The organism is Aurantimonas sp. A2-1-M11 (genome assembly GCF_036549475.1).
In the GTDB taxonomy this organism is placed as follows: Bacteria; Pseudomonadota; Alphaproteobacteria; order Rhizobiales; family Rhizobiaceae; genus Aurantimonas.
Map to the genome: position 1 here is coordinate 56,286 of NZ_JAZHLI010000008.1, position 55,812 is coordinate 112,097.

Consider the following 55,812-nt stretch of genomic DNA (forward strand, 5'->3'; position numbering starts at 1 on the left):
TTCTCGTCCTTGGCCGTGACAATCCTTGCCAGCGTCGCATCGGCGGCAGAAGTCGCCTCGCCTTCAGCGGTATCGGCCAGGGCCGCGGCGTTTGCCGTTCCCGACCGCAGCAGCCGGTCCATGTCGGCGAGGATCGCTGCCAGCGTGTTGTCGCGCGTCCGCTGGGACGCAGCCGCAGCATCGGACGCGGTGGCGCCGGCTTCGTCGCCAGCCTTCGCGTCCGCTGTCGCATCGTCCGAGGCTGCGCTCTCCGTCTCGTCGGCCTCGCGGTTCCGGCCCTCGGCACGTGCCGCCTTGGGAGCCTGCTCGGCACCCTTGACGAAGGTTTCGAAGCTGTCCTTGGCGTCGACAGGCGCCTGAGAGTTGCGGCCCGCCGCCGTGCGGGTCGCCGGTGCGCTTGTTTCGACGTGGTTGCTGACGGATGCGGTCACGGCGTGGCTCTCTTAAGGTCGCCGCGGACGGCGTCGAGGAGCGCGGCTCCCCGGGTCAGGACGGCAGATTGCTCAACGGGTGGCTGCGGACCGTAACGGTCCGCGAGTTCGACATTGGCGGCCATCAAGGGCTTGCGCATCTCGCTCAGGACTTCGAAAGCCGCCTCATGCAGCTTGCGATCGGCGGGATGCAGGGTGGCGACGTCGATGGCCTCGAGCGCGACGCGCGCCTGCACCGAATCGCGTGTCGTGAGTGTCGCGGCCGTCTGGTAGAGGAGCGCGCGCTGGCTGTCGGCTGGATCGGCCGTGCCGAAATCCAGCGCCTCGCTCGCCATGGTCGCGGCCAGCTGCAGGTTGCCGCCGACGAGCGCCCTCCGGGCAACGGCCAGGAAGATCGCCAGGCGTTGATCGGCGGGAATATGTGCCGTGGCATCGCTGATCGTGGCGACAGTATCGTCCTTCATCTCCGGCGGCCGCGCCGCATAGACGGCGGAAAAACGGGCACGGAAATTGCCGGCATAGGCGGATTCGGAAAAGCGGTCGAAATACTGGCGCGCATACCGATCGGCGGCGGCATGGGCGCCGGTGTTCTCGGCGAGGAGGACGCCCATCCGCAGGGCCGCCTCCTCCAGAAGCGTGCCGGGTGCCGCGAGCATGACCTGCTCGAGCCGGTGCAACGCCTCGGACGGCGCGTCCGTCTGGAGCAACTGGGCCATGGCCAGGTTCAACTGCGCCGCGAGCGCGGTATCAATTTCCGCCACGTCGATCGGCTCGAGCATCCGTCTTGCATCGTCAGAGCGGTTTTCGACATAGGCGAGCGCGCCGTCGAGGAGCGCGCGATCCTCGCCTTCGATGGTGGCGCTCGCCAGGATGCCGCGCAGTACCGAGGGGGGCCCACCGCTGAGGACGAACAGGGCGGCGGCGCGCAGATTGCGCGGGTCGGTCCACACCTCGGACGGCTGCGCCAGGAAGGTCGGGCCGTAGCGGCGCAGAAGCTGCGCCTGCACGCGGATCGCCGCGCCATTGCCGCGGGCTACCTGGTCCTGCAGGAACTGCAGCGAACGGACGATCTCGTAGGGCATCGGGGCGCGTTCGCGCGGCCAAAGCTCGGTTCCGTCGGCGGCATGAGTCTCGACCGCAGCATGTTCGCCGCCGGCTTCGTCCTCACCGGTTTCAGGCGCGACCACGGGAGTGCCCGCTTCCGCACCACCGTCGGTGCCGGCTTCGGAACGGATCGCATCTTCGGCGGCCTTGCGCACCCTGTCGGCGACGCTGGCCGGCGTGGTCGCACCGTCGCCTTCGGCGGCCACTGCGTTCGACATGACAGTCGACAGCACCAGGGCGCAGGCGGTCAGGCCGGAATGCATCCGGCGTCGGTTGGGCAAGATGCGGTCCATCATGTCGCCGGCGTGGTCAGCAGGATCTCGATCCGGCGGTTCGCCGCCGCTTCCGGATCCTCGGCAATCTTCGGCGCGCGGTCGGCCACACCCTCGATCGCCTTGACCCGGTTTTCTTCCAGGCCGCCCCGCGTCAGCATGTAATAGGCCATCTGGGCGCGGGCGGTGGATAGGCGCCAATTGTCGTACTGGCCGCTGCGGAACGGACGGGAGTCCGTATGGCCGCGGATGCTGACGTCACCGGGTTGCCTGGCCAGCACTGCCGCGATGCGCTCCATCATCGCCACGACCTGCGCGGTCGGGCGGGCCGAGCCCACCTGGAACATGCCGGAGGTCATGTCGTCGGCGATGGAGATGGTAATGCCCCCCTTGCCTGGAACGACCTCGAAATTGGCCGGCAGTGCCGTGCCTTCCTTCTCGAACTCGGCGGCCAACTCGGCCTTCAGCACGGCAGCCTTGTCGGCTTCCGCCGAAGCCTCGGCGGTCGCCGGGTCCTGTTCGGCTTCGCCGGCAGTCTCGGTGTCGGATTCATCGGCTTCGTCGGCTGCGGCATCGGTCTCGGCGCCGGCAGCGGCGATGGCTTCGGCCTGCGTCTCCGCGTCGACCGGGACCGGCTCGTCCGACATGGCATTGCTCGGCAACACGGCGGTCTTGAATTCGCTCGGCGGGGCCTGGTCGAGCTCGATCTCGCTCTCGGTGGCGTTCGGCGCGAGCTGCCAGGATGACGGATCGAACGGATCGCGATAGGCGTCGCCGCCGTTCAGGCCCGGCAGGCCCGTTCCGTCCGGCTTGCCCTGCAATTCGCCCGTCGTCTCGGACGCGCCCTCGGCGGCGATCTCCGCCAGCACGGCATAAGGGTCGCGGAACAGGGCTTCTTCTTCGCCGCCCTCCTGATCTCCGGCCAGCGGCTTGCCATGGGGGTCGCCGTTGGTATCGGCCTTGCTGATGCCGTTTTCGTTCTCTTCGCGCGAGGCGCCGTCGTCGGACTGCTCCACGCCACGCGTCGCCGGCGAGGCGTCGTTCAGGCGTATGGGATTGAAGTATTGCGCGACCTGCTTGCGCGTCGCCATGTCGGATGCCTGGGTCAGCCACATCACGAGGAAGAAAGCCATCATGGCCGTCATGAAGTCGGCGAAGGCAATCTTCCAGACGCCGCCGTGATGAGCTTCCTCGCCGTGGCCGCCGCGGCGGCGCACGATTATGATTTCCTGACGGTCCAGATGACCCGCCCCGGACTGATCGGTCACGCGAGCGCCTCTTCCAGTGCCGTGCGCCATCCCTTCAGCCGCGTCTCGACGACGGTCTGGTCGCATTCAATTCTGACCTCGACCATGTCGGGGTCGGGTTCACAAATGATGAAGCTCTTGCGCTTGCCCAGCGCTTCTTCGAGAGCCTCGAGCAGGTCGGCCGGACCGCTGACGCGGATGCTCAGGGCCTCGCCGTCGCCGATCAGCATGCCGACCGCGTCGGCAAGTTCCAGCACGGTCTGGCGACGACGCGCACCCAGCGCGATCGGCTTCAGGACGCTAGACAGCGATGCCCGCACGATGGTCTCGATCCGGTCGAGCCGCTCGGACAGGAGCGAACCGATCTGCTCGCCCTCCTCGCCGGCCCATTCGCCGCGTGCCGCCTCGATGGCAGCTGCCTTGGCGGCTTCCGCCGCTTCGCTCGCTGCGGCCAGCGCCGCCGCCGCTTCCGCCTCCGCTTCCGCGCGGCCTTGCTGGATGCCCGCCTCGCGCGCTGCCTCCAGCGGGTCGACAACGTCGGCCGGCTGGAAAGCGTCGTCCTCATCGCCCCCCGTCATCGCCGCATCCGAACCGAAGTCCGGCGCTGCGAAATCGCCGAGATCGGCCAGTCCGCCCGCTGCGTCATCCCTGGTGGCATCATCGAGGTCGGCGAAATGCGGCAGCATGCCGGCCGCTGCAGGGGCTTCGCCCGCGGTGCCATGGGCAAATTGCGATGCAAAGTCGAGATCGGCGCCGGTTTCCTCGTCCTCGACCTCCATTTCGGGGATCGGCGAAAGGCGCGGCTTGGCGGCGGGCGCCGGCTGGTTGGCCGCAACCAGCACGAGGGGCTCGAAGCTGGTCTCCTCGCGCGCCTGCGTCATGCGGCGGGCGGGCATTTCGCTGTCGGCGTCCAGCTCAGGCAGATATTGGGCGAGAGAGATCATGGCTTAGGCCGCCTCTTTCTGGTTGAGCCACTGCTTCATCACCGTGGCGGCATGCTCTTCATTGTGGTCCAGAAGCCTCTCCAGGCGGGCCCTCGGCGAGTTGCCCACGTTGAAGTTGAGGTCGTCGAGGAAGCCGAGCTGCGAGCCACCGGAGGAATCCTGGTCGTAGTTCAGGTTCTCCAGCAGGCTCTCCGAGAGGGCGCGGGCATCGTCGTCCAGTTCCGGCATCTCGTCGTCGTCCAGCGCGGCCAGTGCGTTGCCCTCGGCAGCCGGCATGGCGGCGATGGCACGGACGGCGGGCTTGAGGCCGAACCAGATCAGCATGATCGCCACGGCGAGGATGGTCAGGGCGTTGATCAGCGTGCCGGACTGGCGCATGAACATCTCGCCCAGGCCGGGGGCGGGGACCGGCTCCAGCGCGTCGTTGGAAGCGATGAAGTCGACCGCGGTCACCTCGATCTGGTCGCCGCGATCGGCCGAGAAGCCCGAGGCCGAGGCGACCAGCGCCTTGATCTCGGCGATGCGGGCCTCGACCTGGGCGTCCGAAGGGTTCTCACCGATCGCTTCCAGCACCCGGGCGCGATCGACGACCACGGCCACCGACAGGCGCTCGACCTGATAGCCGTCGCTCGTCGTGGAAATCGTCTTCTCGTTGATCTCGTAGTTGGTGAGTTCCTCGCGGCGCTCGGTCTCTTCCGACGACTGCTCACCGCCGGCACCGCCAGCCGGTGCGGCATCGACCTCGCGGACATCCTGCTCGACACCGACCGGGGTGTCGCCCGCGCGGTTTGCCGACTGGTTGTTCTCGCGGATCGTGCGGGTCGAGCGTTCGACGCGGCTCTCGGGGTCGAAGATCCGCTCGCTGATCTGCTTGCGGTCGGTATCGAGCCGGGCGACGACGCTGGTCTGGAAATTGCCGATGCCGAGATAGGGCGCCAGCGTCCTGCGGATCGACTGCTCGATGTCCTTGGAGACCACGCTCTCGATGCCGAACAGCTTGGTGGGCGCGGCGGAGACGCCTTCGTCGCCGGAGGCAAGCAGCGTGCCGTCGGCGTTGAGGATGGTCACCTCTTCCGGTGTCATCGACGGAATGGCCGAAGCGACCAGGGAGCGGATCGCCTGGGCCGAGCCGAAATCGTTGCCGTTCTCCGTGCGGACCACGACACTGGCCGAGGGCTTTTGCTGTTCGCGGCGAAAGGAGCCCTCGTCGGGCAGCACGATGTGGACGCGGGCGGCGCGCACATTGCGCAGGGTCTGGATGGTGCGGGCGATTTCCCCTTCCAGCGCGCGGACCCGGGTGATCTCCTGCATGAAGGAGGTCAGGCCGATGGAGCCCAGATTGTCGAAGAGTTCGTAACCGGCGTTTTCCGAACGCGGCAGGCCCTTTTCGGCGAGAAGCATCCGGGCGGGGGCCGTCTGGGAGAAGGGCGTCAGGATGGCGTCGCCCTTGGCGTCGACGTCGAAGGGGATCCCCGCTTCCGTCAGTGCGGCGCCGATCCGCGTCACATCCGTGCGGTCGAGACCGGAATAGAGCGTCTCCATGTCCGGACGCGACAGGTAGTAGCTGCCGAGCCCGACCAGGGCCACCACGAGCAATCCGATCAGTCCCAGTGCACCGAGTCTGCGCGGACCGAGCGCGGTAAGATTTGTAAAAAGCTGTTGAGCTTTTCCGCCAACGGCAAGCGCCATGGATCTCTCTACCCTGCATTAAACTGTGACTGCGAAGCGACGAGCGGACCATGCCGGTCGAAGCTTGCGCGAGACCACGGTTAATGAAAGGTTAACGCGAGTGATCCGAAGCGAATGGCAATTTATGCGCGCATTCGGTGGCTTGCTTCCAACTCGCTGAAGCGCCGTTCCAGGTTCAAGATGCCTGGGAAAACAATTCCATCTCGCCGTCCGTATCGTCGGTGCGGGCCTGGTGTGGGGAGTTGGCAGAGGGGACCAGACGCAGCTTGAGATCGTTCAACCGGACCGTCTCCAGCGCCGATTTCAGCGCGACCTCGTAGCTCGCCGGCAGCTCGTCCCCTGCCGCTTCCAGGAAGGTCGACAGGTTGCAGAGCGTCTGCTGGGTGCGGTCGATCCGCTGCACGGCGCGCACATAGGCCGCGTCCTGCTGCGCATGGTCCGGGCAGACGAGGTCGTGCATCGCCTCGGCGTCCCTGGCCAGTTCGCGCAGCTCGAGGGAGAGGGTTCTGAAAAGGTCGGACAGGGAACTCATCGACATGGGAATTCGCTTCGATCGCTAGAATTGCACGACGGGGGATTCGGGACGGTTCGCCACGATACGCCCCCGGTCCTTTCAGAAAAGTTCCACGTCGCCGATCGCGTCCGGCTTGCGAATGGGGCGGGCCACCGGGATCTTCGGCATGGCGGCCGGTTCGAACAGGATCTGCCGGGCCCTGCCCGAATGCGGCCAGTATTCGATCCGCCGTCCGACCTCCCCGCCCAGGCTGCCGCCCAGATAGGTGATCCTCTCCATGCGCAGGAAGCGCTCGGCGAAGATGGCGTTCTTGGAACCGACATTCGACAGGCGATCGACCGTCTGGGCACCGCCGAAGAGCTTGGCTTCCAGATTTTCGCGGCGCGCGCCCTGCTGCAGGAGCCCGTTGATCAGGAGCTCCATCAGGTACAGTCCGAAACTCTCGGTCCGGCCGCCTTCCTGGTCGCAGCTGCCGGGAAGCAGGAAATGGTTCATTCCGCCGACGCCTGCGACCCGGTCATGGATGCAGGCCGAGACGCAGGAGCCCAGGAGCGTCGTCAGCACCGTGTCCGGTCCCGAAGCCACCTTCGCTTCGCCCTGCATGACGTGAATGCGCTGCATGTCCGCTCGGTTCGGCATTACTGGAGACGACCGACCACCGCTTCCATGGTCTTCTTGAGGACGGGGACGGTGATCGGCTTGGCCAGGAAGTTGTTGACGCCGAACTGGGCCGCCCGCTGGACGAGTTCGCGATCGCCCTGGCCCGTCAGGATGATGAAGGGCGTCTTCTTCGTCGGGGCATAGGACCGCACGGCCTTCAGCAGCTGGATTCCGTCCAGCTTGGGCATGTTGAAATCCGAGATGATGATATGGCAGGGCGCCGTCATCATCGTCTGAAGCGCCTCCTCGCCATCGACGGCAAAGACGATCTGCTTGATTCCCAGTTGTTCCAGGGCGTCGCGAATCAGCATCCGGCTGGTGCGGTGATCGTCGACGATGAGAACTCTGATCCGGTCTGCAATGCTCATGGGGTCTATCCTTGTCGGATCCCTATTAAAGGGGGAATTTTATGAAGAGTTTCTCTCATCCGGATCGCGTATTTTCGCTGACAGGACATATGTTTGGGGAAACATCATCGGGTCACGCGAACAGCTGTCGGGTCACCCGCGACAGAGGGATCCTCTTCTCCGCGGCACCGATTTCGTAGGCTACCCGCGGCATGCCGTAGACAAGCGAACTCTCCTCGTCCTGGGCGAGCGTGCGCGAGCCGTCCTTGCGCATCTCCAGAAGACCCTGCGCCCCGTCGCGGCCCATGCCGGTCAGGATGACGCCGCTGGAACGGCCCTTGAAGTTCTTGGCGATGGACGCGAACAGAACGTCGACCGACGGGCGGTGCCCAGAGACCGGATCGTCGGCGACCAGAGAAATGTAGGGCTGCACCGCCTTGCGCAGGATCATGTGGCGGCCACCGCCCGGTGCCAGATAGACGTGGCCGGGGCGCAGGACATCGCCGTCCTTCGCCTCGGTCACATGCGCCGGGCACAGGCGGTCGAGCCGCGCGGCGAATGACCCGGTGAAGGCCGCGGGCAGATGCTGCACGATCAGCGTCGGCGGACAATCGGCGGGAAACTCCGCCAGAACCTGCGTGAGCGCCTCGACGCCGCCGGTCGACGAACCGATCCCGATCAGTTCCGGCCCGGTCGCCGAGCGCATCACCACATGGGGTGCAGGCGACGACGGCGCGGCGCGGCTCGCAGGCACGGCGGCCGCGCCCCGACGCTGGACCAGCCGCCCCTTGGCCTGCGCAGCCTCCTTGATCAAGCCCGGCAGGGCGTCAAAGGTGTTGCTGCCGGCGCCCGGCTTGGCGATGCAGTCGAAGGCGCCGATCTCCAGCGCCTCCAGCGTGACCGACGCGCCAGGCGCGGTGAGATTCGACACCATGATGACAGGCGTCGGCCGCAGCTGCATGATCTTCTGCAGGAAGTCGATGCCATTCATGTTCGGCATCTCGACGTCCAGGGTGACGACGTCCGGATCCAGTTCCTTCATCTTCTCCCGGGCCTCGAAGGGGTTGGCGGCTTCGCCGACCACCTCGATGCCCGGATCGTTCTTCAGCACGTTGCGGATCAATGCCCGCATCGTCATGGAATCGTCGACGATGAGAACCGTTGCAGCTGGCATCATCGCGTCCCTGCTCCGTCCGGCATCGCGATCGTCGGCCCTGCTCGGCGAACCCGTATCGAGGGTCTGGTGTCCGCGTTCCATCATCGTCAGCTTCCGGCTTTGCGGTAGGAGGTATTGGACGCGTAGGTCAGCAACGATGCCGCAGCCCCGGTCACGCGCTCGGAATGGCCGACATAGAGGAAACCGTCCGGCAGGATCCGCTCGGCGAAACGGTTCCACACCCTCTCGCGGGTCGTCTGGTCGAAATAGATTGTCACGTTGCGGCAGAAGATGGCGTCGAACATGCCCTTCATCGGCCACTGGCCGATGAGGTTGAGTTCGCGGAACGACACGAGATCGCGCATCGTATCGGCGACCTCGAAGCTCATCTCTTCGGTGGCACCGCGGTGGCTGCTCGTCGCCCCGTGGACCGGACGGAACCAGCGCCGGCGCAGATCGGCCGGCACGTTTTCGAGATCGCTCGACAGGTAGATGCCGGCGCGGCCGGTGGCCACGACATTCGGATCGATGTCGGTCGCCAGGATGCGGACGTCATGGTCGGCCGCGTCCGGCATCATCGACAGCAGGGTCATCGCGATCGAATAGGGTTCGTGGCCGTTGGAGCAGCCCGCCGACCAGATCCGCACGCGCCCGCCCTGCTTGGCGCTGGCCAGCAGCGGCGGCAACAGGCTGTTCTTCAGATGGTCGAAATGATGCTGCTCGCGGAAGAAATGCGTGACGTTGGTCGTCAGCGAGGCGAGCATCTTCATGCGCTCGTCGGCACCGCCGGAGCCGGCCACCAGGGCGCAATAGTCGCGGAAGCTCTCCATGCCGAGGCTTCGCAGCCGTTTGGACAACCGCGAATAGACCAGGGACGCCTTCGACGCCGTCAGGTGAATGCCGGCGTCGTCGTAGAGGATCCGGGCGATATTGGTGAAGTCCGCCTCAGTCATCGGAAACTCGCCGGAACCGATCGACGCGGAGCCGCCCCGCGGCCGCCGGCCTCCCGGCTTTTCTTGCTGATGTCCGGCCGCCAAGCGCCCTACTCCACCTTCGCTCGATGGTGCCGGACGATCCGTCGCCCGGCCCCAACGTGCCATTTCTGTCCTGTCGAGATGCTGTCCTGCCTCGCGTCGGCCGTCAGGCCGCGTCGCGAAGCTGCGGCAGCACGTTGTCCGTCGCCAGCAGCGAGACCATGCGGCCCTCGAGTGCCATGACGCCGCGGACGAACTGCTTGGCGAATTCCGTCGCCATGTCCGGCGGCGGCTGCAGGGCGTCGTCGGTCACCGTCAGTATATCGGAGACGGCATCGACCAGGAGCCCGAACAGCTGCTGCTGCGAGCGCGCCACGATGATGACGCTGCGGGCGGTCGGCTGGGTCTTCGGGAAGCCCAGGCGCGCCGCCAGGTCGACGATCGGCAGCACCGCGCCGCGCAGATTGATGACGCCGTTGACGTAGGACGGAGCGTGCGGGATCGGCGTTGCCGGGGTCCAGCCGCGGATCTCGCGGACCGACATGATGTCGACGCAGAATTCCTGCTCGCCGATGCGGAAGGCGACCAGTTCGCGGCCGTTGCCTTCACCGCGATTGTCGTTCTGGGCGGGCTTCCCGGTCTGTGTGAAAGAAGTCGTCATCTGTCCTACTCCGCGGCCTGTTGCATGGCGTTGCTGGCGAAGGCGTTATCGCCCCGCGATGTCGCGACGACGGTATCGACGTCGAGAATGAGGGCGACGCGACCGTCGCCGAGAATGGTGGCGGCGGCGATGCCGGGCACGCTGCCGTAATTGGTTTCCAGGCTCTTGATCACGACCTGGCGCTGACCCTGGATGGCGTCGACAAGCAGCGCCGAACGCAGACCCTTCTCCGCCTCGACCAGGATGGCGACGCCGGCAGTGGCGTCGGCCGCCTTGCCGGTGAATCCCAGTTCGCGGCCGACATCGACGAGCGGCAGGAAGCTGTCGCGCACCTTCACCACCCGCGCGTCGCCGCCGAAGCTCTTCACCTCTTCCGCCTTGGGCTGCAGCGTCTCGATGATCGCAGTCAGCGGTACCACGACCGTCTGGTCGCCGACCGAGACGATCATGCCGTCGAGGACCGCCAGGGTCAGCGGCAGGCTCATGGTGAAGATCGAGCCCTGGCCGGGTTCCGAGGCGATCGACACGCGGCCGCCGAGCGCCTGGATCGAGCGCTTGACGACATCCATGCCGACGCCGCGGCCCGACAGTTCGGACACCGAGGAGGCGGTCGAGAAGCCCGGCGCGAAGATCAGGTTGTCGATCTCCTCGTTGGTCAGATTGGCGTCGGCTGGGATCAGCCCCTTGCTGATCGCGATTTCCTGCACCTTGGGCCGGTTGATGCCGGCGCCGTCGTCGGCGATCTCGATGACGATGCGGCCCGAGCGATGCATCGCCGCGACCTTCACCGTGCCTTCGGCAGTCTTGCCGGCAGCCAGACGCACCTCGGGCTTTTCCAGCCCGTGGTCGATCGCGTTGCGCAGCATGTGGGTCAACGGATCGGCCAGGCGCTCGATGACGGTCTTGTCGACCTCGGTCCACTCGCCTTCCGTGACCAGCCGAACCGTCTTGCCGGAGATTTCCGCGACTTCACGCGCCAGGCGCGGCAGCCGCTGGAAGACCGACTTCACCGGCTGGGCGCGGATCGCCATGACGCTGTCCTGGATGCCGCGGGTCAGCTGCTCGAGTTCGTCGAGCCCGACCGCGAGCTCCGAGGTACGGGCCAGGCCCGCCTGATAGGCGCGCTGGGACAGCATGACCTGGTGGATGACCAGTTCGCCGACGAGGTCGATCAGCCGGTCGACCCGCTCGAGGTCGACACGGATCGTCTGGGCGGCCGCCGTCGTGGGCTTACCCTCGGCATCGGTCGTGCCCCTGGCCTCGGAGGGCAGCGCCTTCGGCACGGCGTTCGCAGCGGGGGCAGCTTCTTGGATATCGGCAGTTGCCGGTGCGGGCGCTGCGGCCTCGAGTTCTTCCTCCGCAGGAGGCGTTTCGGCGACGACGGGCGCGGCGGCCATTGGCGCCGCTGCCGGTGCTTCCTCGGCAGTATCGGCCGGCACGTCGCCGCGAATGCGGGCAAGGATCTCGGCCAGGTCGGAATCGAACCCGCCGGCGTCGCCGCCTGCCTTGTCGGCCTCGATCGTCAGATCGCAATCCCACTCGACGAATTCGAAGATCTCGCGCACGGCCTCCTCGGTGGAGGCGGTGCGAAGCTCCACGTTCCAGGTGAGATAGGCGCTCTCGGGATCCAGATCCTGCAGCTGCGGCAGTTCGCTGGTGTCGCAACTGATCACTGCTTCGCCGAACTTGCAAAGATCGCGCAGGACGACAGCCGCCTCGTTGGCCTTCGAATAGAGACCCTCATGGGGCTTGAAGGAAATGCGGAACACGGTTTCGCCGTCGGAATCGGCGTCGTCGTCGCCACCACCCAGCAGATCGTCGAGATCGACGGCGATCGGCACGAAATCGAGATCGCCCATGCCCTGATCGTCGTCGGCGCCTGCGGTCGCGGGAGCATCGGCTTCCGCCGTCCCGCCGACCAGCGCCTTCAGTTCGGCGGCCAGGCCGTCATTGCGGGCCGCGTCGGCGACGCCGCCATCGCGGGCAACGGTGACAAGGTCGGCAAGGGCGTCGCCGGAGCGCAGCATCACCTTGATGACCGTATCAGTCGCTTCGAGCCGGTTGGAGCGCAGCCCGTCGAGCGTCGTCTCGAAGATGTGGGCGAAACGGACCAGATCGTCGAGGCTGAAGGCCCCTGCCCCGCCCTTGATCGAGTGCACCGCCCGGAACACGGCGTTGACCGTATCGGAATCGGCCTCGCCGTTCTCGATCGCCAGCAATCCGGCTTCCAGCTCCGCAAGCTGCTCGGCGCATTCCTCGAAGAATGTCTGCCGGATTTCCGCCATCGCGTCCATGTCGCTACCTTCTTGTTCCTGCTCGCACTGCTGTCTGCTTGGCGGTCGTGCCGGCGGCTTGCCGTCGGCGTGACCGCCGACAAGGGCGCTCTGCTATGCTGCGACGCGGTTGATCGCGTCTACGAGCTTGACCGGGTCGAAGGGCTTGACGATCCAGCCGGTCGCACCGGCGGTACGGGCCCGCTGCTTCTTCTCGGCGTCGCTCTCGGTCGTCAGCACCAGGATCGGGATGGCGCGGCGCCGGGGGTCGACCCGCACTTCCTCGATGAACTGGAAGCCGTCCTTGCGGGGCATGTTGATGTCGGTGATGATGACGTCGGGCTCGACGTCCATGCCCTCGAGGACCTCGATCCCGTGGGCGCCGTCCTCGGCCTGCACGACGATGAAGCCTTGAGACGTCAGGGTTGCCCGCAGCATCTCGCGCATCGTCCGCGAGTCGTCGATCGTCAGAACTGTCCTGCTCATGCGAGGCTTCCCTTGTCGCTGATGTGCTCGGGCGTCAGCCCGAGAAGTTCGAGGCCGCCCAGGAAGGCGTCCGAAGGTGTTTCGAGGTCGAACGGCGTGTCGTCGACCTTCCAGGTCGCAGCGGCAGAGAGCAGGACCTGGACGCACTGGCCGCCGAGCCTGGACACCTTGGAGGCGTCGACCTTGACCGGTCCGCCGCGCAGGGCCAGGAGCTGTTCCGCCAGGGGAGCAGCCGCCTTGATGTCGAGGATTTCAGGCAGGTCGACCAGGGTCGGCTTGCGGTTTGCGGGCTTCCTGGCCATCAGAATTCCTCCCAGCCATCTTCCTGAGTCTGCGGGGCGCGGGCGGTGCCGCGGGTGCCGGTGGCGCGCATCTGCACGACCGGGCCAGCGCCGCGGCGCTGCGGCTGGGCGTTGCGGGCCGCAGGGCGGCCGGCATCGCCGGCGCTAGTGCGGAACTTCGCCATCGCGTGGGCCAGTTCGTCGGTCTCGTTCGAAAGCGTCTGGCTGGCAGCCGTGGCTTCCTCGACCATCGCGGCGTTCTGCTGGGTGACCTTGTCCATCTGGTCGGCCGCGCCGGAGACCTCGCGCAGGCTCGTCGCCTGTTCCCGGGCCGAGGCGGCGATGGTCGAGATGACCTCGGCCATGGCGCTGACCTCGGTGACGATCTCCTCCAGCGACTTGCCGGACGCGGTCACCAGTTCCACGCCGGTGCCGACCTGCTCGCGCGAGGTGGCGATCAGGGTCTTGATCTCCTTGGCCGCTTCCGCCGAACGCTGGGCGAGACCGCGCACTTCCTGCGCCACCACCGCGAAGCCCTTGCCCGCCTCGCCGGCCCGTGCCGCCTCGACGCCGGCGTTGAGTGCCAGGAGGTTGGTCTGGAAGGCGATTTCGTCGATCACCGAGATGATCGAGTTGATCTTCTCGGACGACTGCTCGATCTGGCCCATGGCGGTGACCGCCTTGCCGACGATCTCGCCGCCCTTCTGGGCCTTTTCGCGGGCCCCCGAGGCCACGAGCTGCGCCTTGCCGGCGCCCTCGGCGGTCTCGTTGACGGCCTGGGTCACTTCGCCCAGGGCCGCGACGGTCTGCTCGAGGCTGGCCGCCTGCTGCTCGGTGCGGTGGGCCAGGTCGTTGGACGCGGTGTTGATCTCGCCGAGGCCGGTGCGGATCGAGGCGATGGAGGTGACCACATGGCCGATGGCGGTTTCCAGCGCCGCGACGCTGGCATTGAACTTGGCGCGGATCGGCTCGAACTCGGTCGCCACCTTGTCCTGCATGCGCACGGTCAGGTCGCCGGCCGACAGGCGCTCGAAGCCGACCTCGACGATGCCGACGAAGGCCCGCAGGTCTTCCGCCTTGGCGTCGTCCAGCGCGGCCTGGCGCTTGGCGGCCTCGTCCTGGCTGATGCGGGATGCCTCGGCCTGCGCGGCCAGCTCGTCGCGGTCGATGGCTGCCTGCTTGAAGGTCTCGACGGCAACGGCCATCTCGCCCACTTCGTCCTTGCGGCTGGCGCCGGGGATCACGACGGTCTTGTCGCCGTCGGCCAGCTTGCGCATCACGCCGGTCATCTGGACGATCGGCGTGGCGATGGCTCGGGACAGCACCCAACCAAGGCCAACCGCGACCAGGATCAGGGCGCCCATGCCGATCATCAGTGCGATTTCGGCTGCGCTATTGGCCTCTGCTTCGGCAAGGGTTCCCGCGGCGACTGCAGCGGTCGTCGTGTCACGAACCGAATCGATGATGGTCTCGATCGGCTCGATGAACTCGTCGGCCTTGCCGGAATTGAAGAGCGTCAGCGCCTGAGGATAGGTCAATTCGCTGCCGGCGTTGCGGATGACCGGGTCGGCGATCTCGGTCTGCCATGCAGCCATCGCGGCCGACACCTTCGGCAACTCCGCGGCGATCGGGCTGCCGGCGCCGGCGATGGTGCCGAGCTCGGCGACATTCTTCTTGAAGGTCTCGTAATGCTCCTTCACCCGCCCGGAGAAGTAGGCGTCGCGGGTGATCATGAAGCCGCGCAGCGAGTTCTCCTGCCGGGCGAGCGCGAAGCGCGCGTCGATCGCGGCATTGGACAGGGCGACCTGGTGGTTCTTGTCCTCGCTCGCCGCCTCGATCGTCGTCATGGACTGGAACAGCAGCGCGCCCATGCAGGCGGCGATCACGACGAGTATTGCGAACGCAGCCGCAATCTTCTTGGATATCTTCAGATTTGCCAGCTGCATGATCGTGATCGTCCTTGGAAATTTGCGCAGGAAGACACCCGAAGCTCGGGCGCGGCGCCGTTACGAAACTAGAGGCGGGATGGTTAACGGTTTCTTATCGACAGCCTGTCGAGGCTTGCGTCAGGGATGCGCCACGATGCCGTCGCGCCCGCCGCACCATCTGGCAGGAAATTGCTTTCGATTGTCTTGCTTACGCGACGAAACCGTCGACCGGCAGAAAATTCGACAAAAGGCGCGTGCATCGCCTCGCTTATACTAAGCGTGGCGTACATCTCTGTTCGTCAATCGTGGTCGGACGAGACCCAGACGCAGGAACGGGCCCGGCCGAGGCCGGGCCCGTTCCGTCAATGAAGCGCGGTCCGTTTAGCGGAAGAGCGCCAGGACCGACTGCGAGGATGCATTGGCGATCGACAGGGCCTGGACGCCCAGCTGCTGCTGCGTCTGCAGCGCCTTCAGCCGGGTCGATTCCTCGGTCATGTCCGCATCCACCAGCGTGCCGACACCCTTGTCGATGGAGTTGCGCAGGTTCGAGACGAACTCCGACTGGATATCCATGCGGTTCTTCGAGGCGCCCAGGTTGGAGGCCGACGTGGTCATGTCCGTGAGGATCTTGTCGACGACGCGAACCATGGCGTTCACATCCGCGGCCGTGGTGGTGCTGGCGAGCTCGATCAACTTACCGGTGGCGGCGGTCGTCTGAGTTCCAGCAGCGTCGATCAGACGATATTCGTCCGGCGCTGTGGTCGGTGTCGCCAGCAGCAGATCCGCATCGTAGTCCTTGGTGAGGATTCCCTGCGTTTCGTCGCTGGTGCCGATCAGCGTCATTTTGGAGACATCGATGCTGATCGTTCCGACGGAGACGGCGCCGCCGGAGTCGCGGTTGAAGGAGGCGACGACGCTCTTGCTGCCGGCCGCCGCAGCGGTCGTGTTCTGCAGCCAGTTCTCGCCCGAGAAGCTGGCCGAGGAAGCGATGCTGGACAGCTGGTTCTTCAGCTCGGTCAGTTCCGAGTTGATCTTGGTCTTGTCGACACCCGGTTCGATGGCCGCAAGCAGCTTGGCCTTGATCTCGGAGGTGACGTCGATCGCCGCTTCCATGCCGGTATAGGCGACGTCGACCTTGGCCTGGCCGAGGCCGAGCGCGTCCTCGACGGCGCCGAGTGCCTTGTTGTCCGAGCGCATGGTGGTGGCGATCGACCAGTAGGCAGCGTTGTCCGATGCCGCACCGACGCGGTAGCCCGTCGAGATGCGGTTCTGGGTCTGGTCGAGGCTACTGTTGATCATCGACAGGCTCCGCAGAGCCGTCATTGCCGACGTATTGGTATTGATGGAGGTCATTGTATTGTCCCGTAAAGCGGAATTTCAAACAGGGGACAGTCCGGATCGGCCGGTATAACGAAGCGGCATCATGCCCGTGACCAGCGATTTCTCGCCAGCCACCTCGCTATGCCTGCACCATCGGGTCCATCGACCTACCGGTGACTTAAATTCGGTGGTTAACGCAGCTCGCGTACAGCCGCTTCCACGGTCATCGTAAATCGCCTACTAAAAAATTTCACAAGAGTGGAACGATTTACAGGTCTGTCGTCTTGCTCATGACGCAAAAACGGGCCCGGCCTTGCGACCGGACCCGTCCATGTCAGTGTCGAAGCGCCGTGTCTTAGCGGAAGAGCGACAGCAGCGACTGCGAGGAGTTGTTGGCGATCGACAGCGCCTGGACGCCCAGCTGCTGCTGCGTCTGCAGCGCCTTCAGCCGGGTGGATTCCTCGGTCATATCCGCATCCACGAGCGTGCCCACGCCCTTTTCGATGGAGTTGCGCAGGTTGGAGACGAACTCCGACTGGATGTCCATGCGGTTCTTGGCGGCACCGAGGTTGGAGGCGGCGGTCGTCATCGACTTCAGGGCCTCGTCGACGTCGGAGATCATGGTCGAGACCTGAGCATCGGTCGTCGTACCAGTGAGGGCGAGCGTCGAGACGACGGTTCCCCCCGTACGCGCCACGTCGAGAATGCCGGTCGTTCCATTTGAATCGAACAGCTTCGTCTTCGAGGTATCGATGCCGATGGTGCCCACGGACACGGAACCGTCGGCCGCCCGGTTGAAGGACGAAACGACAGACTTGGTTGCGGTGTAACCCGCAGCGCCGCTGTTGACCGACAGCCAGTTTTCGCCCGAGAACGACGCGGACGAGGCAATCGAGGTGAGCTGGCCCTGCAGTTCCTTGATTTCCGACTGGATCTTGGTCTTGTCGACACCCGGCTCGCGCGCCGCGACCAGCTTGGACTTGATCTCGTCGACGACGTCGATGGCGGCGGTCATGCCGGTGTAGGCGGTGTCGACCTTGGCCTGGCCCAGCCCGAGCGCGTCCTGCACTGCGCCAAGCGCCTTGTTGTCCGAGCGCATCGTTGTTGCGATCGACCAGTAGGCCGCATTGTCGGACGCGGCACCGACGCGGTAGCCGGTCGAAATACGGTTCTGGGTCTGGTCGAGACTGCTGTTGATCATGGACAGGCTCTGCAGAGCCGTCATTGCCGAAGTATTGGTGTTGATGGAGGTCATTGTATTGTCCCGTACGCGGAATTTTAAACTGGGGACAGTCCGGATCGGCCGGTATAACGAAGCGGCATCATGCCCGTGACCAGCGATTTCTCCGCCAGCCACCTCGCTATGGCGGCATTTTCTGCCGCAACGACCTACCGGTGACTTAAGTTCATTGGTTAATGACGGGCGCCCGCGGCCTTTTGAAGATTCATCATGAATCGCCTGCTTACAAACTCTACGGTAACCGAATTATATTCGCCCCTCTCCCACCCGACACGCAAAACGGGCCCGGCCTTGCGGCCGGACCCGTTCCGTCCACAGTAGCCGTGCCGTGTCTTAACGGAAGAGCGACAGCAGGGACTGCGAGGAGTTGTTGGCGATCGACAGCGCCTGGACGCCCAGCTGCTGCTGCGTCTGCAGCGCCTTCAACCGGGTCGATTCCTCGGTCATGTCCGCGTCCACCAGCGTGCCGACGCCCTTCTCGATGGAGTCACGCAGGTTGGAGACGAACTCCGACTGGATATCCATGCGGCTCTTGGAGGCACCGAGATTCGAGCCGGCCGTCGTCATCGACTTCAAAGCCGTATCGACGGCCGAGATCATTCCCGTCAATACCGTATCGTCGACATTGGCGGCGGTGATGTCGAGGGTCGAGACCGTATACACCACATTGACAGGTGTGGCGGCGCCGTTTGCGGTGGTGACTACCTCGTCGAGGATACCGTCATCCGTCCCAGCTGCCGCGACATCGCGGAACAGCTTCACGGACAAGACGTCGATATCGATGGTGCCGACGGAGACCGTGCCTGCCGCGGAGCGGTTGAAGGATGCAACCACGCTCTTCGAGCCGGTGCCGCCGTCGAACTTCAGCCAGTTCTCGCCGGAGAAGGAGGCCGAGGTCGCGATCGAGGACAGCTGGCCCTGAAGCTCCTTGAGCTCGGACTGGATCTTCGCCTTGTCGACGCCCGGCTCCTTGGCCGCGACGAGCTTGGCCTTCATTTCGTCGACGACGTCGATGGCGGCCTTCATGCCGGTATAGGCCGTGTCGACCTTGGCCTGGCCGAGGCCGAGCGCGTCCTCGACGGCGCCGAGGGCCTTGTTGTCCGAACGCATGGTGGTGGCGATCGACCAGTAGGCGGCGTTGTCCGAAGCAGCCCCGACGCGGTAGCCGGTGGAGATGCGGTTCTGGGTCTGGTCGAGGCTGCTGTTGATCATCGACAGGCTCTGGAGAGCCGTCATCGCCGACGTATTGGTATTGATGGAGGTCATGTTGGTGTCCCGTAATGCGGAAGTTCTGAGAGGGGGACAGTCCGGGTCGGCCGGTATGACGAAGCGGCATCATGCCCGTGATCGGCGTCTGTCTGGCCGGTCACCTCGTCATGCCATCATCATCTGCCGCCGCCACCTACTGGCTACTTAAGTTTGATGGTTAACGACGCTCGCCCCCACCGCACCGCAAGTCATCGTGAATCAAACGCTAATATATTGGCGCTTGCGCGCAGATCAGCCCTCACTCACCCCGAGACACAGACGGGCCCGGCCTTGCGGCCGGGCCCGTCCCATTCAAAGTGGCCGTGCCGTGTCTTAGCGGAAGAGCGACAGCAGCGACTGCGAGGAGTTGTTGGCGATCGACAGCGCCTGGACGCCCAGCTGCTGCTGCGTCTGCAGCGCCTTCAACCGGGTCGATTCCTCGGTCATGTCCGCGTCCACCAGCGTGCCCACACCCTTCTCGATGGAATCGCGCAGGTTGGAGACGAACTCCGACTGGATATCCATGCGGCTCTTGGCAGCGCCGAGATTGGAGGCTGCCGTCGTCATGGACTGGATTGCATCATCCACTTCAGAGATCATCTGGTTGATGTCGAGATCGGTGACGCCCGCGGTGGTGATGTCGAGATTGCTCACCGAGACCGTCACGTTGCCACCACCGGTGGTGGTGAAAGTGCTGTTCAGAATGCCGTTGTCGGTGCCAGCTGCGGCAGGATTGTCGTCACCGAACAATTTGGTGGCGCCGATGACGATCTCGATCGTGCCCACCGAAACGGCGCCGGCTGCACTGCGGTTGAACGAGGCGACGACATTCTTGGTATCGGTCGTCGCGCCGTCGAAGGACAGCCAGTTTTCGCCCGAGAAGGAGGCCGAGGTCGCGATCGACGAAAGCTGGCCCTGCAGTTCCTTGATTTCCGCCTGGATCTTCGACCTGTCGACGCCCGGCTCGCGCGCGGCGACGAGCTTGGCCTTCATTTCGTCGACCACGTCGATGGCAGCCTTCATGCCGGTATAGGCCGTGTCGACCTTCGCCTGGCCCAGGCCAAGCGCGTCCTCGACGGCGCCGAGGGCCTTGTTGTCCGAGCGCATGGTGGTGGCGATCGACCAGTAGGCGGCGTTGTCCGAAGCAGCACCGACGCGGTAGCCTGTGGAGATGCGGTTCTGGGTCTGGTCGAGGTTGCTGTTGATCATCGACAGGCTCTGCAGAGCCGTCATCGCCGACGTATTGGTATTGATGGAGGTCATGATGGTGTCCCGTGACGCGGAAAATGAACAGGGGGACAGTCCGGATTGGCCGGGATAACGAAACGGCGTCATGCCTGTGCCCAACCATGCGGTCGATCACTTCGCTATGACCTCAGACTGTCAGGACAGGTCTACGCTTTGCTTAAGTTGTATGGTTAACTTTCTGCAAATGTCCATATTTGTTCTTTCTGGATCGCGTCCAATCAAATCAGTCTCGTTTTTCCAAATACAAATGGGCCCGCCCTTGCGGCCGGACCCGTCCATGTCAGTGTCGAAGCGCCGTGTCTTAGCGGAAGAGCGACAGCAGCGACTGCGAGGAGTTGTTGGCGATCGACAGCGCCTGAACGCCCAGCTGCTGCTGCGTCTGCAGCGCTTTCAGCCGGGTGGACTCCTCCGTCATGTCCGCATCCACCAGCGTGCCGACGCCGGTCTCGATGGAATCGCGCAGGTTGGAGATGAACTCCGACTGGATGTCCATGCGGCTCTTGGCGGCACCGAGGTTCGAGGCGGCCGTCGTCATCCGCTGCAGGGCGTCGTCGACACCGCTGATGAAGCCATTCAATATTCCCACGTCAACCAGCGAGTCGGTCAGACCCGAGATGCTGAGGGTCGACACGTCAAAGCTGCCGGCAGCCGTCTGGTCGGTCAGATAAGCACCCGCCGCATCGTATTTTCCGTCGAGGATACCGGTTCCCGCAAGAGGACCGAGAAGGTTGGTGTTAGCCGCGGCGTCGAACAGCTTGGTCTTCGAGGTGTCGATCTGGATGGTGCCGACCGAAACCGTTCCGTCCGCGGCGCGGTTGAAGGACGCGACGACCGACTTGGTCGCATTGGCCGGCGCGGTGGAATTGACCGACAGCCAGTTCTCGCCCGAGAAGGACGCAGAGGTGGCGATCGACGTCAGCTGGCCCTGCAGCTCGGTGAGCTCCGCCTGGATCTTGGTCTTGTCGACGCCCGGTTCACGGGCTGCGACGAGCTTGGCCTTCATCTCGTCGACGACGTCGATGGCTGCCTTCATGCCCGTATAGGCCGTGTCGACCTTGGCCTGGCCGAGGCCGAGCGCGTCCTCGACGGCGCCGAGGGCCTTGTTGTCCGAGCGCATGGTGGTGGCGATCGACCAGTAGGCGGCGTTATCCGAGGCCGCACCGACGCGGTAGCCTGTGGAGATGCGGTTCTGGGTCTGGTCGAGGTTGCTGTTGATCATCGACAGGCTCTGCAGAGCCGTCATTGCCGACGTATTGGTATTGATGGAGGTCATGGTGGTGTCCCGTAACGCAGAGTAATGAACAAGAGGGACAGTCCGGATCGGCCGGGATAACGAAACGGCGTCATGCCTGTGGCCGTCAATCGCGGCCACCTCGCTATGTCATCAACATAGCCAGCGCCGGACTACTAAGCGGCTAAGGAATATGGTTAACAATAATGGCATTCTGTAGTATTCTTCAAAATAAAAGATCTTGCCGCAGCCCGGGCGACGTCCCCTTCCCGGCTCATCAGGATAGGGCTTCGCTCGACGCAAAACGGGCCCGGCCTTGTAGCCGGACCCGTTCGCGTCAGGGTGATTCCGATGGGTTCTAGCGGAAGAGCGCGAGCAGCGATTCCGAGGAGGCATTGGCGATCGACAGCGCCTGGACGCCCAGCTGCTGCTGCGTCTGCAGTGCCTTCAGCCGGGTGGATTCCTCCGTCATGTCCGCGTCCACCAGCGTGCCGACGCCGGTCTCGATGGAGTCGCGCAGGTTGGAGACAAACTCCGACTGGATGTCCATGCGGCTTTTGGCGGCGCCGAGATTGGAAGCGGCTGTCGTCATCCGCTGCAGGGCGTCGTCAACGCCGCTGATGAAGCCGTTCAGTGTTAAGACATCGGCGGCCGAGTCGGTCAGCGCCGAGATGTTGAGGGTTGCGACAGTAAAACTACCAGCGAGCGCAGTCTGATCGACGGCGTTATACGCACCGGCGGCGGTGTATCTCCCGTCGAGGATCCCTGTACCGGCCGCTCCTGCCGGCGTCGCAGCGTCGAACAGCTTGGTCTTCGCGGTATCGATCTGGATCGTGCCGACCGAGACGGCGCCTGCGCTGTCGCGATTGAAGGACGCGACGACCGACTTGGTCGCATTGGCCGGCGCGGTGGAATTGACCGACAGCCAGTTCTCGCCCGAGAAGGACGCAGAGGTGGCGATCGACGTCAGCTGGCCCTGCAGCTCGGTGAGCTCCGCCTGGATCTTGGTCTTGTCGACGCCCGGTTCACGGGCTGCGACGAGCTTGGCCTTCATCTCGTCGACGACGTCGATGGCGGCCTTCATGCCCGTATAGGCCGTGTCGACCTTCGCCGAGCCGAGACCGAGGGCGTCCTCGACGGCGCCGAGGGCCTTGTTGTCCGAGCGCATCGTGGTGGCGATCGACCAATAGGCGGCATTGTCCGAAGCGGCACCGACGCGGTAGCCCGTCGAGATGCGGCTCTGCGTCTGGTCGAGGTTGCTATTGATCATCGACAGGCTCTGCAGAGCCGTCATCGCCGAAACGTTGGTATTGATGGAGGTCATGATGGTGTCCCGTGACGCAAAAAATGAACAGGGGGACAGTCCGGATTGGCCGGTCTAGCGGAACGGCGTCATGCCCGTGGCCCGTCAATCGCGGCCACCTCGCTATGGGTTCACCATGCCCGAGGATGGCTACCAAGCGCCTAAAAATGATGGTTAACACATTATTTTTGCTGATATATCTGGCGCCGCACGAGAACTGTGCGCAACGCAAAACGGGCCCGGCCTTGCGGCCGGACCCGTTCCCGTCAGGGTGATCCCGATGGGTTCTAGCGGAAGAGCGCGAGCAGCGATTCCGAGGAGGCATTGGCGATCGACAGCGCCTGGACGCCCAGCTGCTGCTGCGTCTGCAGCGCCTTCAGCCGGGTGGATTCCTCTGTCATGTCCGCATCCACCAGCGTGCCGACGCCCTTCTCGATGGAATCGCGCAGAGTCGAGACGAATTCCGACTGGATGTCCGTCCGGTTCTTGGCGGCGCCGAGATTCGATGCAGCGGTGGTCATCCGCTGCAATGCCGTGTCGACGGCCGAGATCATCGCATCGGCTACGTCGTCGAACGTATTGTCCCCCGGGGTCGCATGCGAGGCGGTGATGATCGCATCGGTCAGGACAGCGGTCGAGATATTCAGCGACGCCACCTCGATGTTGATCGCAGTCCCGGTACCGAAAGCAACGACCGTGTCGAGGATGCCGTCTTGTACAGGGGTGCCAGCACCATCATCGCCGTAGAGCTTGACGGCCGAAATGTCGATCTGGATCGTGCCGACGGAAACGGCACCGGCGCTGTCACGATTGAACGACGACACGATGTCCTTGTTGACGCCGGCGCCGTCGAACGCGAGCCAGTTCTCGCCCGAGAAGGAGGCCGAGGTCGCGATCGAGGACAACTGGCCCTGGAGCTCGGTGATTTCCGACTGGATCTTGTTGCGATCGACGCCGGGTTCGCGGGCGGCGACCAGCTTGGCCTTGATCTCGTCGACGACGTCGATGGCAGCCTTCATGCCGGTATAGGCGGTGTCCAGCTTGGCCTGGCCGAGACCGAGGGCGTCCTCGACGGCTCCGAGGGCCTTGTTGTCGGAGCGCATGGTGGTGGCGATCGACCAGTAGGCGGCGTTGTCGGACGCGTCGCCGACGCGGAAGCCGGTCGAGATGCGGCTCTGCGTCTGGTTCAGGTTGCTGTTGATCATCGACAGGCTCTGCAGAGCCGTCATCGCCGAAACGTTGGTATTGATGGAGGTCATAATGATGTCCCGTTACGCGGAAGACAGAATGGGGGGACAGTCCGGACTGGCCGGTATAGCGAGACGGCATCATGCCCTGCGTTCGCTTCCCGTGAGGTGGAGCGCATCGCTATGAGGACGACTATCGTGGCCGGCCCCTTCCGACTTGTTAATGGTAACGAGCCGTTCCGTTTCATGGTTAACAGTCACTTACCCGAGGCCCCCTCCCCAAGGCGCGGCCCCCACATCGCTCAAACGCGAAAAGCCGCCCGTATGGGGCGGCTTCTGGGTCGTCATGGAGGCGTCCCGTGAAGGACGCCTCGGGAGCGTGGTGTCGATCAGTTCTGGAAGAGCTGCAGGATCGCCTGGCTGGAGGAATTGGCGATCGACAGGGCCTGGACACCGAGCTGCTGCTGCGTCTGCAGCGCCTTCAGCCGGGTCGATTCCTCCGTCATGTCGGCATCCACCAGCGCGCCGATGCCCGACGAGATGGAGTCGGTCAGGTTGGACACGAAGTTCTGCTGCAGTTCGATACGTGACTTCGCGGCGCCGAGATTGGCCGCGACATTGGTCAAGTCGGTCAGGATCTTGTCGACGACGCGCACCATGGCGTTGACTTCCGCCGGGGTCGTGGCGCTGGTGAGGCCGATCACCGTGCCGGTGGCGGCGGTGGTCTCTCCCGGGACATCGATCAGCCGATAGAATACCGGTGTACCAGTAGGCGTCGCCAGCAGATCGTCGGAATCGTAGTCCGCGGTGAGGAGGCCAGTGGTTTCGTCATCCGTGCCGATCAGGGTCATGGCCGTGACATCGACCGTGATCGTGCCGATCGAGACGGCCCCCGTGGAATCCCGGTTGAAAGAGGCCACGATGTCCTTGGCGCCGGCCGGTCCCGCAGTATCGTTCTGCAGCCAGTTTTCGCCCGAGAACGAGGCGGACGACGCGATGCTCTGGAGCTGCTTCTTCAGTTCGCTGATTTCCGACTGGATCTTGGTCTTGTCAACGCCGGGCTCGCTTGCCGCGACGAGCTTGGCCTTGATCTCGTCGACGACATTGATGGCACTGTCGAGCGCCGTGTAGGCGATATCGACCTTGGCGGCGCCGAGGCCGAGCGAATCCTCGACGGCCGAGAGCGCCTTGTTGTCCGACCGCATCGTCGTGGCGATCGACCAGTAGGCGGCGTTGTCCTTGGCGTCGGCCACGCGGTAGCCGGTCGAGATGCGATTCTGCGTCGCGTCCATCGTCCGGTTCGTGGCCTGCAGGGTCTGCAGTGCCGCCATTGCCGCAATGTTGGTATTGATGCTGGTCATGACACGTTACCCTCGGTGGTCTTCGCCCGCAGCTTGCCTCGCGCCGCACGGAAGCGCGCCTCCACTGGTCATTAACCTAGTTTGTTAACCTTAATGACAGGTTAAACCCGACGCGACCTGACCGCTTTCGACTCCGCCCAGCCGCGTCAGAAAAACGATCGGACCAGCGAGCCGACCAGCATGTTCCAGCCGTCGATCAGGATGAAGAACAGGATCTTGAACGGCAGCGAGATGATGGTCGGCGGCAGCATCATCATGCCCATGGACATGGTCAGCGTCGCCACGATCATGTCGATCACCAGGAACGGCAGGACGATGAGGAAGCCGATCTCGAAGCCGCGGCGCAGCTCGGAAATCATGAAGGCCGGGATGAGTTCGCGCAGATCGACATCGCGTTCGTCGGCGGCGCCCTGCTCCTCCGGCTCGACCCGTTCGCGGCTGGTGGCCGCGGCGATATCGCCGAACAGCCGCAGGTCTTCCGGCCGCACCTGCGTCAGCATGAAATCCTTGAAGGGCTCGCTGATCCGATAGAAGGCTTCCTCCTCGGTAATCTCGTTGTTCAGCAACGGCTGCAAGCCGTCGTTCCAGGCACGATCGAAGGTCGGCGCCATGACGAAGAAGGTCATGAACAGCGACAGGGAGATGAGGATCAGATTGGCCGGCGTCGTCTGCAGGCCGAGACCGGTCCGCAGGATCGACAGGGCGATCACGATGCGGGTGAACGACGTCACCATGACCAGGAGGCCCGGCGCAATCGACAGGATGGTGACGATGCCGAAGAGCTGGACGATGCGGCCGGACGCCGTCGAATCGCCCGCCGGCAGCAGCGATGCGAGATCGGGCAGGCCGGAACTCTGGGCGGTCTGGGCCAGGGCCGGTTCGGCGAACAGCAGCGCCGCAAGGAGAAGCAGCGGTCTCATTCGGCGATCATCGTCTGGATGAGATAGTCGACCACGGCGGGCGAGCGCAGCTTGGCGCGCTGGCGCAGATCCTCGCGCAGATGCATCAGGCCGCGGGTGCCCTCGACCTGAGACAATTGCACCGAGCGCAGGAAGGCCAGCGTGTCGGCCTCGATCTGGGCGGCCAGCACCTCGGGGTCGGCGGTGCCGTCGTCGCGATAGACCAGGGCGGCCTCGACGCGCAGCCACGTCTCGGGCGGGGAATAGATATTGGTGAGCACCGGCTTGAGCGGCATCAGCTTGAGCGGCAGCTTGTCGCCGCTCTCCGCCAGATCGCCCGCTTCCACGTCGACGATCTCGGCTTCCGGGGCGTCCGTGGTCGTTGCAACAGCCGGTTCCGGCGATGCGAGCTTCATGCCCAGCACCGCGCCGCCGCCGCCGCCGACGAGCGTCAGTATCGCCACCGCGATGGCGGTGGGGACCATGCCCCCCGCCTTGCCGGTTTCTTCGTCCGATGCGCCAATGCTGGCCATGCGCCGAACCCTTCCGCTGTTTCGTCGGCGGACGGACCCTCTGGTCCACCATCATCCGACGATCGAGCGTTAACGGTTCAGCCTGACCCGAGACTTGCCGCAGGGTCCTGTCCTACTGGATGGCGACGGCGTCGTAGATCTGCTGGCCCCAGCCGGGCTGCTGGACATCGGTGATCCGACCGCGGCCGCCATAGGAAATCCGGGCCTCGGCGATCTTGTCGTAGTTGATCGTGTTGTCCGGCAGGATGTCCCGCGGGCGGATGATGCCGGCGATCGAGAGCACCCGCACCTCGAAGTTGACCCGCACTTCCTGCTGGCCGGAGATGAACAGATTGCCGTTGGGCAGCTTCTGGCCGACGACGGCGGCGACCGACAGGTCGATGTCCTCCGACCGCTTGATCTTGCCCTTGCCGCTCATGTCGGATTCGTTGTCGCTCCCGAGCTGGGCCCCGACCGTCGGCAAGGTGTACTGGCCGAGGCTTCCGGCCAGGTCGAGGCCGGCCGCGATCCCGGACTTGCGCGAGCGTTCGGAATTGTTGTCGATCGAGGCCTGGTCGCGGATGCGGATCTTGACGGTGACGATGTCGCCTTCGCTGAGCGCCCGCGGGTCCTGGTAGAAATCCGCTCGCGCATCCGACCACAGCGAATGGGCCGTGCGCGGCGAACGCGCCGGGAAGGCTCCGGGCTGGGCGACTATCGGCGGATATTCGTAGAGCCCCGCACCTACAGGCGACAGGGAAGGCTCGCGCATCGCGTCGTGACTGGCTGTGGAGCAGCCGGCAAGGGCAGCGACGGCCAGGAGGATCAGAGGCTTCACGAGCTCTTCTCCGCAAGCTGCTGGGGGTCCTGCGTGGTGCCGGCCGACGTCTTGGCAACGATGAGCGTGGCGATCTCGGCAGCGACACTCGGCTCCATCTCGCTGAGGATGTCGCTGGCCAGGCGCGATTTCAGCCGCACCAGCACCGAGGCGGCATCGCTGCGCGAGACGATGGCGAGCTGGGCGGCAGCGGCGACGGAATCCATGTTCGTATAGATGTCGACGACGATCTTGGAGGCATCGTCGAGGAAGCGCTGACGCTCGGCCAGCCAGGCGTTGTAGTCCTCGCGCTTGGCCTCCAGCTCGTCGATCTGCTTGGAGACCGCGGTCTCCAGTTCCGTCAGCTGCGCCTGTTCGAGCGCGTAGCGGGCGTCCTGGGCCTTGTCGGCGATGTTCAGGCAATAGGCCTCGACCTCGGTCGAGGGCTTGGGAGCGGTGATCACCTCTCCCTTGGGCCCGACCAGGCGCACTTCCTGCGGCGGCAGTTCAGACGGCCGGTCCTGGGACTTCGCCGGGTTGGTCACGGAGGCCGCGACGGTCACCGTGAGAAGCAGGGCGAGGCAACGCCGGCGGGATGGGAAATCCTTGATCATCATTGCACCACGAGTTCTGCCTGGAGGGCTCCGGCCGTCTTGATCGCCTGAAGGATCGCGATGATTCCGGTCGGCTTGAGTCCGATGCGGTTGAGGCCGCGGACGACTGTTTCCAGATCGGCGCCGCCGACATAGGCGAACGTGCCGCCCTCCTCGCGTGCATCGATAATGGTCTCGGAGGTGACGACCGTCTGACCGTCCGAGAGCGGCGCCGGCTGCGACACCGACGGCATCTCGCTGATGCGAACCGTCAGGTTGCCGTGGGTCACGGCGACCAGGGAGATCTGGACGTCCTTGCCGATGATGACTGTGCCGGTGCGCTCGTCGATGACCACCCGCGCCGGCTGGTCGGGCGCGATGCGCAGCTCGCCGATCTCGGCGATGAAGCGCGTGCTGGAGACGTCCGACGGGCGTTGGAGATGCACCGTACGGAAATCCTCCTCGCGCGCCACAGGCCGTCCCCAGCGGCTGCGGGCATATTCGTTGACGACGTCGACGACGCGGATCGAGGTGCGGAAATCGGGGTTGCGCAGCTCGATCGCCAGCTTGCCGTCGTCGCTGAAGCCGCCGGGCACCTCGCGCTCCACCAGCGCGCCGTTGGGTACGCGTCCAGTGGTTGGTACGCCCTGGGTCAGGCTTTCGCTGTCGCCCTCGGAGGTGAAGCCGCTCACGGCGAGCGACCCCTGCGCCACGGCATAGATCTCGCCATCGGCGCCATACAGCGGCGTCATGACCAGGGTGCCGCCCATCAGCGAGGTCGCGTCGCCCAGCGAGGAAACTGTGACGTCGATGCGCGAACCGGTCCCGATGAAAGCCGGCAGCTCGCTGGTCACGGTGACCGCGGCGACGTTCTTGCTCCGCGAGCTCTGGGCACGGATGTTGACGCCCATGCGCTCGAGCATCGACTGCATCGACTGCTCGGTGAAGGGAGAATTGCGCAGCGAGTCTCCGGTGCCCTGCAGGCCGATGACGAGACCGTAGCCGACGAGCTGGTTGGCGCGCACGCCGCGAATGTCGACGATGTCCTTGATGCGGACACTGCCGCGGGCGTCAGCCGGATCGCCGATGACCGGCGCCGGCAGCGATGGCACGCCACGCGCGCCGCCATTGTTCGGATAGTCGGCTGCCAGGGTGCCGTGCATCAGCGCGGCTACCATCCCGGTAACGAGGAGCAGTCGGTTGCGGATCATCCGGTTATCCTGATGCTTCCGTCCGGCGACACGACGCCGGAGACGATGGTGCCGCTGTCGACGTTGCGGACCCGGATGACCTCGCCCTCGCCTGCCGACCGCAGCGCGGTTCCCAGGCCGGTTATGACGAGGCCGGCGTCGCTGTAGACGAGCGTGACTGCCGTTCCGGCGCGAACCAGGTCCGGCTCCTTCAGGTCGGACAGGAGGATCGCCTTGCCCGGCAGCAGGGTGCGGCGGGCCACGCGGCCCTCCAGCACGCTGTCATCGACGGCGTAAAGGGAAATCTTGTCGTCCTTGACGAAGAAGGCCTTGTGGTTGAGCCCGCGCTCGGTGACGCTCTGGCCCGGATAGACGACGGTCGTGGGCACCGGCAGTTCGAGCTCCGCCGACAGTGCACGGACAGGAACCGACAGGATGAAGAGCGCCGCCAGGGCCAGTGCCGCGGCGTAGAGGATGGCCGTGAACCGGCCGGGATCGCGCGTACCGCCGCCCATGATTCAGCGAATCCCCTTGGAGACGACGCTCGCCATCTCGTCGGCGGCGGAGATCACCTTGGAGTTCATCTCGTAAGCCCGTTGGGCGGAGATCAGCTCGGAAATTTCCTTCACCGGATCGACGTTGGAATCCTCCAGATAACCCTGGTGGATGGTGCCGTAGCCTTCGTCGCCCGGCACACCGGCAGCGGGCGCACCTGACGCCACGGTCTCGCGGAAGAGATTGCCGCCCTGCGCGGCCAGACCGGCATTGTTGGCGAAGGTGGCGATCGTCAGCTGACCGAGATCCTCCAGGTCAGCCGCCCCGGCGACGCGGGCGAAGACCTGGCCGCTCTCGTTGACGACGATCTCGCTGGTATTGTCCGGTACGTTGATCGCCGGATCGACCAGCAGGCCATCGAGGGTCACGAGTTGCCCGTCGCCATTGGTGTTGAAGGCACCGTCGCGGGTGTAGAGGATCTCGCCGCCCGGCCCCTGCACCTGGAACCAGCCTTCGCCGTTCAGGGCGAGATCGAGCTTGTTGCCGGTCTGGTTCAGCGTGCCCTGCATGTGCATGTTGCGGATGGCGGCGAGCCGCGTGCCGAGGCCTAGCTGGGCGCCTTCTGGGACCACGCCCTGGCCGCCGCGGGCGGCGACACCCTGGGCGCGCTCGACCTGATAGAGCAGATCGGTGAACTCGGCACGTGCCCGCTTGAAACCGGTCGTGTTGATGTTCGCGATGTTGTTGGCAATGACCTCGACGTTGGTCTGCTGCGCATTCATGCCGGTCGCGGCGATCGCAAGGGCTCGCATCGGATGGTTCCTTCAGGACAGTGTGCCGGTGCCCGTTCAGTACGGGGCGCCTCCAGGGAGTTTCAGATGACGGGGAACCGCCGGATCAGATCGCCATCCGCGACAGTTCCATGTAGGCGCTGACCGCCTTGTCGCGGATCGAGACCGCGGTCTGGAGCGTGCGTTCGGCTTCCATGACCGCCTCGACCACGGCCTGGGTCGTCGCCTGGCCGTTGATCCCCCTGATCGAGGTGGCCTCGGCGGACTGCACGGTGGTGACGGCGTCCTTGGCGATCTGCGACAGGACGGCGCTGAAATCGGCGCGGCCGACCGGGCCGGCAGACGCCGCGCTCGTGGTTGCCAGGCCGGCATCCACGCTGCCGGTCTGGAGACGGGGCAGGCTCGCTCCGATAGCAGGAATCATGGTCAGCTCCTCAGGAGATCGATGGTCATGTTGATGATTTCCCGCGCCTGCTTTACCACTTGGATGTTGGCTTCGTAGGAGCGGTTGGCTTCGCGCATGTCGGCCATTTCGACCAGCATGCGCACGTTCGGCATCTTGACGTAGCCGTCGGCATTGGCCGCCGGATTGCCGGGATCGCTTTCGATGATGAACGGCGAGTCGTCACGGTCGACCCTTTCGACCGAGACCATCTGCGCGCCCGACAACCGGTCGAGTTCGCTCTGGAAGCTGACCATCTTGCGCTGATACGGGTCGCTGCCGGGCGTCGTGCCGGTGGTCTGCGCATTGGCGATGTTTTCCGAAACGATGCGCATGCGCGTCGACTGGGCCTCGAGGCCGCTGGCGGCGATCTTCAGCGAGGAGAGCAACGGATCGGACATGAGATTATCCCTTCGCGGACATGATGAGCATGCGGTGGAACGACTTCACCACCGACGTGCCGAGCGCATATTCGCGCGACACTTCGCCGGCCTTCAGCATTTCCTGCGGCAGGCTGACCGAATTGCCGGAGTGCTTGACGTTCCAGGGAGTCTCGTCGATGACCTCGGAATTTCCGGCTGCACTGTCCAGCGCGGCCAGATGCGTCGCCTGCGACCGCGCCATCCGAAGGGACGTTGCGTCGAGCGCCTCTGTGAAGGAGGAGAGATCCTTGGAGGTGTAGCCGGGCGTGTCGACATTGGCGACGTTCTCGGCCACCAGCGTCTGGCGCTGGGCCAAATAGGAGGTGCGCTGTGAGGCGAGCCCGAAGATGTAGAGACTATCCATGACGATCCGCGCTAGAAACTTGCGACGGGTCCAGCCTTAGGACCGAGCGCTTGTCCGAAGCTTGATGAATTCACCAAAAGGACTTGGATCTGAGCGAAACGGGAAAAGTAGTTCAGCCGCGACGACGCACGTCTCCAGCCGCAGCGTCGCCCGCGGGGAAGAGCTGGTGCGGATCATGGTCAAGGGGATCGGAGCGGCCCCACGGGACCGCCCGGATCAGGAAGCGCTCGGCTTCAGATGCGCATCCTGGATGGCATGTTCCAGACGCTCGACGCCCTCGTCGGGACAAGCCGGACTGTCGAAGGAAATATAGGTGATGTCGACGGCGGCCGTGGCTGCGCCCAGCTCGAGCTGGAAATGCGCCGTCACGCCGTCATAGACGAATTCCAGCGCCAGGCAGACGATGGGTACGGTGCCCCAGGACAGCCGCACATGGCCGGAATTGGCGAAGCGCAACACCCCGGGCTTGAGGAACAGCTCGGCCGACGACGTCACGATGTCGGACAGATTGCCGTACCGCTCCAGTCGGAGGAAGGCGACATAGTCGACCACCTCGACCAGACGGAGCTCGGCGGCGACTTCCTTGATGCCTTCGGCGAGCGCCCGCTCCCGCGACAAGGTCCTGTGTTTCCGGATATCCAACATGGCTACGCTGTAGCAACTCCTACCTTCGATCCCGTACGGGAGTGGAGGAAATAGATGATCTCAGCGATCGCCTTGAAGAACTGGGGCGGAATCATCTGATCGATCTCGACATGATCGTACATCGACCTTGCCAAGAGCTTGTCTTCGATCACCGGCACGTCATTCGCCTCGGCAATCTCGCGGATCTTGAGGGCGACTAGGTCTGCACCCTTGGCGACGACCACAGGGGCGCCGCCCTCCTCGCGAACATAGCGCAGCGCGATTGCGTAATGAGTCGGGTTGGCGATCACCAGGGTCGCCAACGGCACGTCGGCCATCATCCGGCGCCGCACCCTGTCGCGGCCGATCTGCCGCTGGCGCGCCTTGATCGCGGGATCGCCTTCAGCCTGCTTGTTCTCGTCCTTGATCTCCTGCTTCGACATCATCAGGTCGCGCCGCCAGTGGAACCGGGTCATGGCAAGGTCGGCGGCGACGAGGACGATGGTGGCGATCGAGATGCCCGAAAGGAGCTTCATCGCCATCTCCAGGATCAGCTCCGGAATCAGGACCGGATCTGCGAACATGGCCTTCATCATCGTCGGGAAACTCGAGACGAGCAGCATGCTGACGACGACGCCGATGGTGATGAATTTGAACACCGCCTTGCCGAACTCCGTCAGCCCGCGCAGGCCGAAAATGCGCGTGAAGCCGGACGCCGGCGACACGTTCGACCATTTCGGCCTGATGCGCTCGATATTGATCTGGGGCGGGTTCTGCAGGACGGAAGCGATGACGCCGCCGGCAATGAGCAATCCGGCCGCCGGCAGGATGAACCAGACGGCTTCGCGGGCCAGCATGTGGAGTACGTGGAGGGCATCGGCACTCGTATCCAAATCCCACTGAAGCGGATTCTCGAACGTGGTCTGCAGCGACAGGAGAAGGCGCTCGGCCCCGTCGCGGGCCTGCAGCGCGATGAACGCCATGATGGCCAGAAGCGAGGCCAGGATCGGCGCTTCCCGCGAGACCGGCAGATTGCCCTTCTCGACAGCGTCGCTGATCTTCTTCTCGGTCGGGAACTCCGTTTTTGAGGATTTGTCCTCGCTATCCGACACTGGCGATTAAGCTCCGCAGGTGTTGACGTTCGGTGAAGAGGACCGCTTCCCCGTCTTGCGACGGGAAAGCCGTGGAGGACAAGCGGCGCAAGGGTGCCGCTATCCTTCGGATTCGCCGTGCAGATCGAGCCGGCCCTGGCTCCACAGCTCGAGCGCCGTGCTGGCCACCTGGCGGCGGGCGCGATCGATGTCGGCAGCGGGCTTTTCGTCGCCGCGCTTGAACTCCGCCTCGACCATACGCCGCGAACGCGCACTGAGCGAAGACAACGCCGCTTCCTTGAGCTCGTCGCTCGCATTGCTGAAGGCCGCGATGATCACCTCCGTGTCGATCGCATCGAACAGCACCATGCGGGCACGCTTGGCCAGCGCCACGATGTCGTCGAAGGCGAACAGCAGGTTGCGCAGCTTCTCGGCATCCTTCGGCGATGTCTGGTCGAGCATCACGATCAGGTCGTCGGCATGGCTCTTCGACATGCGGTTGACGATGTCGGCGAGGACCGTGTGGCTGCTCTGCTGTTCGCCCCTCTCCGGCGAGGCAAGATACGCCTGACGCAGATGGATTTCGAGCAGACGCTGGACAGGTCGCGTCAGGGATTTCAACGTGAGCACCCGGCGCATGACGTCGTGGCGGAAGGCCGGCTCGAACTCTCGGGCGACCGTGGCCGCAGTATCGGGCCGGATCTTCGACAGAAGCACGGCCACCACATGGGGGTGCTCGCGCGACAGACGCGGCGCAAGGATCTCGCCCTGCAGTTCGGCAACCGAGTCCCAGACGTTGCGGGAATCGCGCTCGGCGGCCTTGGTCCCATCGTCGGTCTCACCCGGCGAGACCGAGAAGATCGTCTCGAATTCTTCTTCCGAGAGGGCGTCCTTCAACAGATTCGTCATCTGCTGCGAAGGTGCGTCCAGTCCCGGTGCCTTCTTGAAGGCTTCCTGGAACTCGTCGACCAGTTCGGCGATCTGCTCGGGCGTGACGGATTTCAGTCCCGCCGCGCTTTCCTTTAGAACCTTGATCTCGTTGGCCGAGAAATGCTTGAGGACCCGGGACGTGCCCGGCGTCCCCAGGGTGAGGAGGAGAACCGCCACGCGGGCCTTGCCGCTTGCCGGCAGTTCCGGAAGGTCATCCTGAAAAGCGGCGATCATCGACATGACGATCAGGCTGCCCGCTGGTTCTTGGCGGAAATCCGCGCGCCCGGCTTGGCGACTTCCGTCAGCGTGACGCCGAAGCGCTGCTCTTCGTTGTCGAGGACGACGATCTCGCCGCGCGCGATGACCCGGCCATTGATGATGACGTCGACCGGGTCGCCGACCTTGCTCTCCAGCTTGACCACCGCACCACGGCCCAGGTCGAGCACCTCGGCGACGGTCATGCTAGTCGAACCGAGCACGATGTGCATCGTGACCTGCAGATCCTTCACCAGGTCCAGGTCCATACGGCCGGAGCCCACGTCGGCGCCGGCGGTGGCGAAGTTCTCGTCGGTCATGTTCGTCCTCGGTCTTCTGCCGGCCGCATCATGCGGGGCGTGTCACACAGTAGTGATCATTCGGATCTAGCGGGCCAGACTGGCGTGAAGCCTGCGATCGGACCATTCCCCTGCGGGCTGCAGGACATGATGGATGCGCGCCGTGTCTGCACGCAGTGGCTGGGGGTCCGCTTTGGCGATCAGGTTCTCCAGCCGCGCATGGGCGTCGTTGGCCTCCGCGACCCGTGCCTCCAGGCGGCGTAGAGTCACGATGCCATCATGCTTGAGCCCGACGACGGCGTCGGCCGCGCGCGTGATTGCAGCATCGGCCCGCGAAAGCGCCTCCGACAGGCTGCTTTCGGAAGAGCGCAGGATCCGCAGTTCCCGCTGCATGCGCGAGCAACGGAACGCCGTGACGACCAGCGCCGCGACGAGAGCGAAATCAGTCAGATAGGATATCATCAATGAACTCCTCGGCGGGATCGATGCGTTCCTCGATGCGGACCACGTAGGAATCGCGCGACCGGCCCATATGGGCGCGGAACAGCGGCTGGTCTTCGCACTCGATCGCGATCAGGCTGTTGGCGCTGACGTCCAGCGCGATGGTGTCACCGACGCTGAAGCTGGCGATCGTCCCGAGATCGACCTTCTTCTTCGTGACGATGGCCTTGAGGCGCAGATCGCTCTTGGCAAAGCTCTCCTTGATGGCGTTCGACCAGCTTTCCTCGCGGTCGGGTGGCGGCATCTTCGGCGGCTCGCGCAGGAACCGCAGATGCGGCGCGAACAACGCGCCCGGCAGGGCAAAAGTGATCGTTGTGGAGAGCGACGCGACCGTGAGGTCGAAGCGGAACAGGATGAACCTATCGGTCTCCCCGCCGAGATGCTCGCCCAGTTCGGCCGCGGTGACGATGCTGCCCACCGACAGGCGCAACTCGCCGATCATGTCGAACACCGACAGTGCCGCGTCGGCCATCGTTGCCAGTCCCAGCTTGACGATGCTGCGGTCGAGATCGGTCGGCGGCCGCGGCGGCGTGCCCGAGGGCGACGGCTCGGCGGCGAAGAGCGCGGAGATCAGTGCCTCGAGCGCCTCGTGGTCGAGCATCGCATAGCCTGGGCTGCGAAAGCGCGGCGAGGACAGCAGCGCGTACATGCCGCTGGCAGTATCCTCGTCGTCGAGATCCGGTGCGAAGTCGGATTCCACTTCGCGCAGGGTCAGGTCGATGCTCGCGCCGGCGATCGCTTCGATCCTGGTCGCCGAATTGGCAGCCCAGGTCTCGGCCATGTGCTTCAGGCGCGGCAGGCGCCGTGGTTCGAATTCGGCGGCATTGCGCAGGCGTTCGCCGACATCCGCACCGCTGATCTGTTCGGTCTGGCTCATCGGATCAGGCTCCTGCACCGGCGCCGATTGTCTCGGTCTCGACCTGGTCGATGGACGGACGGTCGTAGGCGGAGATGGTCTTGCGGCCGTATTCGAGAGCGACCTGCGGGATGGCGCCGTTCATGTAGGCGATCAGGGTGGAGCGCACGATGACGAAGACCCGGATGTTCCGCTCGCGCACCGACTTCACCTTTGTCGCGATCGGGCCGACGACGCCGTAGGAGAAGAAGATGCCGGCGAAGGTGCCGACAAGTGCGGCGCCGATGAGGTGGCCGAGTACTTCCGGCGACTGGTCGAGGGCGCCCATGGCCTTGATGACGCCGAGAACGGCGGCGACGATGCCGAGCGCGGGCAGGCCGTCGGCCATGTCCTGGAGGGCGTTCTTGGGCTTGAGCCGGTCCGAGGAGATCGTCTGGATCTCCTCTTCCATCAGCGACTCGATCTCGTGGGGCCGGGCATTGCCGATGATGATGAGGCGGCAATAGTCGCAGATGAAGTGAACGAGGGCCTCGTCCTTCATCAGCTCGGGATAGGCCTGGAAGATCGGCGATTCCTTCGGCTCGTCGATATGCGCCTCGACCTCGCCGCGCGACTTCGACCGCATCTCGCGCATCAGCTGATGCAGGAGCGCCAGGACCTTCAGATAGTCGTTCTGGGTGGGGACCTTGTTCTTGAAGGCCTCCATCACGGCCTTGCCCGTGTCCTTGACCACCTTGGTGGGGTTTGCGACCAGGAAGGTTCCGATCGAGGACCCCAGGATGATGACGTACTCGAACGGCTGCACGAGAACGGCGAGATGGCCACCCATGGCGACAAAGCCGCCGAGAAGGCAGCTCAAGGTGACGATCAGTCCGACTAGAATGCCCATGCGGCCCCCGAATGCGAATGTTGCTGACCACCGGTAGGAAGTACCGCTTGTGCGAGGCTTGCTGTCCGGCGCATCCACCGCTCCATTCGTGCGGAACGGACGGACGGTGCCCGGCGACAGGCTGGCGCAAGGGTCAGCCCGGATTTTCCCGGCATACGCACTTCTACCGGAGGCCCGCATGCCGGCCGCAACCACCCGTTCGACATTCCTCTATCGCGACATGCCCGGCGCCGTGACCCGTTCGGCCGGACGGGCGCGCATCGAACGCGTTCTCGACCGTCCTGCGGGCTGGTCGTCCGGATCGGCTGCCGCCGCGAGCCGTCTCGAAGACAGTCGGGGTATCTGACGATGGAAACTGCACTTCCGGTCGCGCTCTCGGCGCAGCTCGCCATGTCGAAGCGGCTCGACACTATCGCCCACAACGTCGCGAATTCGCGGACCACAGGCTTTCGTGCCGAAGAGATCAAGTTCGAGGAACTGATCTCGATGAGCGCGCCCGAGCCGGTCTCCTTCGCATCCGAGGGCACCACCTATTTCTCGACCCGCTCCGGCGAGATGACCCAGACGGGCAATCCGCTGGACATCGCCGTCGACGGCGACGGCTTCCTCGCCTTCCAGGGTCCCAACGGCCCGGTCTATACCCGCGACGGACGCATGCGGATCACCGCCGAAGGCATGGTGGAAACCCTCAACGGGTACCCGCTCGTCGATGTCGGCGGCGCACCGCTGCAGGTCGACCCGAATGCCGGTCCGATCACCGTCACCCGCGACGGCATGATCAGCCAGAACGGCGCGCAGGTCGGCGCCGTCGGTCTGTTCCAGCTGCCGGCCGGCGCAAAACTGACGCGCTTCGAGAATTCCGGCCTGATCCCGGATCAGGCCGCGATCCCGGTTCTGGAATTTGCCGATCACGGCGTGATCCAGGGGTTCCAGGAGGGCTCGAACGTCAATCCCATACTCGAGATCAGCCGGCTGATCGCGTTGCAGCGCGCCTTCGAGAACGCCTCGAACCTCGTGCAGAGCTCCGAGCGCACGCTGGATAGCGCGATCAAGACCCTCGGGACCAACTCGTGACGGCGGCATCGGGGCATGATGCGAGCCCGCCGCGGCTCGACGATCACTGCCTTTCGATCACGGGACACATCATCGACGTCTCGCCCCAGGCCTTCCGCGTGGCGGGTCTGTCGCCCTTCGTGCGGCTCGGAGACCGCATCGCCTGTCCGGGCGATGACGGCGACGCGATCGGCGAGGTCGTGCGCATCGAGCAGGGCAGCCTGACCGTCAAGCCCTTCGCCAACCGCTTCGTGCGCGGCGTCAAGGCACCGGCCCGCCAGATCGGCCCCTTCATGGTCTCGCCGGCCCGCAGCTGGAAGGGCCGCGTGCTCGACGCCTTCGGCCGGCCGACCGACGGCAAGGGCCCGGTCACCGAGGGCGACGATCCCCGCCGCGCCGACGCACCGCCCCTGCCGGCCATGCAACGGGGCCGCACCGGCAAGCCCGTCGCCACGGGCGTGCGCGCCCTCGACATCTTCACACCGCTGGTGCGCGGCCAGCGCATCGGCATCTTCGCCGGTTCCGGCGTCGGCAAGTCGACGCTGATGAGCATGCTGGCCCGCGCCAAGGGCTTCGATACGGTCGTCGTCGCCCTCGTCGGCGAGCGCGGCCGCGAGGTGCGCGAATTTCTCGAAGAGACGATGGCGGGCAACCTGTCCAAGGTCGTCACCATCGTCGCCACCGGCGACGAGAGCCCGATGATGCGCCGTCTGGCCCCGCGCACGGCGACCAGCGTCGCCGAATATTTCCGCGACCGCGGCGACAGCGTCCTTCTGATCGTCGACAGCGTCACCCGCCTCGCCCATGCGGCCCGCGACGTGGCGCTGGCCGCCGGCGAGCCGCCGGTGGCACGCGGTTATCCGCCCAGCGTCTTTTCGGAACTGCCCCAGCTTCTGGAGCGTGCCGGACCAGGCCTCGAAGGGTCGGGTTCGATCACCGGCATCTTCTCGGTGCTGGTCGATGGCGACGACCACAACGACCCCATCGCCGACGCCATCCGCGGCACGCTGGACGGCCATATCGTGCTCGACCGCGCCATCGCCGAACAGGGCCGCTTCCCGGCGGTCGACGTCCTGAAGTCGATCTCGCGCCTGGCCGACCGTGCCTGGAACCCCCAGGAACGCGAGCTGGTTAGCCGCCTGCGCAGCATGATCTCGCGCTACGAGGACACGCGAGACCTGCGCCTTCTGGGCGGCTACCAGCGCGGCAGCGACCAGACGCTCGACCAGGCGGTCGATCTGGTACCGCATGTCTACGACCATCTCGTGCAGCATCCCGAGGAGGGGCCCTGCAAGCAACCCTTCGAGGATCTGAGCGCGCGGCTGAAAAAGAGCTTCCAGCCGCCGGTTCCGGCCACGGCCGCAGCTCCGGTTCCTGCGAAGTCCGCAGCGGGGTAGACTGTGCCATCGGCGGCATTCAGCGGGCCGCTGACCGATTTGCGGCCGTTCAGTCTTGATTGAACGATGCGACCCGCTTAACTGCGCCGCATGAACATCGCACTCGATACGCAAGCCGTCTCCGGCCACGACAGCGGCGTCATCCGCGCAAGCTTCGTCGACCGGATGGGCAACCACATGGAAGCCGAAGGCCTGCCGCGGATCGCCGGCCGGCTGTTCGGCCTCCTGATCCTCACGCCCGAACCGGTAAGCTTCGGCGCACTTGCCGAGACCCTGCAGGTCAGTCGCGGCTCGATCTCGACCAATGCGCGGCTTCTGGAAGGGAAGGGCCTGATCGAACGCGTCGCGATGCCCGGCGATCGCCAGGATTTCTTCCGTCTCGCCGAACGCCCCTATGCGAACATGATGTTCGGGATCATCGCGCGGATGCGCGAGACGTTGACGACCATTGCCCAGACTGCCGACGCCCTGCCCGACGGCAATGATGTCGCACGAGCCCGCCTTGACGAAGCGCGTCTGTTCTTCGAAACGGCCGTCGCCGGCTTTGCAGAGATCGCCGCGCGCCTGGCGGGCTCCGCCGCACGCGCGCAAACCCCGGACGGACAATGACCAGCAGCGACGACAACCGGACACAGACACCGGCCGCCGACACCGTGCCTGCGGGCAGGGAACCGAGATCCTATGCCGGCTGGCTTGCGGCGCTGTTCGTGCTCGCCCTCGTGGCGTGGATGGGCTCGGGCTATCTCTACCCTGCCGAAGAGGTCGCCGAGGCGCCGCAAGCGCGCCAGCAGCAGCCCTTCACCGTCGAGGCCTTCCGCTCGACCGCCGAGGCCGTGACCCAGTTCGTTGCCGCCGAGGGCCAGGTCTCGCCTGACCGGATCACGCCCGTGCGGGCCAAGGTCGGCGGCACGGTCGAGGAAATCCTCGTCGCCAAGGGCGACTTCCTTGACGAAGGCACCCTGATCGCGCGCATCGCTCTCGACGATCGCGGCGCACAGGTCGCTCAGGCCGAAGCCGAGCTGTCGCGCCGGCAGGGCGAGTACGATCGCGTGTCGGGGCTGGCCAATCGCGGCTATTCGACCGCCGCCGAGGTCGAGGCCGCGCAGGCGGAACTGGCGAGCGCCCGGGCCGCGCTGGCGGCAATCCGGCAGACCACCGGCGATACCGAGATCCGCGCGCCGATCACCGGGGTCCTCGACGATTTCGACCTCGATCTCGGCGAATTCGTTGCCGCGAGTGCCGAAGTCGGCACGCAGATCGACATCGATCCGCTGACCGTCGACGTCCAGATCGCTCAGCAGAATGTCGGCAAGGTCCGGGTCGGACAGCCCGCCGCGGTCACCTTCATCACCGGCGAGGCGCGCGAGGGCACGGTGCGCTACATCGCGGCGAATGCCGACGCGGCGACACGTACCTTCCCGGTCGAGGTCGTCGTGGCCAATCCCGATCGCGACATCCCTGCCGGCATCTCGGCGCAGGTGCGCATCCCGACGGGCGAAACGCCGGCGCACTTCATCTCCGCGGCACTGCTCGCGCTCGGCCCGGACGGCACACTCGGCGTCAAGGCTGTGGACGAGGACGAGACGGTCAGCTTCCATCCGATCGAACTCGTGCGCGCCGAGACCGACGGCATCTGGGCGGCGGGACTGCCGGAAGAATTGCGCATCATCTCCGTTGGCCAGGGCTTCGTGGCGGCCGGGGAGACCGTGCGGGTCGTTGCGCCCGAGCCCGGGGAGCCGGAGGCAGCGCCCGATGCGCAGATGTCCCTGCCCGAACCCGCGCCGGACATTGTCGGCGAAACCGCCGGCGCGGCGGGCGTCGAGGGGATCGTCGCACAGGGTGACGCCGACGCGGACGCACCGGAAGACGCCGAAGCAACTCCTTCCGCGCCTGAGAACGCCAACGCCCAGGCGGAGGCCGGCCTGGAAACCGCCTCCCTCGACGGCGAGCCGGCATCCCGCGCCGAAGTGTCGCTGGATGACCTGCCGGTGCGAGTGCTGCAGCAACGGCTGGCGACACTCGGCTATTCGCCCGGTGTGGTCGATGGCGTCCTGGGGGCCTCGACCCGCTCGGCGATCCGCGACTATCAGCGCGACAACGGCATGGAAGTCACCGGGGAGGTCACGCCTGCCCTTGCCGGCGCCCTGCTTGTCGGCGGTGCCCCGGAGACCGGCCAGTGAGAACGCTCATCGACGCCGCCTTCGATCGCTCACGCACGGTCCTTCTGTTCCTCATCCTGGTGCTGATCGCCGGGATCGTGGGCTATCAGGCGATCCCGAAGGAATCCTCGCCCGACATCCCGATTCCGGTGATGTATGTCAGCGCCGTGCTTGAGGGGATCTCGCCGGAGGACAGCGAGCGCCTGCTGGTTCGGCCGCTAGAGACCGAGCTGTCGTCACTCACCGGTCTCGACGAGATGGAGGCGCATGCCTCGGAGGGCTTCGCCTCGGTGCAGCTGAGTTTCGAGGCGGGCTTCGACGCCGACGAGGCGCTGACCGACGTCAAGGACGCGGTCGATCGCGCCAAGCCCAACATGCCGGCCGAGGTCGACGAACCGGTGGTCACCGAGGTGAACACCTCGCTGTTCCCGATCCTGACGGTCGTCTTGTCCGGCCCGATCCCCGAGCGCTCGCTGGTCAATATCGCCAGCGACCTGCAGGACGATCTGGAGGCCCTGTCGGGCGTTCTGGAAATCGACATCGGCGGCGAACGCGAAGAGCTGATGGAGGTCCTGATCGACCCCACGGTGTTCGAGACCTACAATCTGTCCTTCGACGAACTCGTCAGCCAGATCAGCCGCAACAACAGGCTGATCGCCGCCGGCGCCCTCGACACCGGGGCTGGCCGCATCGTGTTGAAGGTGCCCGGCCTGATCGAGGACGCGCAGGACGTCCTCGACCTGCCGATCAAGGTCGACGGGTCGACGGTGCTGACCTTCAAGGACGTGGCGATCGCCCGGCGCACCTTCGAGGACCCGCAGGGATTTGCCCGCATCGACGGCGAGCCGTCGCTAGCGCTGGAAGTGAAGAAGCGGTCCGGCGCCAACATCATCGAGACCGTGGCGGCCGTGCGCGAGGTGGTGGCGCGCCACCAGGAAGCCTGGCCGGAGACGGTGGGCGTGCGCTACCTGCAGGACGAGTCCGAGCAGGTGCAGACAATGCTCGGCGACCTGGAGAACAACGTCATCTCGGCCATCGTGCTGGTGATGATCGTCATCGTCGCGGCACTCGGCTTCCGCACCTCGGTGCTGGTCGGGCTGTCGATCCCCGGCTCCTTCCTCGCCGGCATCGCGATCCTCTGGCTCGCCGGCTACACGATGAACATCATCGTCCTGTTCTCGCTGATCCTCGTCGTCGGCATGCTGGTCGACGGCGCGATCGTGACGACCGAGCTGGCCGACCGGCGGCTGCTGGAAGGCGCCTCGCCGCGCGAGGCCTACCGGCAGGCGGCGCGGCGCATGGCATGGCCGATCATCGCCTCGACCGTGACGACGCTGGCGGTGTTCCTGCCGCTGCTGTTCTGGAGCGGGATCGTCGGCGAGTTCATGAAGTTCCTGCCGATCACGGTGATGATCACCCTGACGGCCTCACTGTTCATGGCGCTGGTGTTCATCCCGGTCCTGGGCGGCATGATCGGCAAGGCGCAGCCGATGCCGGCACGCCAGCGCGCCGCACTCGAAGCGGCCGAGACCGGCGACATGTCGCAGATCGGCGGCTGGACCGGCACCTATCTGCGGGTCCTGCGCGGTGCCGTGAAGGCCCCCTTCGCGACCCTGGTCATTGCGATCGTCCTGCTCGTCGGTGCGTTCTTCGGCTATGCGCAATACGGCAAGGGCGTCGAGTTCTTTCCGTCGATCGAGCCGGAGTTCGCCCAGGTGCAGATCCGCGCCCGCGACAATTTCTCGATCTTCGAGCGCGACGCCCTGGTGCGCCGGGTCGAGAACCGCCTGCTCGGCATGGAGGAGGTGCAGACCGTCTATGCCCGCACGCTGAGCGAAGGCGGGGCGCGGCAGGTCGGCGCCGACGTCATCGGCACCATCCAGCTCGAACTCGACGAATGGGACAAGCGGCGCCAGGCGACCGCGATCTTCGACGACATCCGGGCCCGCGTCGCCGACATTCCCGGCATCACCATCCAGGTCCAGCAGGAGCAGAACGGCCCGGCCAGCGGCAAGCCCGTCAACGTCAAGCTGCTCGGCCCCTCGCTGGATACGCTGGCCGAAGGCATCGCCACGACCCGCGCGCTGATGGAGGAGATCGGCGGCTTCACCGACGTCACCGACACAAGGCCCCTGCCCGGTGTCGAATGGCAGCTGCAGGTGAACCGCGAGGAGGCGGCGCGCTACGGCGCGGACGTCTCGTTGCTGGGGCAGGCGGTCCGGCTGCTGACCGCCGGAATCGAGGTCTCGAACTACCGGCCGGAAGATGCCGGCGGTGACGGCGAGGTGCCGATCCGCGTGCGCTTCCCGGCCGGCGACCGGACGCTGGAGCGGCTGCAGGACCTGAGGATTCCAACCTCCCAGGGGCTCGTGCCGATCCGCAACTTCGTCTCCTTCGAGCCGGCGCCCAGGGTCGGCACGATCATCCGCATCGACCAGCGCCGGGTCATGGCGGTGGAAGCCGACGTCGTCGAGGGGCTTCTGGTCAACAACCAGATCGTCAGCCTTCGGCAGGCGCTGGAACAGGCCAACCTGCCCGCCGGCGTCGATTTCCGCTTCGGGGGCGAGGCGGAGGACCAGGCCGAGGCGATGAGCTTCCTCGGCGGCGCCTTCGGCGCGGCGATCTTCCTGATGTTCCTGGTGCTGGTGACCCAATTCAACTCGATCTACCAGGCCATCCTGGTGATGAGCGCGATCGTGTTCTCGACCGCCGGCGTCTTCTACGGCCTCCTGCTCACAGGCCGGCCGTTCGGCGTGGTGATGGGCGGCATCGGCGTGATCGCGCTCGCCGGCATCGTGGTGAACAACAACATCGTCCTGATCGACACCTACAACGACCTGCGCCGCTCGGGCCAGCCGCCGCTGGAGGCGCTGCTGCGTACCGGCGCCCAGCGCCTGCGGCCGGTGTTCCTCACCTCGATCACCACCGTCCTCGGCCTGATGCCCATGGTGATCGGGGTCAATATCGACTTCATCAACCGCACCATGGCGTTCGGCGCGCCCTCGACCCAGTGGTGGACGGAACTGTCGAGCGCGATCGCCGGCGGCCTGACCTTCGCCACGGTGCTGACCTTGGTGCTGACGCCGGCTCTGCTGATGCTGGGCGAGTGCCTGGTCGCGTGGTTCCGGCGGCGGCGCGGCGAGGATGTGCCGAGCCCGCTTCTCGGTGATCCGCTGGCCAAGGGCGCCAGAGTGCATGGAAGCGGCGCCCCGGCTACCGCCTGACTGACGGAAAGAGCGCGGCCGATCGCCCGTCCGGATCGGCCGCGCCCTTTACAAGCCGGCCGATCCGCTCACATGGCCCCGGTATCAGCACGGTGTTCGCCCTGCCCTCTCCCATGACAGACGAGCCGGATAACCCCATGAAACCTCCCTTCAAGGCCGACCATGTCGGCAGCTTCCTGCGGCCCGAACGCCTGGCTGCGGCTCGCGCCCGGTTCCAGGACGGCAAGATCGCCAGGGAGGAACTGCGCGACATCGAGGATTCCTGCATCGCCGACCTGGTGCGCCGGCAGGAGGATGTCGGCCTGCGCGGCATCACCGACGGCGAGTTCCGCCGCACCTATTTCCATGTCGACTTCCTCGAACAGCTCGACGGCGTCGACGTCACCTATGGCGAGTTCAAGAACGCGTTTCGCAAGGATGACGGCACGGCGGTCGGCTTCGCCCCGCCGACGATGCACATCAGCGAACCCGTCCGCCATGCCGGTCCCATCCAGGGCGCCGACTTCGAATACCTGAAGACCCAGACGCGCCAGACCCCGAAGGTCACGATCCCGGCGCCGTCCATGCTGCATTTCCGCGGCGGCCGCGACGCGATCTCCCGGGACGTCTATCCCGACCTCGACCAGTTCTACGACGATCTGAGCGCCGCCTACCGCGCAGAGATAAGGGACCTGGCCGATCGCGGCTGCCGCTATCTGCAGATGGACGACACCAACCTCGCCTATCTCTGCGATCCCGCAATCCGCGCCAGCACGGCCAGGCGCGGCGACGACCCGGACGCGCTGACGCGCCTCTATTGCCGCCTCGTCAACGACGCCATTGCGCAAAGGCCCGACGACATGGTCGTCGCGGTGCATCTGTGCCGCGGCAACTTCAAGAGCGCCTGGGTCGCCGAAGGCGGCTACGAGCCGGTGGCCGAGATCCTGTTCAACGAGATGGCGGTCGACGGCTTCTTCCTGGAATATGACGACGAGCGCTCCGGCGACTTCGCGCCGCTGCGCCACATCCCGTCCGGAAAGACGGTGGTGCTTGGCCTGATGTCCTCGAAATCCGGGACCGTGGAGCCGGCCGATCTCGTCAAGCGGCGCATCGACGAGGCGGCGCAATTCGTCGACCTCGACCAGTGCGCACTCTCCCATCAGTGCGGCTTCTCCTCGACCGCCCATGGCAACGACCTGTCCGACGAGGACCAGTGGCGCAAGCTCGACCGCTGCGTCGCCATCGCCCGCGACGTGTGGGGCGACTGACCGGCCCCACCACGCAAAAGGCCGGGGACACGCCCCGGCCTTTCTCGACTGGTTGGGTTTGACCGCCTTGCGGTCATTCCATCTCGGCGGCCTTGTCGGTGACGACGCTCGTCCAGGCGCCTTCCGGCGCCTTGGTGATCACCGGGTCAGAGCCGCCCGACATCAGGACGCCGACGGTGTTGTCGGCCGCCGCCGTGTCCAGCACCCCGTCATCGCCGAGAAGCTTCGCGATCTCGCCCATCATGAAGGTCTGGTGCTCGATGGTCTGGGCGCCCGTCATGTCGTTGTCGAGCACGATCCCGGCGGCCTCTTCGGGATTCTCGGCGGCGTAGGCCCAGCCTTTCATGGATGCCTTCACGAAGCGGGCATAGGCGTCGACCATCTCGGGCTTCTGCAGATCCTCTTCCAGCACGTAGAGCCCGTCTTCCAGGGTCGCGACGCCCTGGTCGGTGTAGTTGAACACCACCAGTTCCTCGGCCGGGATGCCGGCATCGAGAACCTGGCCGTATTCGTTGTAGGTCATGGTGGAGATGCAGTCGGCCTGCTTCTGGATCAGCGGGTCGACGTTGAAGCCCTGCTTGATCACCGTGACGCCGTCTGCGCCGCCCTGCGTCGAGAGGCCGAGCTGCGACATCCAGGACAGGAACGGATATTCGTTGCCGGAGAACCAGACGCCGAGGGTCTTGCCCTTGAAGTCCTCGGGATCCTCGATCCCGGTCTCCTTGCGGCAGGTCAGCATCATGCCGGAGCGCTCGAAGGGCTGTGCGATATTGACCAGCGGAACGCCCTTTTCACGGGCGGCGAGCGCCGATGGCATCCAGTCGACGACGATGTCGGCGCCGCCGCCGGCCAGCACCTGGACCGGGGCAATGTCGGGCCCGCCCGGCTTGATGGTGACGTCGAGATCGGCCTCTTCGTAGAAGCCCTTCTCCTGGGCGACGTAGAAGCCCGCGAACTGCGCCTGCGTGACCCATTTGAGTTGCAGGGTCAGGGCATCCTGCGCCATTGCCGGCATCGCCAGGCCGAGACCTGCCAACGCCATCGTGGCACCTGCCAGTAGCTTTCTCATGCACATTCTCCTTTGCTGCTGCGTTGCGTCACCGCCTAGCCCTTGCGGTAGGACGGATGCCAGAATGTCACGATCCGCTCGATGACGGACAGGATGCCATAGGTCAGCGAGCCGGCCAGCGCCGCCACCGCGATCTCGGCCCAGACCATGTCGGTGTTCATGCGGCCGATCTCGGCCGAGATGCGAAAGCCCATGCCGACGATCGGCGTGCCGAAGAACTCGGCCACGATTGCACCGATCAGGGCGAGGGTCGAGTTGATCTTCAGCGCGTTGAAGATGAAGGGCATCGCCGCCGGCAGCCGCAGCTTGAGGAGGCTCTGCCAGGGTCCTGCGCCATAGGTGCGCATCAGGTCGCGCTCCATGGCGCCGGCGGCCGAGAGCCCGGCGACGGTGTTCACCAGCATGGGGAAGAAGGTCATCACAACGACCACGGCGGCCTTGGACGGCCAGTCGAAGCCGAACCACATCACCATGATGGGGGCGACGCCGACGATGGGCAGCGCGGAGACGAGGTTGCCGACGGGCAGCAAGCCGCGCTTGAGGAAGGAGGAGCGATCGACCAGCACGGCGACCGCGAAGCCGCTGGCGCAGCCGAGGCCGTAGCCCACGACCACCGCCTTCAGGAAGGTCTGGACAAAGTCCGCCCACAGGATCGGCAGCGAGTTCGCGATCCGTACGCCGATGGCGGACGGGGCCGGCAGCAGCACGATCGGCACCTGCATCGCCCGCACCAAGAACTCCCAGAGGAACAGCAGCGAGACGCCGAAGACGAGCGGAATGACGACCTGCAGCGCGGTGCGGGCCATCCGGCCTTGCGGCTCGATGGCCGCGAGATTGACGGTCAGCCGCCAGGAGGCGAACCAGAAGGCCAGGATGGCGAGGACCAGCAGCGGGCCGCGCTGGTCCACCCCGAGCAGTGCCAGGGCGGCGATCGCGGCCATGGCGGACAGGCCGCCGGTCAGGGCGATCGCGCCCGGGCCCTGGCCGACGAGGTTCCGGGCGCTCATGGTCGGGCTCCCATGCGCTTCAGCGAGGCCTTCTCGCCGAGCCCGATCAGCCAGACGAGGATGCCGGCCATGATCGCGGCGGCGGCGAGCGCCGACCAGATCTGGATCGTCTGGCCGTAATAGGAGCCGGCGAGCAGGCGCGCGCCGAGGCCGGACACGGCGCCGGTGGGCAATTCGCCGACGATGGCGCCGACAAGGGCGGCCGCCACCGCCACCTTCATGGAGGTGAACAGGAACGGCATCGACGCCGGCCAGCGCAGCTTGACCAGCGTCTGGCTGCGCGTGGCCGAATAGGTGTGCATCAGGTCGATCAGCATGGCGTCGGGCGAACGCAGGCCCTTCACCATGCCCACGGCCACGGGAAAGAAGGACAGATAGGTGGAGATGATCGCCTTGGGCAGCAGGCCGGTCACGCCGACGGAATTGAGGACGACGATCACCATCGGTGCGATGGCCAGGATCGGGATGGTCTGCGACGCGATGATCCAAGGCATCAGGCTCTTGTCGAGCGTGCGTGAATGCAGGATGCCGACCGCCAGGAGCACGCCCAGCGCGGTACCGATCACGAAGCCGAGCAGCGTGGACGAGAGCGTCACCCAGGCGTGATAGAGCAGCGAACGCGGCGAGGACGGCTTGACGCCGACGGTGGTCTTCCAGATCTCGACCACGATCTGGTGCGGCGCCGGCAGCACAGGACGCTCCGCCGACCACGTGGCCGCGATCGTGTCGCCGACACCATAGGGCGCGCCGGCGCGCTCGAGCTTCACCGTCTCGGTCGCCCAGTTCATGCCGATGGCAGCGAGATACCAGATGGCGAGGATCGCCAGGACGACCGTGAGCACCGGCACGGTCCGCCCGTCGCGCATGCGCCGCCCCAGCCGCCGCAAGGGGCCGGCATAGCCAATCGCCGCACCCGGCTCGGCAATGCGGGTGGCGGGCGACGTCATGGCCCACCCCGGATCGATTGCGGGCCTGCGAAACTCCGGTCAGTCATAGCCGTGCCCTGCCCGCAGTCCCTCGCGCACCCTGTGGGCAATGGCGAGGAATTCCGGCGTGTCGCGGATGTCTAGCGGGCGGTCCGGCCCGAGATCGCAGTCGATGATCTCGTGGATGCGGCCGGGCCGCGGGCTCATCACCACGATCCGCGTCGACAGGAACACCGCCTCGGGGATCGAATGGGTGACGAAGACCACCGTCTTCCTGGTCTTAGCCCAGAGCTTCAGGAGTTCCTCGTTGAGATGGTCGCGGACGATCTCGTCGAGCGCACCGAAGGGCTCGTCCATCAGGAGCAGGTCCGGATCGAAGCACAAGGCGCGGGCGATGGAGGCGCGCTGCTGCATGCCGCCGGACAATTGCCAGGGATATTTGCGGCCGAAGCCGGCCAGGCCGACGAGTTCGAGATTGACGTCGATCCGCCGCTGCCGCTCGGCCCTGTCGAAGCCCATGATCTCCAGCGGGAGGGCGACGTTCTTCTCGATGGTGCGCCAGGGATAGAGCGCGGCGGCCTGGAACACGTAGCCATAGGCCCGCGCCTGGCGCGCCTGGTCGGGCGTCATGCCGTTGACCGAGACCGACCCCCCGGTCGGCTGTTCCAGATCGGCGATCACGCGCAGCAGCGTGGTCTTGCCGCAGCCGGACGGCCCGATGAAGGAGACGAACTCGCCAGCCTCCACGGTGAGGTCGATGCCCTTCAACGCATGGACCGGCGTGTCGGCGGTCTCGAAGACGAGGTCGAGATTGCGGGCTTCGATGACCGGTTTGGATGCGGGGGTAGCCGCGTCCTGTCCGATCGGGCGGGGCATGGTCTGGCTCAACCCGTCAGACCCCGCTCGCCGGAATACCGGTGCGTTCGACCTTCCTTGGCGCGGTGAGTTCCTTCCAGGTCGAGAGCGCCTTCGATACTGGGGCGCTCGCCGGCCGTTCGACGAAGCGGCCATTGCCCTTGTCCGCCCGCACGTCGCCTTCCTTGTAGGCGAGGCGCCCGCGCGAGAACGTCATGACCGGCAGGCCGGTCACTTCGATGCCCTCGAAGACGTTGTATTCGATCACCGATTTCTGGGTCCTGGCCGAGATGGTCTTGGTGGCGGCGGGGTCGAAGATCACCAGATCCGCGTCGGCACCGACCAGGATCGCGCCCTTCTTGGGATAGATGTTGAGGATCTTGGCGATGTTGGTCGAGGTCACGGCGACGAATTCGTTCATCGTCAGCCGCCCGGTGCCGACGCCCTTGGTCCAGAGCACCGCCAGCCGGTCTTCCAGGCCCCCGGTACCGTTGGGAATCTTGGTGAAGTCGCCGAGCCCCATGCGCTTCTGCTCGTCGGAGAAGGCGCAATGGTCGGTCGCCACCACCTGCAGGGAACCGGCGGCGAGACCGGCCCAGAGCGAATCCTGGTTCTTCTTGTCACGGAAGGGCGGCGACATCACGCGGCGGGCGGCATGCTGCCAGTCGGGATGGAAATATTCGCTCTCGTCCAGCACCAGATGCTGGATCAGCGGCTCGCCATAGACGCGCATGCCATTCTGGCGGGCCCGGCGGATCGCCTCATGGGCCTGTTCGCAGGAGGTGTGGACCACATAGAGCGGCACGCCGGCCTGGTCGGCAATCATGATGGCGCGGTTGACGGCCTCGCCCTCGACCTCGGGCGGGCGCGAATAGGCATGGCCCTCGGGCCCGTTGTTGCCCTCGGCCAGCAGCTTCTGCTGCAGGAAGGCGACGACGTCGCCGTTCTCGGCATGGACCAGCGGCATGGCGCCGAGCTCGGCGCAGCGGGTGAAGGACGCGAACATCTCGTCGTCATTCACCATCAGCGCGCCCTTGTAGGCCATGAAATGCTTGAACGTGTTGATGCCGGCCTCGACCACCTTGGGCATCTCGTCGAAATATTTCTGCCCCCACCAGGTCACGCCCATGTGGAAGGAATAGTCGGTCCGCGCAGGGCCGGCCTTCTGGAACCAGGTCTGCAGCGCGTCCATCGGGCCCTGGTCGGGGGCCGGCAGGCAGAAATCGACGGTCATGGTGGTGCCGCCGGCCAGCGCCGCCGCCGAGCCGGAATCGAAATCGTCCGCCGAATGGGTGCCCATGAAAGGCATTTCCATATGGGTGTGCGGATCGATGCCGCCCGGCATGACATAGGTGCCGGACGCGTCGATCACCTCGTCGCCGGACAGATCCGGACCGATCGCCGCGATGGTATCGCCATCGATCAGGATATCGGCCTTGTAGGTGAGATCGGCCGTGACGATCGTGCCGCCCTTGATGACTGTGGTCATGAAAGTTTCCCTATCGCTGATACGATGGCGGCGGTCGGAGCCAGACCAAGAACGTTGATCACCGCGATGTTGAGGCGATCAATGTCGTCCTTGCCGAGTTGACCGATCCGTCGACCCAATTCGTTCGGCAGCGCTGCTCCAAGACGCTCAAGCATCGCTTCCGAGGTTGCATGCAGCCCGTTCTCGTCCGACGGCTCTATCCGAATGCGACCAAGCCGCGCGTCTACGACCGTGCTCGTCAGAGGGCACAAGATGACCGGACGATCCAACTGCAGAAACTCATCGGCCGTAAGAATGATGGCCGGACGCGGCTTTGAAGCCAGGCCACGCGTCGAGACGGTAAATATGTCGCCACGCTTCACGACGCATCATCATCCCAGAGGTTGCCGCGGACAGCGACGACCCATTCGTCGATATCGGGATCGTTGCGATCCGCCTCGGTTATTGCATTCAATTCCCGTCTGACTTCCGTACGATAGGCTTCACTGTCTCGATCGATCACCCACACCTCAAGCTGCCGGTAGCCCTTCGCCCGAAGCTCGGCCCGCTCGGCGTCCGTCATTTCCTTCGGCCTGCCCATCCCGATCACCTCCGGCTGTGTGACCTGCCCCGATCCTACTCCACGATCCCGGCCGTCTCCACCACGGCGCGCATCAGGACATTGGCGCCGGCCGTGGCCCATTCCTTCGAAATCTCTTCCGCCTCGTTGTGGGACAGCCCGTCGACGCAGGGGCACATGACCATGGCGGTCGGCGCGACGCGGTTGATCCAGCAGGCGTCGTGTCCGGCGCCGGACACGAGGTTGCGGTGGGAGTAGCCGAGCGCCTCGGCAGCGTCGCGCACAGCCTTCACGCAGGTTTCGTCGAAGGTCACCGGATCGAAATGGCCGACCTCGTCGACCGAGACGTCGATGTCGAGAGCGTCCGCGATCNAGCCGAGCGCCTCGGCAGCGTCGCGCACAGCCTTCACGCAGGTTTCGTCGAAGGTCACCGGATCGAAATGGCCGACCTCGTCGACCGAGACGTCGATGTCGAGAGCGTCCGCGATCAGGTCGATGCCGTCCTCGATGCGTTCGCGCATCGTGTCGAGGGTCTGCTTGGACGGCGAGCGGATGTCGATGGTGAAGACGCAACGGCCGGGAATGATGTTGCGCGAATTCGGATAGACGTTCATCTGACCGATCGTGCCGACGGCGTTGGGCTGATAGTCCATCGCCACTTCGTGGACCAGTTCCGTCACCCTCGCCATGCCGAGGCCGGCGTTGCGGCGCTTGGGCATCGGCGTCGAGCCGGTGTGGCTTTCCTTGCCGGTCAGGGTGACCTCGAGCCAGTACAGGCCCTGGCCGTGGGTGACGACGCCGATGTCGATCCCCTCGTCCTCCAGGATCGGCCCCTGCTCGATATGCAGTTCGAAGAACGCCTTCATCTTGCGGCTGCCGACCGGCTCGTCACCCTGCCAGCCGATCCGCTCGAGCTCGTCGCCGAAGCGCTTGCCGGCGGCGTCCTTGCGGTCCTTGGCCCACTCTTCCTCCAGGACGCCGGCAAAGACACCGGAGGCCAGCATGGCGGGGGCGAAGCGGGTGCCCTCCTCGTTCGTCCAGTTGGTGACGACGATGGGATGCTTCGTGCGGATGTTGAGGTCGTCGAGGGTGCGGACCAGTTCGAGGCCCGCCAGCACCCCCAGAACGCCGTCATACTTGCCGCCGGTCGGCTGGGTATCGAGATGGCTGCCGACATAGACCGGCAGCGCATCGGGATCGGTGCCCTCGCGGCGGGCGAACATGTCGCCCATCGTGTCGACGCCCATGGTCAGGCCGGCCGCCTCGCACCAGGACCGGAACAGCGCCCTCCCCTCGCCATCCTCGTCGGTCAGCGTCTGGCGGTTGTTGCCGCCGGCAATGCCCGGCCCGATCTTCGCCATCTCCATGATCGTGTCCCAGAGGCGGTCGCCGTCGATCTGGAGATTGGTGGCTGGGCTCATGGGGTGATTCTCTCGATAGGTTGCGTTGCCGTCAGGCGAGGGTTTTCAGGATGCTTCGCAGCGTCTCGACGATCTCGCCGATCTGGTCCTCGGAGATCATCAGCGGCGGCGACAGGGCGATGATGTCGCCGGTCGTGCGGATCAGCAGCCCCTTTTCATAGGCTTCGAGGAAGGCCGAGAAGGCCCGCTTGGTCGGCTCCCCGGCGATCGGCTCCAGCTCGATCGCGCCGATCAGGCCGATGGTGCGGATGTCGACGACATGGGGCTCGCCCTTCAGCGAATGGATTGCCTCGGCCCAGACCGGCTCGAGGGCCTTCGCCCGCTCGAACAGCCCGTCTTCCTTGTAGGTTTCCAGCGTGGCGAGGCCTGCCGCCGCGGCGATCGGATTGCCGGAATAGGTATAGCCGTGGGCGAACTCGATCAGATGCTCGGCGCCGCCCATGAAGGCGTCGTAGATATCGTCCTTCACATAGACCGCGCCCATCGGGATGACGCCGTTGGTCAGTCCCTTGGCCGTGACCATGATGTCCGGCGTGACGCCGAAATAATCGGCGGCGAACGCCGTGCCCATGCGCCCGTAGCCGGTGATCACCTCGTCGAAGATCAGGAGGATGCCGTGCTGGTCGCAAATCTCGCGCAGGCGCTTCAGGTAGCCCTTCGGCGGCGGCAGAACGCCGGTGGAGCCGGCCACCGGCTCGACAATGACGGCGGCGATGGTCGAGGGATCGTGCAGGGCGGCGATGCGCAGCAGATCGTCGGCCAGTTCGGCGCCGTGCTCGGTCTCGCCCCGCGAATAGCCGTTCCTCGCCGGATCGTGGGTGTGGCGCATGTGGTCGACGCCGGTCAGCAGCGTGCCGAACATCTTGCGGTTGCCGACGATGCCACCGACCGAGATGCCGCCGAAATTGACGCCGTGATAGCCGCGCTCGCGGCCGATCAGGCGGAAGCGCGAGCCGTCGCCCTTCGCCCGATGGTAGGCAAGCGCGATCTTCAGGGCGGTGTCGACCGACTCGGAGCCGGAATTGGTGAAGAACACATGGTCGAGGCCGGACGGCGCGATCGCCGCGAGCCGGGAGGCCAGTTCGAAGGCCTTGGGATGGCCCATCTGGAAGGCCGGGGCATAGTCGAGCTCGGCCGCCTGTTTCTGGATCGCCTCCACGATGCGCGGCCGGCAATGCCCGGCATTGACGCACCACAGCCCCGCTGTCCCGTCCAGCACCTGCCGCCCGTCGGACGTCGTGTAGTGCATGTCCCTAGCCGCGACGAACATGCGCGGCGTCTGCTTGAACTGCCGGTTCGCCGTGAACGGCATCCAGAAGGCTTCGAGATTGTTGGGCGCGATCGTCGCGTGCTCGTTCATCGGCTGCCGCCTCAAAGGGACCGATCCGGGGGCCGGAGCGTCCGAAATCTTGACTAAATGGTCAAAAGCGAGGCTAGAAGGTCGACAGGAACCGGTCAAGCACCGTGCTGAAGAACTGCGCACGATACCGCAGTGCAAAACAGGCGGGCAATAGCCGGGCGAAAAGGGCTGGAAGCGTGGACCAGGCAGTCGAGCATTCCGGGAACGAACCGACCAGCGGTGACCGCCAGCCGACCCGCATCCAGGCGATCAATCGCCAGATCATCCTCGACGCGGCGCTGGAGGTCTTCTCGGTCAACGGCTTCCGCGGCTCGACCGTCGACCAGATCGCCGCGCGGGCGAAAATGTCGAAGCCCAATCTCCTGTATTATTTCCGCCGCAAGCAGGACATCTACCGGGCGGTGCTGGAGCACACGCTGGACGACTGGCTGGCGCCCCTGGAGTTGCTGGACGCCGATGGCGATCCGATCGAGGAGCTGCGCCGGTACGTCTCGGCCAAGCTGGCGATGTCACAAGCCAATCCGGCCGCCTCGCGCCTCTTCGCCAACGAGGTGCTGGCCGGCGCGCCGGTCGTGGGAGACTTCCTGCGGACGCGGCTGAAGCAGCTGGTCGGCGAGAAGGCCAGGGTAATCCGGAATTGGGTCGACCGCGGCCAGCTCGCACCGGTGGACCCGCACCACCTGATCTTTATGATCTGGGCGACGACTCAGCACTATGCCGATTTCGACGTTCAGATCCGGGCCATCCTCGGCAGCCAGGTGGATGCGCCCGGCTTCAGGGAGCAGACCGCACAGGCCGTCCTGACGGTGGTCCTCAACGGGATCCGACCCCGCGATTGACACAGCTTCAGAGGATCCAGCGTGGGATCCGTCGGCCGCTCAGGCTGCAGCGGCTGCTCTTGCCGGCGTATCGTCCTGCCCGAGGGTCAGCTCCTCGAACTCGCTCGGCCAGCGTTCGGCGATCTCGACAAG

General features: G+C 65.5%; 58 protein-coding genes (2 of these 58 running past the window's edge). 8 read left to right on the plus strand and 50 right to left on the minus strand.

All coding sequences use genetic code 11. The features are described 5' to 3' along the window. The 40 genes from fliK to motA form a co-directional block, all read right to left on the minus strand. Nucleotides 1-431, minus strand: partial view of a flagellar hook-length control protein FliK gene (fliK, locus tag VQ042_RS05620; protein ID WP_331816449.1) — the beginning only. Its footprint begins 1,060 nt before the window's first position; the window shows 431 of its 1,491 coding nt (coding positions 1-431); its start codon is at nt 429-431; its stop codon lies off the left edge, out of view. Then, complete coding sequence (locus VQ042_RS05625) at nt 428-1,831, minus strand: hypothetical protein (RefSeq protein WP_331816451.1); 1,404 nt, start codon at nt 1,829-1,831, stop codon at nt 428-430. The genes fliK and VQ042_RS05625 overlap by 4 nt, the downstream gene beginning before the upstream one ends. Next, on the minus strand, nt 1,828-3,075 hold the full coding sequence (locus VQ042_RS05630; protein WP_331816453.1) for a MotB family protein: 1,248 nt from the start codon (nt 3,073-3,075) through the stop codon (nt 1,828-1,830). The genes VQ042_RS05625 and VQ042_RS05630 overlap by 4 nt, the downstream gene beginning before the upstream one ends. Continuing rightward, nucleotides 3,072-3,998 (minus strand): hypothetical protein, encoded by a 927-nt coding sequence (locus tag VQ042_RS05635; protein ID WP_331816455.1) that lies wholly within the window; start codon nt 3,996-3,998, stop codon nt 3,072-3,074. The genes VQ042_RS05630 and VQ042_RS05635 overlap by 4 nt, the downstream gene beginning before the upstream one ends. A gap of 3 nt (nt 3,999-4,001) precedes the next feature. Further along, nucleotides 4,002-5,687, minus strand: a complete 1,686-nt coding sequence (fliF, locus tag VQ042_RS05640) for a flagellar basal-body MS-ring/collar protein FliF (RefSeq protein WP_331816457.1) — start codon at nt 5,685-5,687, stop codon at nt 4,002-4,004. A gap of 175 nt (nt 5,688-5,862) precedes the next feature. Further along, entirely contained in the window at nt 5,863-6,225 is a 363-nt protein-coding gene (locus VQ042_RS05645) for a hypothetical protein (RefSeq protein ID WP_331816459.1), read from the minus strand. A gap of 75 nt (nt 6,226-6,300) precedes the next feature. After that, nucleotides 6,301-6,840: a chemotaxis protein CheD gene (locus VQ042_RS05650; protein ID WP_442880038.1), complete on the minus strand. Its 540-nt coding sequence runs from the start codon at nt 6,838-6,840 to the stop codon at nt 6,301-6,303. After that, the gene (locus VQ042_RS05655; protein WP_331816463.1) at nt 6,840-7,229 is read right to left on the minus strand and encodes a response regulator; all 390 of its coding nucleotides are present in this window, start codon (nt 7,227-7,229) and stop codon (nt 6,840-6,842) included. Before VQ042_RS05655 ends, VQ042_RS05650 begins: the two co-directional genes overlap by 1 nt. Nucleotides 7,230-7,341: 112 nt before the next feature. Further along, a complete protein-coding gene (locus VQ042_RS05660; RefSeq protein WP_331816585.1) occupies nt 7,342-8,385 on the minus strand; it encodes a protein-glutamate methylesterase/protein-glutamine glutaminase in 1,044 nt (347 codons plus the stop codon). An 86-nt stretch (nt 8,386-8,471) separates the two neighbouring features. Beyond that, the gene (locus tag VQ042_RS05665; protein ID WP_331816465.1) at nt 8,472-9,317 is read right to left on the minus strand and encodes a CheR family methyltransferase; all 846 of its coding nucleotides are present in this window, start codon (nt 9,315-9,317) and stop codon (nt 8,472-8,474) included. 187 nt (nt 9,318-9,504) lie between these two features. After that, a complete protein-coding gene (locus VQ042_RS05670; protein ID WP_331816467.1) occupies nt 9,505-9,999 on the minus strand; it encodes a chemotaxis protein CheW in 495 nt (164 codons plus the stop codon). A 5-nt stretch (nt 10,000-10,004) separates the two neighbouring features. Then, nucleotides 10,005-12,293, minus strand: coding sequence for a chemotaxis protein CheA (locus tag VQ042_RS05675; RefSeq protein ID WP_331816469.1), 2,289 nt, complete (start codon nt 12,291-12,293; stop codon nt 10,005-10,007). 93 nt (nt 12,294-12,386) lie between these two features. After that, nucleotides 12,387-12,758, minus strand: a complete 372-nt coding sequence (locus VQ042_RS05680; protein ID WP_331816471.1) for a response regulator — start codon at nt 12,756-12,758, stop codon at nt 12,387-12,389. Further along, nucleotides 12,755-13,060 carry an STAS domain-containing protein gene (locus VQ042_RS05685; RefSeq protein WP_331816473.1) on the minus strand — a complete coding sequence of 102 codons (306 nt, stop codon included), beginning with the start codon at nt 13,058-13,060 and terminating at the stop codon, nt 12,755-12,757. Before VQ042_RS05685 ends, VQ042_RS05680 begins: the two co-directional genes overlap by 4 nt. Continuing rightward, a complete protein-coding gene (locus VQ042_RS05690) occupies nt 13,060-14,985 on the minus strand; it encodes a methyl-accepting chemotaxis protein (protein WP_331816475.1) in 1,926 nt (641 codons plus the stop codon). Before VQ042_RS05690 ends, VQ042_RS05685 begins: the two co-directional genes overlap by 1 nt. 363 nt (nt 14,986-15,348) lie before the next feature. Further along, nucleotides 15,349-16,320 (minus strand): flagellin N-terminal helical domain-containing protein, encoded by a 972-nt coding sequence (locus tag VQ042_RS05695; RefSeq protein WP_331816477.1) that lies wholly within the window; start codon nt 16,318-16,320, stop codon nt 15,349-15,351. A gap of 322 nt (nt 16,321-16,642) precedes the next feature. Further along, on the minus strand, nt 16,643-17,542 hold the full coding sequence (locus tag VQ042_RS05700) for a flagellin N-terminal helical domain-containing protein (RefSeq protein WP_331816479.1): 900 nt from the start codon (nt 17,540-17,542) through the stop codon (nt 16,643-16,645). A gap of 318 nt (nt 17,543-17,860) precedes the next feature. Continuing rightward, the gene (locus VQ042_RS05705; RefSeq protein ID WP_331816481.1) at nt 17,861-18,793 is read right to left on the minus strand and encodes a flagellin N-terminal helical domain-containing protein; all 933 of its coding nucleotides are present in this window, start codon (nt 18,791-18,793) and stop codon (nt 17,861-17,863) included. A 315-nt stretch (nt 18,794-19,108) separates the two neighbouring features. Next, nucleotides 19,109-20,038, minus strand: a complete 930-nt coding sequence (locus VQ042_RS05710) for a flagellin N-terminal helical domain-containing protein (protein WP_331816483.1) — start codon at nt 20,036-20,038, stop codon at nt 19,109-19,111. Between the two features lie 286 nt (nt 20,039-20,324). Next, nucleotides 20,325-21,296, minus strand: a complete 972-nt coding sequence (locus tag VQ042_RS05715; RefSeq protein ID WP_331816485.1) for a flagellin N-terminal helical domain-containing protein — start codon at nt 21,294-21,296, stop codon at nt 20,325-20,327. Nucleotides 21,297-21,612: 316 nt separating this feature from the next. Continuing rightward, nucleotides 21,613-22,578: a flagellin N-terminal helical domain-containing protein gene (locus VQ042_RS05720; protein WP_331816487.1), complete on the minus strand. Its 966-nt coding sequence runs from the start codon at nt 22,576-22,578 to the stop codon at nt 21,613-21,615. 266 nt (nt 22,579-22,844) lie between these two features. After that, nucleotides 22,845-23,816 (minus strand): flagellin N-terminal helical domain-containing protein, encoded by a 972-nt coding sequence (locus VQ042_RS05725; RefSeq protein ID WP_331816489.1) that lies wholly within the window; start codon nt 23,814-23,816, stop codon nt 22,845-22,847. 317 nt (nt 23,817-24,133) lie between these two features. Further along, nucleotides 24,134-25,105, minus strand: coding sequence for a flagellin N-terminal helical domain-containing protein (locus VQ042_RS05730; protein WP_331816491.1), 972 nt, complete (start codon nt 25,103-25,105; stop codon nt 24,134-24,136). Between the two features lie 146 nt (nt 25,106-25,251). After that, nucleotides 25,252-26,025, minus strand: coding sequence for a flagellar type III secretion system pore protein FliP (gene fliP / locus VQ042_RS05735; protein ID WP_331816493.1), 774 nt, complete (start codon nt 26,023-26,025; stop codon nt 25,252-25,254). Further along, entirely contained in the window at nt 26,022-26,537 is a 516-nt protein-coding gene (locus VQ042_RS05740) for a flagellar basal body-associated FliL family protein (RefSeq protein WP_331816495.1), read from the minus strand. The genes fliP and VQ042_RS05740 overlap by 4 nt, the downstream gene beginning before the upstream one ends. Nucleotides 26,538-26,649: 112 nt before the next feature. Then, nucleotides 26,650-27,354, minus strand: coding sequence for a flagellar basal body L-ring protein FlgH (flgH, locus tag VQ042_RS05745; RefSeq protein ID WP_331816497.1), 705 nt, complete (start codon nt 27,352-27,354; stop codon nt 26,650-26,652). After that, a complete protein-coding gene (locus tag VQ042_RS05750; RefSeq protein WP_331816499.1) occupies nt 27,351-27,950 on the minus strand; it encodes a MotE family protein in 600 nt (199 codons plus the stop codon). Before VQ042_RS05750 ends, flgH begins: the two co-directional genes overlap by 4 nt. Next, nucleotides 27,947-29,137 carry a flagellar basal body P-ring protein FlgI gene (gene flgI / locus VQ042_RS05755; protein WP_442880039.1) on the minus strand — a complete coding sequence of 397 codons (1,191 nt, stop codon included), beginning with the start codon at nt 29,135-29,137 and terminating at the stop codon, nt 27,947-27,949. The genes VQ042_RS05750 and flgI overlap by 4 nt, the downstream gene beginning before the upstream one ends. Then, nucleotides 29,134-29,631, minus strand: a complete 498-nt coding sequence (gene flgA, locus VQ042_RS05760; RefSeq protein ID WP_331816501.1) for a flagellar basal body P-ring formation chaperone FlgA — start codon at nt 29,629-29,631, stop codon at nt 29,134-29,136. The genes flgI and flgA overlap by 4 nt, the downstream gene beginning before the upstream one ends. A gap of 3 nt (nt 29,632-29,634) precedes the next feature. Further along, nucleotides 29,635-30,423 carry a flagellar basal-body rod protein FlgG gene (gene flgG / locus VQ042_RS05765; protein WP_331816503.1) on the minus strand — a complete coding sequence of 263 codons (789 nt, stop codon included), beginning with the start codon at nt 30,421-30,423 and terminating at the stop codon, nt 29,635-29,637. Nucleotides 30,424-30,508: 85 nt separating this feature from the next. Next, nucleotides 30,509-30,826, minus strand: coding sequence for a flagellar hook-basal body complex protein FliE (locus tag VQ042_RS05770; RefSeq protein WP_331816505.1), 318 nt, complete (start codon nt 30,824-30,826; stop codon nt 30,509-30,511). A gap of 2 nt (nt 30,827-30,828) precedes the next feature. Next, nucleotides 30,829-31,245, minus strand: a complete 417-nt coding sequence (flgC, locus tag VQ042_RS05775; protein ID WP_331816507.1) for a flagellar basal body rod protein FlgC — start codon at nt 31,243-31,245, stop codon at nt 30,829-30,831. Between the two features lie 4 nt (nt 31,246-31,249). Continuing rightward, nucleotides 31,250-31,630 (minus strand): flagellar basal body rod protein FlgB, encoded by a 381-nt coding sequence (gene flgB, locus VQ042_RS05780; RefSeq protein WP_331816509.1) that lies wholly within the window; start codon nt 31,628-31,630, stop codon nt 31,250-31,252. Nucleotides 31,631-31,846: 216 nt separating this feature from the next. Then, nucleotides 31,847-32,248, minus strand: coding sequence for a hypothetical protein (locus VQ042_RS05785; RefSeq protein ID WP_331816511.1), 402 nt, complete (start codon nt 32,246-32,248; stop codon nt 31,847-31,849). Between the two features lie 29 nt (nt 32,249-32,277). Beyond that, entirely contained in the window at nt 32,278-33,366 is a 1,089-nt protein-coding gene (gene flhB / locus VQ042_RS05790) for a flagellar biosynthesis protein FlhB (RefSeq protein WP_331816513.1), read from the minus strand. 99 nt (nt 33,367-33,465) lie between these two features. Then, nucleotides 33,466-34,515, minus strand: a complete 1,050-nt coding sequence (locus tag VQ042_RS05795; RefSeq protein WP_331816515.1) for a FliG C-terminal domain-containing protein — start codon at nt 34,513-34,515, stop codon at nt 33,466-33,468. A gap of 5 nt (nt 34,516-34,520) precedes the next feature. Next, entirely contained in the window at nt 34,521-34,850 is a 330-nt protein-coding gene (fliN, locus tag VQ042_RS05800) for a flagellar motor switch protein FliN (protein WP_331816517.1), read from the minus strand. A gap of 66 nt (nt 34,851-34,916) precedes the next feature. Beyond that, on the minus strand, nt 34,917-35,291 hold the full coding sequence (locus VQ042_RS05805; protein ID WP_331816518.1) for a hypothetical protein: 375 nt from the start codon (nt 35,289-35,291) through the stop codon (nt 34,917-34,919). Continuing rightward, on the minus strand, nt 35,272-36,207 hold the full coding sequence (locus VQ042_RS05810) for a FliM/FliN family flagellar motor switch protein (RefSeq protein ID WP_331816520.1): 936 nt from the start codon (nt 36,205-36,207) through the stop codon (nt 35,272-35,274). The genes VQ042_RS05805 and VQ042_RS05810 overlap by 20 nt, the downstream gene beginning before the upstream one ends. Before the next feature lie 4 nt (nt 36,208-36,211). Next, nucleotides 36,212-37,075: a flagellar motor stator protein MotA gene (gene motA, locus VQ042_RS05815; RefSeq protein ID WP_331816522.1), complete on the minus strand. Its 864-nt coding sequence runs from the start codon at nt 37,073-37,075 to the stop codon at nt 36,212-36,214. A 178-nt stretch (nt 37,076-37,253) separates the two neighbouring features. Here motA and VQ042_RS05820 point away from each other — a divergent pair, with 178 nt between their 5' ends. From VQ042_RS05820 to VQ042_RS05850, 7 genes are all read left to right on the plus strand, one after another. Further along, nucleotides 37,254-37,421 (plus strand): hypothetical protein, encoded by a 168-nt coding sequence (locus tag VQ042_RS05820; protein ID WP_331816524.1) that lies wholly within the window; start codon nt 37,254-37,256, stop codon nt 37,419-37,421. A gap of 2 nt (nt 37,422-37,423) precedes the next feature. Continuing rightward, nucleotides 37,424-38,149 carry a flagellar basal-body rod protein FlgF gene (gene flgF / locus VQ042_RS05825; protein ID WP_331816526.1) on the plus strand — a complete coding sequence of 242 codons (726 nt, stop codon included), beginning with the start codon at nt 37,424-37,426 and terminating at the stop codon, nt 38,147-38,149. Then, entirely contained in the window at nt 38,146-39,525 is a 1,380-nt protein-coding gene (fliI, locus tag VQ042_RS05830; RefSeq protein WP_331816528.1) for a flagellar protein export ATPase FliI, read from the plus strand. Before flgF ends, fliI begins: the two co-directional genes overlap by 4 nt. A gap of 90 nt (nt 39,526-39,615) precedes the next feature. Beyond that, complete coding sequence (locus tag VQ042_RS05835) at nt 39,616-40,134, plus strand: GbsR/MarR family transcriptional regulator (RefSeq protein ID WP_331816531.1); 519 nt, start codon at nt 39,616-39,618, stop codon at nt 40,132-40,134. Next, nucleotides 40,131-41,705 (plus strand): efflux RND transporter periplasmic adaptor subunit, encoded by a 1,575-nt coding sequence (locus tag VQ042_RS05840; protein WP_331816533.1) that lies wholly within the window; start codon nt 40,131-40,133, stop codon nt 41,703-41,705. The genes VQ042_RS05835 and VQ042_RS05840 overlap by 4 nt, the downstream gene beginning before the upstream one ends. Next, nucleotides 41,702-44,908, plus strand: coding sequence for an efflux RND transporter permease subunit (locus VQ042_RS05845; protein WP_331816535.1), 3,207 nt, complete (start codon nt 41,702-41,704; stop codon nt 44,906-44,908). The genes VQ042_RS05840 and VQ042_RS05845 overlap by 4 nt, the downstream gene beginning before the upstream one ends. Before the next feature lie 137 nt (nt 44,909-45,045). Beyond that, nucleotides 45,046-46,155: a 5-methyltetrahydropteroyltriglutamate--homocysteine S-methyltransferase gene (locus tag VQ042_RS05850; protein ID WP_331816537.1), complete on the plus strand. Its 1,110-nt coding sequence runs from the start codon at nt 45,046-45,048 to the stop codon at nt 46,153-46,155. A 73-nt stretch (nt 46,156-46,228) separates the two neighbouring features. Here VQ042_RS05850 and VQ042_RS05855 read toward each other — a convergent pair whose 3' ends face one another. The 9 genes from VQ042_RS05855 to VQ042_RS05895 form a co-directional block, all read right to left on the minus strand. Next, nucleotides 46,229-47,224, minus strand: coding sequence for an ABC transporter substrate-binding protein (locus VQ042_RS05855; protein WP_331816539.1), 996 nt, complete (start codon nt 47,222-47,224; stop codon nt 46,229-46,231). Between the two features lie 35 nt (nt 47,225-47,259). Then, nucleotides 47,260-48,165, minus strand: a complete 906-nt coding sequence (locus tag VQ042_RS05860; protein ID WP_331816589.1) for an ABC transporter permease — start codon at nt 48,163-48,165, stop codon at nt 47,260-47,262. A 62-nt stretch (nt 48,166-48,227) separates the two neighbouring features. Beyond that, the gene (locus tag VQ042_RS05865) at nt 48,228-49,178 is read right to left on the minus strand and encodes an ABC transporter permease (protein WP_442880040.1); all 951 of its coding nucleotides are present in this window, start codon (nt 49,176-49,178) and stop codon (nt 48,228-48,230) included. A gap of 39 nt (nt 49,179-49,217) precedes the next feature. Next, nucleotides 49,218-50,033 (minus strand): ABC transporter ATP-binding protein, encoded by an 816-nt coding sequence (locus tag VQ042_RS05870; protein ID WP_331816541.1) that lies wholly within the window; start codon nt 50,031-50,033, stop codon nt 49,218-49,220. 16 nt (nt 50,034-50,049) lie between these two features. Beyond that, entirely contained in the window at nt 50,050-51,501 is a 1,452-nt protein-coding gene (gene hydA, locus VQ042_RS05875) for a dihydropyrimidinase (RefSeq protein WP_331816543.1), read from the minus strand. Continuing rightward, nucleotides 51,498-51,863: a type II toxin-antitoxin system PemK/MazF family toxin gene (locus tag VQ042_RS05880; RefSeq protein ID WP_331816545.1), complete on the minus strand. Its 366-nt coding sequence runs from the start codon at nt 51,861-51,863 to the stop codon at nt 51,498-51,500. Before VQ042_RS05880 ends, hydA begins: the two co-directional genes overlap by 4 nt. Continuing rightward, nucleotides 51,860-52,081 (minus strand): antitoxin MazE-like protein, encoded by a 222-nt coding sequence (locus VQ042_RS05885; RefSeq protein WP_331816547.1) that lies wholly within the window; start codon nt 52,079-52,081, stop codon nt 51,860-51,862. Before VQ042_RS05885 ends, VQ042_RS05880 begins: the two co-directional genes overlap by 4 nt. A 35-nt stretch (nt 52,082-52,116) precedes the next feature. Beyond that, nucleotides 52,117-53,481 carry a Zn-dependent hydrolase gene (locus tag VQ042_RS05890; RefSeq protein WP_331816549.1) on the minus strand — a complete coding sequence of 455 codons (1,365 nt, stop codon included), beginning with the start codon at nt 53,479-53,481 and terminating at the stop codon, nt 52,117-52,119. A gap of 31 nt (nt 53,482-53,512) precedes the next feature. Next, nucleotides 53,513-54,841, minus strand: a complete 1,329-nt coding sequence (locus tag VQ042_RS05895) for an aspartate aminotransferase family protein (protein WP_331816551.1) — start codon at nt 54,839-54,841, stop codon at nt 53,513-53,515. Nucleotides 54,842-55,017: 176 nt separating this feature from the next. Here VQ042_RS05895 and VQ042_RS05900 point away from each other — a divergent pair, with 176 nt between their 5' ends. Continuing rightward, nucleotides 55,018-55,680 carry a TetR family transcriptional regulator C-terminal domain-containing protein gene (locus tag VQ042_RS05900; protein WP_331816553.1) on the plus strand — a complete coding sequence of 221 codons (663 nt, stop codon included), beginning with the start codon at nt 55,018-55,020 and terminating at the stop codon, nt 55,678-55,680. A gap of 39 nt (nt 55,681-55,719) precedes the next feature. Here VQ042_RS05900 and VQ042_RS05905 read toward each other — a convergent pair whose 3' ends face one another. Continuing rightward, nucleotides 55,720-55,812, minus strand: the 3' end of a protein-coding gene (locus VQ042_RS05905; RefSeq protein ID WP_331816554.1) for a putative bifunctional diguanylate cyclase/phosphodiesterase. It continues 2,352 nt past the right edge of the window; only the last 93 of its 2,445 coding nucleotides appear in the window; its start codon lies beyond the right edge, outside the window; the stop codon is at nt 55,720-55,722.

What these genes read in the sequence shown, in the direction of transcription:
- VQ042_RS05695 (WP_331816477.1), bottom strand. Translation starts at nt 16,320, where the DNA reads ATGACCTCCATCAATACCAATACGTCGGCAATGACGGCTCTGCGGAGC.
- VQ042_RS05705 (WP_331816481.1), bottom strand. Translation starts at nt 18,793, where the DNA reads ATGACCTCCATCAATACCAATACGTCGGCGATGACGGCTCTCCAGAGC.
- VQ042_RS05730 (WP_331816491.1), bottom strand. Translation starts at nt 25,105, where the DNA reads ATGACCAGCATCAATACCAACATTGCGGCAATGGCGGCACTGCAGACC.
- VQ042_RS05715 (WP_331816485.1), bottom strand. Translation starts at nt 21,296, where the DNA reads ATGACCTCCATCAATACCAATACGTCGGCAATGACGGCTCTGCAGAGC.
- VQ042_RS05700 (WP_331816479.1), bottom strand. Translation starts at nt 17,542, where the DNA reads ATGACCTCCATCAACACCAATACTTCGGCAATGACGGCTCTGCAGAGC.
- fliP (WP_331816493.1), bottom strand. Translation starts at nt 26,025, where the DNA reads ATGAGACCGCTGCTTCTCCTTGCGGCGCTGCTGTTCGCCGAACCGGCC.
- VQ042_RS05740 (WP_331816495.1), bottom strand. Translation starts at nt 26,537, where the DNA reads ATGGCCAGCATTGGCGCATCGGACGAAGAAACCGGCAAGGCGGGGGGC.
- VQ042_RS05795 (WP_331816515.1), bottom strand. Translation starts at nt 34,515, where the DNA reads ATGTCGATGATCGCCGCTTTTCAGGATGACCTTCCGGAACTGCCGGCA.
- VQ042_RS05805 (WP_331816518.1), bottom strand. Translation starts at nt 35,291, where the DNA reads ATGATATCCTATCTGACTGATTTCGCTCTCGTCGCGGCGCTGGTCGTC.
- flgI (WP_442880039.1), bottom strand. Translation starts at nt 29,137, where the DNA reads ATGATCCGCAACCGACTGCTCCTCGTTACCGGGATGGTAGCCGCGCTG.
- VQ042_RS05685 (WP_331816473.1), bottom strand. Translation starts at nt 13,060, where the DNA reads ATGGCCAGGAAGCCCGCAAACCGCAAGCCGACCCTGGTCGACCTGCCT.
- flgF (WP_331816526.1), top strand. Translation starts at nt 37,424, where the DNA reads ATGGAAACTGCACTTCCGGTCGCGCTCTCGGCGCAGCTCGCCATGTCG.
- VQ042_RS05870 (WP_331816541.1), bottom strand. Translation starts at nt 50,033, where the DNA reads ATGCCCCGCCCGATCGGACAGGACGCGGCTACCCCCGCATCCAAACCG.
- VQ042_RS05860 (WP_331816589.1), bottom strand. Translation starts at nt 48,165, where the DNA reads ATGGCCGCGATCGCCGCCCTGGCACTGCTCGGGGTGGACCAGCGCGGC.
- VQ042_RS05635 (WP_331816455.1), bottom strand. Translation starts at nt 3,998, where the DNA reads ATGATCTCTCTCGCCCAATATCTGCCTGAGCTGGACGCCGACAGCGAA.
- VQ042_RS05680 (WP_331816471.1), bottom strand. Translation starts at nt 12,758, where the DNA reads ATGAGCAGGACAGTTCTGACGATCGACGACTCGCGGACGATGCGCGAG.
- VQ042_RS05850 (WP_331816537.1), top strand. Translation starts at nt 45,046, where the DNA reads ATGAAACCTCCCTTCAAGGCCGACCATGTCGGCAGCTTCCTGCGGCCC.
- VQ042_RS05865 (WP_442880040.1), bottom strand. Translation starts at nt 49,178, where the DNA reads ATGACGTCGCCCGCCACCCGCATTGCCGAGCCGGGTGCGGCGATTGGC.
- VQ042_RS05655 (WP_331816463.1), bottom strand. Translation starts at nt 7,229, where the DNA reads ATGAGCATTGCAGACCGGATCAGAGTTCTCATCGTCGACGATCACCGC.
- flgA (WP_331816501.1), bottom strand. Translation starts at nt 29,631, where the DNA reads ATGGGCGGCGGTACGCGCGATCCCGGCCGGTTCACGGCCATCCTCTAC.
- VQ042_RS05645 (WP_331816459.1), bottom strand. Translation starts at nt 6,225, where the DNA reads ATGTCGATGAGTTCCCTGTCCGACCTTTTCAGAACCCTCTCCCTCGAG.
- VQ042_RS05675 (WP_331816469.1), bottom strand. Translation starts at nt 12,293, where the DNA reads ATGGACGCGATGGCGGAAATCCGGCAGACATTCTTCGAGGAATGCGCC.
- VQ042_RS05770 (WP_331816505.1), bottom strand. Translation starts at nt 30,826, where the DNA reads ATGATTCCTGCTATCGGAGCGAGCCTGCCCCGTCTCCAGACCGGCAGC.
- VQ042_RS05820 (WP_331816524.1), top strand. Translation starts at nt 37,254, where the DNA reads ATGCCGGCCGCAACCACCCGTTCGACATTCCTCTATCGCGACATGCCC.
- VQ042_RS05750 (WP_331816499.1), bottom strand. Translation starts at nt 27,950, where the DNA reads ATGATGATCAAGGATTTCCCATCCCGCCGGCGTTGCCTCGCCCTGCTT.
- flgC (WP_331816507.1), bottom strand. Translation starts at nt 31,245, where the DNA reads ATGTCCGATCCGTTGCTCTCCTCGCTGAAGATCGCCGCCAGCGGCCTC.
- VQ042_RS05670 (WP_331816467.1), bottom strand. Translation starts at nt 9,999, where the DNA reads ATGACGACTTCTTTCACACAGACCGGGAAGCCCGCCCAGAACGACAAT.
- flgB (WP_331816509.1), bottom strand. Translation starts at nt 31,630, where the DNA reads ATGGATAGTCTCTACATCTTCGGGCTCGCCTCACAGCGCACCTCCTAT.
- VQ042_RS05720 (WP_331816487.1), bottom strand. Translation starts at nt 22,578, where the DNA reads ATGACCTCCATCAATACCAACGTTTCGGCGATGACGGCTCTGCAGAGC.
- VQ042_RS05885 (WP_331816547.1), bottom strand. Translation starts at nt 52,081, where the DNA reads ATGGGCAGGCCGAAGGAAATGACGGACGCCGAGCGGGCCGAGCTTCGG.
- VQ042_RS05665 (WP_331816465.1), bottom strand. Translation starts at nt 9,317, where the DNA reads ATGACTGAGGCGGACTTCACCAATATCGCCCGGATCCTCTACGACGAC.
- VQ042_RS05625 (WP_331816451.1), bottom strand. Translation starts at nt 1,831, where the DNA reads ATGATGGACCGCATCTTGCCCAACCGACGCCGGATGCATTCCGGCCTG.
- VQ042_RS05835 (WP_331816531.1), top strand. Translation starts at nt 39,616, where the DNA reads ATGAACATCGCACTCGATACGCAAGCCGTCTCCGGCCACGACAGCGGC.
- VQ042_RS05660 (WP_331816585.1), bottom strand. Translation starts at nt 8,385, where the DNA reads ATGATGCCAGCTGCAACGGTTCTCATCGTCGACGATTCCATGACGATG.
- fliN (WP_331816517.1), bottom strand. Translation starts at nt 34,850, where the DNA reads ATGACCGACGAGAACTTCGCCACCGCCGGCGCCGACGTGGGCTCCGGC.
- VQ042_RS05650 (WP_442880038.1), bottom strand. Translation starts at nt 6,840, where the DNA reads ATGCCGAACCGAGCGGACATGCAGCGCATTCACGTCATGCAGGGCGAA.
- VQ042_RS05855 (WP_331816539.1), bottom strand. Translation starts at nt 47,224, where the DNA reads ATGAGAAAGCTACTGGCAGGTGCCACGATGGCGTTGGCAGGTCTCGGC.
- VQ042_RS05710 (WP_331816483.1), bottom strand. Translation starts at nt 20,038, where the DNA reads ATGACCTCCATCAATACCAATACGTCGGCGATGACGGCTCTGCAGAGC.
- fliF (WP_331816457.1), bottom strand. Translation starts at nt 5,687, where the DNA reads ATGGCGCTTGCCGTTGGCGGAAAAGCTCAACAGCTTTTTACAAATCTT.
- motA (WP_331816522.1), bottom strand. Translation starts at nt 37,075, where the DNA reads ATGGGCATTCTAGTCGGACTGATCGTCACCTTGAGCTGCCTTCTCGGC.
- VQ042_RS05895 (WP_331816551.1), bottom strand. Translation starts at nt 54,841, where the DNA reads ATGAACGAGCACGCGACGATCGCGCCCAACAATCTCGAAGCCTTCTGG.
- VQ042_RS05690 (WP_331816475.1), bottom strand. Translation starts at nt 14,985, where the DNA reads ATGCAGCTGGCAAATCTGAAGATATCCAAGAAGATTGCGGCTGCGTTC.
- hydA (WP_331816543.1), bottom strand. Translation starts at nt 51,501, where the DNA reads ATGACCACAGTCATCAAGGGCGGCACGATCGTCACGGCCGATCTCACC.
- VQ042_RS05725 (WP_331816489.1), bottom strand. Translation starts at nt 23,816, where the DNA reads ATGACCTCCATCAATACCAACGTTTCGGCGATGACGGCTCTGCAGAGC.
- VQ042_RS05810 (WP_331816520.1), bottom strand. Translation starts at nt 36,207, where the DNA reads ATGAGCCAGACCGAACAGATCAGCGGTGCGGATGTCGGCGAACGCCTG.
- VQ042_RS05840 (WP_331816533.1), top strand. Translation starts at nt 40,131, where the DNA reads ATGACCAGCAGCGACGACAACCGGACACAGACACCGGCCGCCGACACC.
- flgG (WP_331816503.1), bottom strand. Translation starts at nt 30,423, where the DNA reads ATGCGAGCCCTTGCGATCGCCGCGACCGGCATGAATGCGCAGCAGACC.